Consider the following 57,671-nt stretch of genomic DNA (forward strand, 5'->3'; position numbering starts at 1 on the left):
GCGCATGACTTTGTTTATTCATGGCAGCGTACAGTGAAACCGGAAACAGCATCACAATCTGCGTACATGTTATTTTATATAAAAAATGCAGAAACAATAAATAAAGGAGCTTTATCTGTAGATCAATTAGGTGTAAAAGCTATTGATGATGTTACATTAGAGGTACAGTTAGAGAAACCAATCCCTTACTTCATTCATTTACTGCCACTTCCTATTTATTTACCACAGCACAAATCGTTTGTTGAAGGAAAAGGAAGCAAGTATGGATTAGAACCAGAACATATGATTTACAATGGTCCATTTGTATTATCGGAATGGAAACATGAACAAGAATTTAAGTTAAAGAGAAATGATACATATTGGGATAAAAATAACGTGAAATTAAAAGAAATTAATTTTCATATTGTAAAAGATACAGCGACAGCTGTTAATTTGTATGAAACTAATAGCATTGATCGTACTCCAATTAATTCTTCATTCGTTGATAAATATAAAGGGAAAAGTGATTTTCATACAACGAAGGATTCTGCTATGGCTATGTTACGTTTTAATCAAAAAAATTCTGTGCTGGCAAATATAAAAATACGACAATCGCTTTCTATGGCTTTAAATAAAGAAGCAGTAGTAAATCATTTTCTAAACAACGGTGCAGCAGCAGCTCAAGGAATTGTACCAGTAGGATATAAAAATGAAAAAGATGGAAAAGATTTTAGAAAAGAAAACGGTGATCTTGCCGTATATAATGTTGAAAAGGCAAAGAATCTTTGGGAAGATGCGAAAAAAGAGCTTGGTGTAGAACATATTACACTTGAATTTTTAACGTTCGAACAGGACCAAGCGAAGCAAACAGCGGAATATATGAAAGAAGAACTTGAAAAGAATTTACAAGGATTAACAATAAAAATAAAACAGCAACCATTTAAACAAAAATTACAACTTGAACAAACAGGGCAGTATGATATGTCGATGGTTGTGTGGGGACCTGATTACAAAGATCCTATTAGTTATTTAGAATTATTTACGACGGATAATCCAAATAATAGAATGAGTTATTCTAATCAGCATTATGATGAGCTTATAAATAATGCGAAAAATGATTTTGTATTGGAGGACAAGAAACGCTGGAAAGCTATGCAAGAAGCAGAGAAAATCTTATTAGAAGATGCTGCTATTGCACCGCTTTACCATACCGGGTCAGCATACGTTCAAAAGGAATATGTAAAAGGTATTGAAAAACATCAATTTGGCGGTGTTTATACGTATAAACATGCTTATATAAATCAAAAAGAGAAATAGATAAATGATTAAGTAGCTAAGAGCTTTAGATAAGCCTTAGCTATTTTTTTATCAAGTATAGAAATGTAAATTGAAAAAATAACCTAAAAACCTTTTTCTTTTTAGGAGGGCGAGGGCATCTGGCCATGCATAGAAGCGGTCAGGGCCATTTCCTGCCACGTGCAAGGGTGAAAACAGAGAGAGAAAGCGAGTGTAGGTCATGTTTTGCTCTGCTCTGCATAGCAGCGACTTATATGTGGATCAAAATGGATATAGATTGTTTGAAGTTTAGAATATTTAGAAGTTTTTATGTAATGAACATGATACTATAAAAATGTGGGGAATATTTCAAATATACATAAAAAGAGGATGGAGTATGAAACAACAATCTATATTAGTCGTAGACGATGATAAGGATATTGTTCAAATGATTGAAGTGTATTTACAGCAAGAAGGCTACAAAGTTGTAAAAGCTTATGACGGAAAACAAGCATTACAGTTATTTTTGGAACATGATATTGAACTGGCGATCCTTGATATTATGATGCCGATTATGGATGGAATTGAAGTGTGCAGAAGAATACGAGAGAATAACAATATTCCTGTTATGTTCTTGAGTGCGAAATCAACGGATGTAGATAAAGTCATTGGATTAAGCACAGGGGCAGACGATTATATGGAGAAGCCATTTAGTGTAATTGAACTGATAGCACGAGTAAAAGCGCAGTTAAGAAGATATACGTATTTAAATCAATCTTCAAAACAAGTGCATGAGAAGAAGATACAAATTAGGGGATTAGAAATAGATGAGGCTTCTAGAAAGGTAATGTTATATGGAGAACATATTAATCTTACAAAGACAGAGTATGAGATTTTGTATCTGATGGTAATACATCCAAACCGCGTATTTACGCTAGAAGAAATTTATGAAAGTGTTTGGCGAGAAACAGCCTATGAAAGCAATAATACTGTGATGGTCCATCTAGCAAGACTAAGAGGGAAGATAGAAGCGAATCCAAGAGAATCAAAATTTATCCAAAACGTATGGGGAGTAGGATATAAAATTGAGAGCTAAATTATTTCAAGGAATAAGAATGAAGTTTTTTGTCATTTTTATGTGCAGTATTGTATTAGCGACCTTATGTATTGTGTTCTTTCAAAATGCTATTAGTCATGTATATGGAAATATAGCGGAATTAGAGGAGAAGTATTCTTTTCTATATTTTGTTATTTTTCTTACCTTCACTTCATTCTTTTTCTTTCTATTATCAAAGAATATGATAACGAGATTAGAAGAAATTAATCAAAATGTGAAAAAAATTAGCAAGGGAAATTTAGACGTACAGATACAAACAATGAAAAATGATGAAATAGGACAACTTGCAACAAATATTAATAAAATGACAAACAGTTTGAAAAAGTCAATTGAAAAGGAGAAGTTAGCACAAAAGATGAAAAATGAGATGATTAGTAATATTTCTCATGATCTGCGGACACCAGTAACATCGTTAATTGGTTATGTGGATTTAATAGAACATAATTTTGATGTAAATAAAGAGAATTGTCAGCAATATGTAAGAGTTGTAAAACGTAAAAGCCGTGAATTGAAAAATCAAGTAGATGATTTACTTGAATATTGTCATATTAATTATAGGGAAATTCAGTTACATAAAGAAATAGTAGGGGTAAAACAATTAGTGGAACAAGTTATGATTGATTTTATTCCCCAATTAGAGGCAGTACAAATGAAATTTCATATAGAGTGTAATCAAGACTTACAAATAGAAGCTGATATCAGTTTACTAGTAAGATTAATGCAAAATGTAATTAGCAACAGCATTTCGTATGGAAAATCCGGAAAGATCATTGATATACAAATTTTTCAGGAAAATAGAAATGTTAAGATAAACATTAAAAATTACGGGAAGAAAATTTTACAAGAAGATATCCCTTATATATTTGAAAAATTTTATCGGGGAGAAAAGTCACGAAGTGCTCATACTGGTGGAAAAGGAATGGGACTTGCTATTGCTAAGAGCATTGCCAATATACATAAAGGTGATATTACAGTATACAGCGATGACAAGGAAACAGTATTTACACTCATTTTTCCGCAATATTCAATGAAACCGTAAGAAAGTTGTAAGTATTTCTTTCAAATGTCGTAATTATTATTTTGTACGATCTTAATATAAGACATTACAAATGGAGGGAATACAATGTGGAAGAAACGGATAATGATCATGTTTATTACAATATTGGCAGTAGGTTGGGGTTCTGTTTATTTAGCTACCGGTATTGTGTCTGCTTTAGCTTGGTGGGGAATGCAAGCTTTTAGTATAGTAGGTTTCATTAGTGTAATAATTACGTTATGTGTAATAGTAGGTAAATTGTTTTCTAGAAGTAAAATACAGAAAACAATCGTTGCGATGTTTATTCTATCCACAGCAGCTGCTTGGCCGGCATGTTGGTTTGTTGGAATTGGACAAATTGCTTATCCAATAAATGTTAATTCAGCTACACCGAAAATAACAATTCGACTTCCGTTTAATGAAACTGTTCGGGTAGGGTGGGGAGGAGATCGACTTCAAACAAATTACCATGCTATCGAACCAAATCAACGCTGGGCGTATGATTTTATTGCTCCGCAAAAAGGAGTAACAAATTCACAATTAGAGGATTATGGCATATACGGAGTGGAGGTAATAGCGCCTGCATCAGGAACAGTTATATCTGTGGAAGATTCAGAAGCTGATTTAACATCAGGAAATGATAATTTTAAGTCTATGGTAGGTAACCATATTTATATACGCTTAGATGAGACGGGAACATATCTTGTCCTTGCTCATCTAAAACAGGGATCTGTCAAAGTGGAGGTAGGACAACACATAGAAGAAGGAGCAGTAATTGCTCGTGTTGGCAACTCTGGAAACTCTAGTGAACCACATTTACACATTCATCATCAACGGCAAGATCCATCTAAGACGAGTATTTTTCTTTCTGAAGGATTACCGTTATATTTTCGCGATATAGACGGATCATCTATGCCAAAAGGGGGAAATCATATAGAAGATGGAAGGGATGTACCGACAGGGGAGGTCATTTCACCAAATAAAAAATAATAAATTCATAATTGTATGGTTTGTGTGTATTAGCATTATAGGAAAAAGAATCTTCGTCACTGTACAAAGGTTCTTTTTCCTATAGAGTAAAAATTAAAAACATAATTGCTAACAAGAAACAGCAAAAAGAAAAAGGGTTATTTTCTGTTTTTACATAAGTGTAGATTTATTAAACAAAGGAGGTCCTATCAGTTCCTACTGATAGGACCTCCAACCTCTCACTATCTTTTAGAACGTTAGATAAGTGAGTTCGTTATCATTTGAAGAAAACAAATAACTCGTGGAGAGTCGGTGAAATATATAGTAAAAGTAAAGTAATGTACTTCTACCAGGGGTTTTGAAAGAAATACAATTGATTTTTTGTTTAGCAGTTTTTCATAGTGGATAAGAATCCTATGCTAAAACGATAGAAGAATTAGTAGAATTTTATAACAAGAGTATATAAAGGTATTTTTGACACCATTATAGAACAGGCTTCTACTACAACTGACTTGAAGTAAAGGGCATATACATAAGGAATGCTCTAATATATGTATAAACATTTATTTTATCGACATTCTACATAAATGAATACACTATTAAACCTGAAAGGAAAGTTTAACATAAAATGAAACTTGATGGCATCTTTGAAGGTGGAGGAGTCAGAGGCATTGGACATGTTGGTGCTGTTTGTGCATTAGAAGAAGAAGGATATGAATGGACACGTTTAGCAGGAACCTCTGCTGGTGCCATTATTGCTGCATTTCTGGCATGTGGTTACAATGGAAAAGAATTAAAAGAAATCATTGGTAATTTAGATTATACAAAGTTTATAAGCAAAACATGGATATATAATATTCCTCTAATTGGAAGAGGATTAAGCCTCTTTCTTCAAAATGGTTTATATAAGAATGATTATGAAGAGGAATGGATAGAATCTTTATTGTTAAAAAAAGGATTTCGTTATTTTAACGATCTAGGTGATGATGGGAAATTAAAGATTATTGTTTCGGACATTAGTAATGGAAAAATGGTAGTAATACCTGACGATTTACCGCAATATGGACTAACACATAAAGATATCACAATAGCTCAAGCGGTAAGGATGAGTGGAACTATCCCTTTCTTCTTTCAACCAGTAAAATTAAAGATTCCTAAATCAAAATATCCTTGTTATATTGTTGACGGTGGAATTCTCAGTAATTTTCCTATATGGATTTTTGATGACCATCCAGAATGGCCTACATTCGGATTTCGCCTAGTAAAAGACGAAATTATTGGAAAACCTATTGAGGATAGCAATCCTATTTCTTTGTATAAAGCTATGTTTAAAACAATGATGCAAGCTCATGATCTTCGGCATCTTACACCTGAAGCCAATGCGCGTACCATCAAAATTCCTACCGGGAAAATTGTAAGTACCAATTTTCATTTAACTCCTAGAGAAAGAGAACAACTTTATTTATTTGGTTATCAAGCCGCTAAAAGTTTTCTTGAAAAATGGGATTTTGAGGAGTATAAGAAGAAATATGTAATGAATCATAACTTTTCAACCTAAAAAGCTTCCACACATTCTTTATTAGCGTACCCAGCTAAGTTGTGTATTGTTTACTGGTATGTTTTCTGCAACTAAAAAAGAGTTCTTCTGTTCTTTTGATGATGATTCAAAAGTTGTATGTATTAAAGAAAAGTTGGAGTGTTACTTGAAATCATTTTCACTCTGAGGTTTTATCAAAATAAACGATTATATTACAGGCTAAAAAATTTCCGTTGTTTCACTAAGTATGCTTAAGAACAACTTTTGTTAAAATGCAAGGTTTTTTAAAAATTGTGTAATAAAAATCCAAAATATAATTCCTAACAGGCAATGATACATAGCGAAATAAAAAGAGAATGCCCTATACATTTAGCTTTGTATAAGGCATTCTCTTTTTTTAACCAACAAATGTTTGATACAACAAAAATATATTTAAAGCGATAATTAATGCGGCAATTACCCATGCAAGAGCTGTTGTAAAGCGATGATTCACAAGACCACCCATAATGCTCTTTTTACTTGTAAAGACAATGAGTGGAATTAATGCAAATGCAATTCCAAATGATAAAACGACTTGACTCATCACGAGGGCGTGAGTTGGATTCACACCTAATGCAATAATAACAAGCGGTGGAACCATTGTAATAAATCGTCGTACATATAAAGGAATGTGCATACGGACGAATCCTTGCATAATAATATCACCGGACATCGTACCGACGGAAGAACTGGATAAACCGGCAGCTAGTAAACCAATTCCAAAAAGAGCTGCTGATACAGGTCCGACTAAATGACCAAATTCATGAAAAGCGACATCTAAATCTTCGACATGTAGTCCGTTTTTGAAGAATAGGGAAGCTGCTACAATTAACATACTTGCATTAATTGCTCCGGCAATGACCATTGCAATTACAATATCGATAAATTCAAAGCGGAAAATTTGTTTTCGCTCTGCATCTGTTGTTCCTACTACGCGTCGCTGTGTTAAAGCAGAATGTAAATAAATTGCATGTGGCATAACGGTTGCACCTAAAATTCCTGCTGCAAGTAAAATACTATTTACACCTTGAAAATGAGGAACGAAAAGCCCCGATAAAAGAGGACTTAGTTCTGGTTTTGCGTAAAACACTTGGACACCAAAAGCAATAACGACGATAAAGACCATGCCGGTAATGACTGCTTCAAGTGGACGAAATCCTCTGCGTTGAAATTCTAGAATAATGAATGAACCTACTGCTGTAATGAAAGCAGCGGGTAGCAGTGGAATATGAAATAATAAATTTAATCCTAAAGCAGCCCCGATAAACTCAGCAAGGTCAGTTGCCATAATGACTAATTCACCTTGTATCCATAAACCGATGGAAACAGGTTTTGGAAAATGCTCCCGAGCAACTTCCGGAAGGTTTTTTCCGGTAGCAATTCCTAATTTTGCTGATAAGGATTGAATTAACACTGCCATTAAATTTGAAATAAGGATTACCCAAAGTAGTAAATAACCGTACTGAGATCCTGCCGCAATATTCGTGGCAAAATTACCTGGATCAATATAAGCAACAGATGCGATAAAAGCGGGTCCTAAAAAAGGTAATAATCGTTTTAGTCCTTTTGTTTCACCGCTTAAAGCTAACTGTGCTGATTGCATCGTCCGATTATTTGGTGGAAGATGTTCACGCTCTTTTGTGTTTTCTGTCATGTTTTGTTTCCCCTTTTGTTTGTTAACTTGATGCAATTTGTTTTATTTTTGTTATTGATTTTATTCATAAATTTTATTTCTTTTATTTGAACATAAATTTTTCCTTTGTGCAAATTATATTACATTAGGAAAAAATGGTGCTAGTGATAAATCAAATATTTACAGAGCGTGGAAGGAATAGAGTGTTTTACCATGATTATTTAAAATATCAGCAATAACGTTTACTGTTTATAGAATAGTTGTGATTGCTTCGCAGAGTATTCTTTTTTTGTTTATCGCTATTAATGGACGTGAAAAAAAGATGGCTCCGGTACAAACCGAAACCATCTTTTTTTATTTTTTTAAATAGATAGTAAAAATAGTCCCGTGGCCTAATTCACTTGTTACAGAAATACTACCGCCGTGCAATTCAACGATTTCTTTTACAATTGCAAGGCCTAAACCAGTTCCGCCTGTTGCACGAGTTCGAGATTTATCAACTCGATAAAACCGTTCGAAAATATGAGATAAATGGTGCTTTGGGATGCCTTCACCTTCTATTGTAATCGTAATATTTTCTTTGTTTTCACCCTTGCGTGTGTTGCTTTGGAATAATGTTTGTACAAATCAATACCAATAACCTTGATAAACGAACAAAAAGAAAAAGCGTGTTTTGAAAAAAATTAATCAAAACACGCTCTTAAAATATTTTAATGTATCACTCTTTTATAAAAAAGTTTTAATCATTTTCTATCCATGTTGCTCCACAATCGTTCCCGGTTGTAGAAGATTACAATAAAGAACCTGTTTTCATTACCTTTTAGTACACTCATAATGTGCCCATCAAGTTAAGAAATTCGTTATTCCTCAAAAGAAAAATCAGCTTTCCATTGACAACTGACTTTTTAAAAATGTGAAAAGAGAGGTTGGTTTGCCACCTCTCTTTTTTTATCATGCAAAGGAAATTCTATATGAAAATAATTATGTTCCCAAATATAGGAATTGTAGTATGATAGAAAAGAAGAACAAGAAAACGGAGGTAACAATATGATTACGTCGCAATAGATGTTGGAGCATTATATGCATATATATGAACGATTAAAATTACACCATTTCAAGTGGGGAACATTTTCTTAGCGAGCCGCTTAGTGAACGCATACATATAAGGCGGATTGGGGCGTTACATTTATAACGGAGAAGAAAAAAGATGCATTATAATTGGACAAGTTATTTCTGCGGCTGAATTGTGGGCTATTTTTCTGTTCCTATTTATAATTAAATACAGTCTATGGCCCGTTTTTACATGTATCTCGGCTACTCTCTTTATAATTAAGAACATAGTAGGAAACAAGGAGGAACGAACCTAATGTTTTTAGCACTTAAAGAATTAAAACAATCGAAATTACGTTACGGATTAATTGGTATAATTATGATATTGTTATCATTTCTTGTACTTATCATATCAGGTTTAGCAAATGGTTTATCTCATGACAGTGCTTCTTCTATTATTGAAATGAAGGCAGACAAATTTATATTATCCGACGATGCCGAGGGTAAATTGTTGCGTTCTCAAATGAAAAAAGAAGATGTTGATAACATATTGGCGCAGGTTGATGAAAAAGATGCAGTTCCAATGTACATGAAAGTGTCAACACTTGAAAAAGAAGGAAGTTCAAAAAAAGTTGATGTTGCTATTTTTTCAAGTAAACCAGATTCATTTATTGCTCCAAAAGTAATTGAAGGGAAACATAACTCTTTAGAAAACAATGAAATCATTGCGGATAAATCTATTAAAGAAAAAGGAGTAAATCTTGGAGATGAACTTGTAGAACCTATTTCTAATAAAGTGTTCAAAGTTGTCGGATTTACAGAAAATCAAATGTTTAGCCATTCACCTGTTGTTCGCATGAATGAAGAGGTATGGGATAGCATTGCAATGCCACATCAAAAAGATTATAACGTAATCGCTTTAAATACGGATAAAGAAATTAAGAATGCAAAAGTTGTGGATAAAAAAGAAGTATTGAAAGGTATTCCAGGTCATAAAGAACAACAAGGGACATTAACGATGATTATTGCGTTTTTAATTGTCATTGCAGCATTATTAATTGGCGTTTTTTTCTATGTCATTACATTACAAAAAACACACCAACTAGGTGTATTAAAAGCAATTGGAACAAAAAATTCATATTTAGTAAAGGCTTTAGTTGTACAAGCTGTATTTTTAACTAGCATTTCCCTTGTAATCAGCATCAGTTTAGTCCTTGCAGTACGGACTGTTTTGCCAGCTGGTATGCCGTTTTTATTAACAGCAACAACAATCGCGCAATTTTCAGGTATTTTTATTGTAATTAGTATATTAGGTACATTGTTCTCTCTATATCATGTATTGAAAATAGATGCATTAGAAGCAATTGGAGGTGGCATGTAATGGTAACGGAAGTGAAATGGGAAAATGCATCATCATTATTAAAGCTCGAACAAGTAAGTAAAGTATATGGAGAAAGAGATACAGAAGTAACAGCTTTACACCCAATTACATTGGATGTAAAGGAAGGAGAATTCATTGGCATTGTTGGTCCATCTGGTTCAGGAAAAAGTACTTTGCTTTCCATTGCAGGTGCACTGCTCTCTCCTTCGAAAGGAAATGTTTATATTTCTGATCAAAACATAACAAAATTATCACAAAAAGAGATGACAGATATTCGCTTAAGAAAAATCGGATTTATATTCCAATTCGCAAACCTCGTACCTTTCTTAACGGTGAAGGAACAACTTCTGTATATCGCTAAATTAAAGGGAAAAGATAAAAAAGAAGCTGGTAAATTTGCAGAAAAATTACTGGAAACATTTGGATTATCACGCCGAATAAATCATTATCCAAATCAACTTTCAGGTGGGGAAAAACAACGTGTAGCTATTGCTCGTGCGTTCATGAATAACCCAGACTTAATCTTAGCTGATGAACCTACTGCTAGCCTTGATTCAAAACGTGGAAGAGAAGTCGTTGAATTAATGAAACAAGAAGTGAAGAAAAATAAAAAAGCAGCGATTATGATTACACACGATGAAAAAATGCTTGATGTATGTGATCGAATTTTAACACTTCGTGATGGAAAACTACTATGAGAAAACGAAGTGTACAATAATAGTGAAGTGACCCCATAATGTTAGACATAGGTTATTTCGTTAGGTAGCTGATAAGGTCTGAGTCGGTGTTGTACCTGACTCAGGTCTTTTAGGTTTGCCTTAATCTGTTTGTATTTATAAGTAAGTGTCAAATATTCCCCACCTGCCATTTATAAATAACCCATGAGATAATCTCCTTACATACTACATGTGGAGGTTTTTTTTGATGATAATTTGTGTTGTATCCCCTTTTTCTACAACTTTTTCAATCTTAATGTTACTATTCTTATGTTCATTACCAATTGCTAATGCAAAGGTTTTTCCACGACCTTCAAACCCTGGATATGTATCATATCCTTTGAGTTATGAAACTATTTTTGAAGATCCTTGAAAAATGTTTATTGGTAAATAATATATTGCTGTGATCTAGTTTTACACGTATATCAGCTGACCCCCAATTAGCAGCAACCTATATAAATCCAACTTGAATTTCTAACACACAAGTCGCCGCCATGCTGAACAAAAAATAATCTGCTACTTTCTTTCTCTCTCTTTGTTTGAACTTCTCACGTGGCAGAAGAGGGCCCTGACCGTTTCTACGCATGGCCAGACGCTCTCGACCATCTAAAAAGAAAAGGGGTTTATGTCAGGCTTTTAATTTGGATTTATATATATGTCGGAAAATTAAAATGGATGTATAAAACAATATGAATAATTTCATATACAAATACATTGAAGTATATTTAGATACTCCTTATAATGTATCTAGTATAAAGCTTTGTACGTAATTATTTTGATATTTTTATAGGAAAATGTTTAAAAATGAAAAAGTAGAGGGAAAATGAATGAAAATTTTAAAAGGAATGCTAGTGTCTACAATAGCAATTACAGCGTTTACGGGGCTGGGAAATACTCCTAATGTAGTAGGTGCTTCTTCAAACGATTCAGCAGTACAGCAAGAAAAATCTAACGTAGAAAAAAGAGAAGAAAAGCAAATCATTGTGAAGTTTAAAAATGAAATCAATTTACCGTATGAGGATGGTATAGAAAAGCGAATACAACAGGAAAAAAATGATATTGTACTAGAAAAGTTTTTTTCTGAATTCCCAGATTTAACATTAACACGCTTATTTACATCTGTAAGTCCTGACGAAATTCAAAGTCTAAATAAAAGTGCTAAAACCGATAATAATACTTCATCTTCTAACTTATTAAATTATTATGTAATTCAAGTTTCAAAACATGTACAAGCAGAAGTATTAGTAGAAAAGTTAAAACAATCATCTTTGATAGAGGATGTATACATTAAAGAACTAGAAAATTTAACACCACCTGAAATACAGATGCCAAATTTATCTCTTAACCCCTATGATGACCCTAGATTTGAAAACCAAGGATATTTAAAAGAATCACCATATGGTATTAATGCGCCTTACGCTTGGGGGATCAAGGGAGGCGACGGAAAAGGTATAACATTTACAGATATGGAGTATAGCTGGCTATTAGATCATGAAGATTTAAAGAATCAAAATATTGAACTTATATCCGGAAGAAATACGGAGGCTCACGTTGGACATGGGACGTCGGTTCTAGGGATTGTTTCTGCAGAAGATAATCAAATCGGCAATATTGGCATCGCACCAAAAGCTACAGTAAAGGTAGTATCTCAAATTAGGGATGACGGCAGTAATAACAAAGCGGATGCCATATTAAGTGCTGTAAATCATTTACATGCTGGAGATGTTTTATTGTTAGAGGCACAATCATCTTATGAAGGATATCGTGATAAATATTTACCAGTTGAAGTGCAACCAGATGTATTTGATGCGATTCGCACGGGAACGGATAAAGGAATCGTAATTATCGAAGCCGGAGCAAATGGTTGGAATGACTTAGATGAATTTAAAAATAAAGATGGAAAAAAAGTCTTGAATCGTAATAGCAAAGACTTTAAAGATTCCGGTGCAATCATGGTCGGAGCTGCTGTACCAGCTGTTCCTCACGGACGTTCATGGTTTTCAAACTACGGCAGTCGAATTGATGTATATGGATGGGGTGAAAAGGTAGATACAACTTCTGCGGATCCAAATAAAAGTGCTAAAAATTTATATACGTCCAGCTTTAATGGTACATCGAGTGCCTCACCAATTATTGCTGGTGCAGCCGTTTCCATACAAAGTATTGCGAAGGAACATTTGGGTCAACCCTATAAACCAAGTGAGTTAAGAGGCATCTTAAGTAACCCAAACACAGGAACAAAATCTGGAGAACCAGATTATGATAGAATTGGTGTTTTACCAGATTTAAAAGCTATATTGTTAAAATTAGGATTTCAACCAAATGGAGAAGATTCAGCTTCAAAAAATCTGCGAGAACAAGAGCCGAATAACCAAGACATACAGGCGAATCCGTTAAATTTCAATACGACTATTGAAGGAAATCTTAACGACAATGATAAGGTAGATATCTATAGTTTTACGGTTAATTCACCGCAAAATATAAATATTTCCGTAGTAAATGAAAAACAGATTGGAATGACATGGACACTTTATCATGAATCAGATTTAGAAAACATGGTAGCATATGGACAAAATAAGTCTAATGTCATTACAGGAGAATATAATACGAAACCAGGGAAATATTATTTGCATGTCTATAAATATGAAAATAAAAATGGATCGTATGTATTAAATGTAAAATAGATTTTATGTATATGCATACATGAAACAAAAGGAACTCTTTAAATGAACTGTACCCCAATTGTTAGACGTAACTAATAATTGGGGTACAGTATTTTATTTTTTAACAGCATGAAGATAATTAATGGTTTCAAAAGCTGATATTAACGAAGTTAAATTGCCTCATCTTTTTTCAAGCAAACACACTCCTTCATTCTTAGGGCAAAAAAATAGGATTCCCCTGGCCAGGAGAATCCTATTATATAATTTAAAAATACAAAATTAAATTATTGCATAAATAAATTAACTCCCGTTAGCAAAATAAGAACCATATCTAAGAAGGAGAAAACTTGCTAACCATAAAAAAATTGCAATTTGAGATATTATATAAATTGCAGATTCAAAGAAGGAAAGTTTTCTTTCTCGCCTCATTTTTTTGAACTGTCGAACATAAAAAAATGAACATAATAGTAGTATTGCTATTGATATTTTATATATGTTTTCCAAGAGGCTAATCAAAAGAATCATCTCCTTACATTGATGGTATGAACCTTCTTATTTAAGTATTCTGCCCTTTTCTTTACTATTGCAACTTTTAAACTATTGAGAATGCTTTATAAAAAAATTTATATGTTGTTCAAAAAAATTCCAAAAATATACTTATAACCAGTTGCCTTTTATACCCCCTACCCGTATAATGTATACAAAGATTGATAATGACAATACATGAGGTGATAGCAATGGATCATTGTGAAGGAAATCATATAGATCAAAAAATGGTTCCTCGAACAGAAGAGGAAATTCAAAGTGTGATGAAACGTTTGAAGCGTATTGAAGGGCAAGTACGTGGTGTACAAAAGATGGTAGAAGCTAACCGTTACTGTGTTGATATTTTAATTCAAATTTCAGCGATTAACGCAGCGTTAAACAAGGTAGGTTTTTCTTTGTTGGAGCGCCATACAAAGCATTGCGTTGCAAAGGCGCTTCAGAATGGGAATGGGGAAGAGTCGATTCAAGAATTAATGAATGTGATTAAGCAGTTTTCAAAATAGGAGGGGGATAAGATGGAGAATCAAAAACATGTTACGCTTGGAGTAACAGGAATGACATGTGCAGCTTGTGCCACTCGTATTGAAAAAGTGCTAAATAAAATGGATGGGGTAGAAGCTAACGTTAACTTGGCAATGGAAAAAGCAAGTATTAAATATGACCCGTCTCAGCAAGAAATTTCGAATATAAAAGAAAAAATTGAGAAGTTAGGGTATAGTGTATCAGCAGAAAAAGTTACCCTTGATATTGAAGGGATGACATGTGCAGCTTGTGCTACTCGAATTGAAAAAGTATTAAGTAAAATGGAAGGCGTTTCGCATGCCACTGTTAATTTAGCTACGAATAGCGCCATTGTAGAATATAATGAAGGTTTAGTTTCTACAGAAAGTATTTTAGAAAAAATAAAAAAAATTGGATATAAAGGGCAAATACGTAACGAAAATGCAGAGCGTTCGGAAAGAAAACAAGAAATGATTAAAGAGAAAAAGCGTCAACTTATTATTTCGATTCTTTTGTCCTTGCCTTTACTTTATACAATGCTTGGACATATGCCATTTGATACCGGATTACCAATGCCGCATATTCTTATGAATCCATGGTTTCAAATTTTATTAGCAACACCAGTTCAGTTTTATATTGGGGGACATTTCTATGTAGGAGCTTATCGTGCTCTTCGAAATAAAAGTGCCAATATGGACGTGTTAGTCGCCTTAGGAACATCAGCAGCTTATTTCTACAGTCTATATGAAACATTGAAAACAGTAGGGAATCCTGAATATGTTCCTGATCTATATTTTGAAACAAGTGCAGTGTTAATTACGTTAATTTTGGTCGGGAAGTATTTTGAAACAATGGCAAAAGGACGGACAACGGAAGCGATTTCTAAATTACTTAGTTTACAGGCGAAAGATGCGCTTGTTGTGCGGAATGGTCAAGAAGTAAGAGTATCGCTTGAAGATGTCGTGATTGGAGATAGGATTATTGTAAAGCCAGGGGAGAAAATACCCGTAGATGGTATTGTAATTTCGGGGGTATCTTCTGTCGATGAATCTATGATTACTGGAGAGTCTATTCCGGTAGATAAAAAAGCAGGAGATTCAGTCATCGGCGCGACTATTAATGCAAACGGATTGCTGACGATTCAAGCTGAAAAAGTTGGAAAAGACACAGCATTGGCCGGCATTATTAAAATTGTTGAAGAAGCACAAGGTTCTAAAGCACCAATTCAACGGTTAGCAGATATTATTTCGGGTATTTTTGTTCCGATCGTTGTTGCAATTGCTTTCATAGCTTTCTTAGTATGGTATTTCTTTATCACACCGGGAGATTTGTCAAAAGTATTGGAAGTAGGAATTGCGATTTTAGTAATCGCCTGTCCGTGTGCATTAGGGCTTGCTACACCAACTTCGATTATGGTTGGTACAGGAAAAGGAGCAGAAAAAGGGATTCTTTTTAAAGGAGGTGAATATCTAGAAGGAACACATAAAGTAAATGCAGTCTTATTAGATAAAACAGGAACTGTAACGAAAGGAAAACCAGAAGTTACAGACGTGTTACAATTTCAAGAAGGCATGGTTCATTATGCGATTTCAGCTGAAAGTGCCTCCGAGCATCCATTAGCGCATGCAATTGTTGAGTATGGAAAACAGCATGAGATAGAATTAAAAGAACTGCAGCATTTTTCAGCAATTCCGGGTCATGGCATTGAAGCAAACATTGAAGGCAAGAAGGTTCTTGTAGGTACACGCAAGTTGATGAATGAACAATTAGTAGAAATCTCAAAACATGAAGAAATGATGAAAGAACTAGAGCTTCAAGGTAAAACAGCGATGCTTGTCGCAATTGATGGAGAACTTGCTGGAATAATCGCTGTGGCTGATACAGTAAAAGAAAGTTCAAAGACTGCAATCCAAACACTTAAGCAAATGGGAATTGAAGTATACATGGTAACGGGTGATAATAAACGTACCGCTGAAGCGATTGCAAAACAAGTTGGTGTTGACCATGTATTTGCAGAAGTATTACCAGAAGATAAAGCTAAAATTGTAGAGGATTTACAAAAACAAGGAAAGCATGTTGCAATGGTGGGTGACGGTATTAATGATGCCCCAGCTCTTGCGAAATCTAATATTGGTATGGCGATTGGAACGGGTGCGGATGTAGCGATTGAAACTGCAGATGTTACTTTAGTTGGCGGTGATCTATCACATATACCAAAAGCGATTGAGTTAAGCCGTAAGACAATGAAAAATATTCGTCAAAACTTGTTTTGGGCTTTATTCTATAACGCAATCGGTATTCCAGTGGCAGCATGCGGGTTACTAGAGCCTTGGGTAGCTGGAGCAGCGATGGCATTTAGCTCTGTATCTGTTGTGACGAACGCACTTCGTTTGAAACGCGTTAAAATATAAATGAATGAAATGGAGGAATTTAATATGACTATTACATTAAACGTACAAGGAATGACTTGTAATCATTGCAAAATGGCAGTAACAAATGCACTTTCAGAGTTAGCAGGGGTACAACATGTAGAAGTACACTTGCAAGAAGGAACTGTAAACGTAGAATATGATGAAGCAAAAGTAAATGTGGAACAAATGAAAGAAACTATTGAAGATCAAGGATATGACGTACAGTAAATAGGGATATTCAATTATTCTCAATAAACAGAAAAGGTCACTTTGTTAAAAGTGGCCTTTTCTGCTGTTAAAGTATAATTAATAATGATAATAAATGCTATCGTTAAATTTGATAGGCAGCGAATAGGCTTAATCCGTTACAGGAATAATTGTGTGTTGTCTACAAATAAAATTGAATTTACTAGAATAATAAAACGTGATAATTTTGCTGTAGACGGTGATGTAAAGTATATAAATCGATTTTGATCTTTCAACATATAAGTCGCTGCTATGTAAACAAAAAGTGACTCGCACTCGTTTTCACTCTTTGTTTTACCACCGTACGTGGCAGGAAAAGGACCTGACCGTTTCTATGCATGGCCAGATCCTCTCGCCTACTTTGAAAAGAAAGGGTTTTATGTCTGTTTTTCAACTTGTATGTATATAGTTAAAAACAAAGAAATGGAGAGTTAATCATATGAACAAAGTAGAAATTCATATTTTAGGTGGGTTTTTAGGGAGCGGGAAATCAACGCTGCTTCAAAATCTATTATTAGCGGAAAAGAAGAAAAATCGAAAAGTTGCAGTACTAATGAATGAAATAGGTGAATACTCCGTAGATACAGATATTGTAGGACGAGAAAATGTTTTAAGAGAACTTTTAAAAGGTTGTATTTGCTGCACGATGAAAGATGAATTAGAAATTCAGCTACATTCCTTATATCAAGAGGAGAGACCGGATGTAGTTTATATAGAAACAACTGGAGTTGCTCATCCGATTGAGGTATTAGACGCTTGTCTCTCACCTATTTTAGCTCCATATATTGAGGTGAAGTCAATTATTGTTGTATTAGATGCAATCAGGTGGTTAAACCTTGAAACATTAAGTAAAAGCGTACAACAACTTTTAAACGAACAAATGAAGTATGGAAGTCATATTCTTATCAATAAATCAGATTTGCTTAGGGATGATGATAAGAAACGGATTGTTGAGGAAGTAGCGTTAATAAATAAATATGCAAAATTATACGAAACACAGTATTGTAATATATCCTTAGAGGATTTCGAAGAGGTAAAGCTAGCAAATAATCAAAATCATGAAAAGTTGCATGTGAAACAGCATTTACATATTCAAACTATGACCTATTCATTTACAAAACCAATTGATCAGGGCAATTTGTACGAGTGGCTTTCTAATCTACCTGAGGGAATTTATCGTGTAAAAGGGTTTGTGAAATTTCATGGTGATAAATACCCAACCTTGCTGCAATACTCATTTGGTGTGCCATCTTTATTGGAGCAGGATTTTGGTTTCCCTACAAACCTTGTAATTATTGGAGAGAATTTAGATAAGACGAAACTGAAGAAAGAGCTAGAGAGTTTGGAGCAAGTTGAGTTGTAAGGTTTATGTACGAGTGTTTTCAGAAGAATATTTTAACAGAAAGGGAATGACTAATTTTTTGGTCATTCCTTTTTTATTTAAGATATAACTTTTTCTTAGTAAATATTTATCAATGAACTGGAAGGTATTTGGGAGAAGTTAGAGAAGTTAGAGATACTTCAAGAAATTTGATTTCATGGTAGCAGTTGATAAATGTCATTATTACGAGTGTTTCGCTTCAGTGTATTCAATTCTCTAGGAAGGTAAATGATAGGGGGGAATTATGATGTTAGTGAAAAAACGTAAGTGGCTAAAGATGGTGTGTACAGGTTGTATACTTGGTTCACTGCTTGTGTCAGCTGGGTGCTCTGGCAAGAAAGCAAGTACAAATAATGAGGAAACAGTTAAGGTAGGTGTTCTTGCTTCGTTAACTGGACCGCTTGAATCGTATGGAAAGCAAACAGTAAATGGATTTGAACTCGGTTTGGATTATGCAACAGGTGGAACAGGAAAAGTAGAAGGGAAAAAGATTAAGTTTGTTGTAGAAGATACGGAAACAAAAGCAGATGTAGCTGTTAAGAAGGCTACGAAACTATTAGAAGAAGATAAAGTAGATTTTTTAGTTGGTTCATCTAGTTCAAGTGATACGTTAGCAGTTTTACCATTGGCTGAAGAATATGAAAAAATAATGGTTGTTGAGCCAGCTGTAGCTGATAGTATCACAGGGAAAAACTGGAATAAATATATTTTTAGAACAGGACGAAATTCATCTCAAGATGCAATTGCTGGTGCAGCATCAATTGCTAAGAAAGATGTAAAGATTGCGACGCTAGCACAAGACAATGCATTCGGAAGAGAAGGGATTGCGGCATTTAAAGATGCAGCAAAGAAGTTAGGCGCAAACATTGTAAATGAGCAATATGCTGATGCGAACTCTACTGATTTTACGGCAAATATTCAAAATATTATAAGCTCAAAACCAGATTATTTATTTATTGTTTGGGCAGGTTCAAATTCACCATGGAAGCAATTAAAAGATATGAATGTGGAGCAGCAAGGCATTAAAATTTCAACGGGTGCACCTGATATTTCAGCGTTAAAAACGATGGATGTGTTAGTTGGCATGCAAGGATTTTCAGTGTATTATCATACGCTTCCAAAAAATAAAGTAAATGATTGGTTAGTAGAAGAACATAAAAAACGATTTCATGGTGCTGTTCCAGACTTGTTTACAGCTGGTGGGATGTCAGCTGCTATTTCAATCGTTGAGGCCGTAAAGAAAACAAAAGGTGATACTGATGTCGATACGCTCATTAAGAAAATGGAAGGAATGGAATTTGAAACACCAAAAGGTATAATGAAATTCCGTGCGAAAGATCATCAAGCTTTGCAAACGCTTTATTCGATTGCATTGAAAAAACAAGATGGGGTCGATTATCCGGTTCCAGTTTTAGAGCGGGAATTAAAAATGACAGAAACAGAACCGCCAATTCGTAATAAATAATCAGAATAATTAGAAAAAATTAGAGGTATACAAATTATCTAGTAGAGTCAATTGATTATAAAGGAATGGATAGCTTCTTATCTTGTGTAAGATTTAGAGGAAAAGAAGAAATATGGGAGATAATAGCTAGTATATCTCTGGGTGATGAATGAAGCATCCACTGAGGGGTTTTTATGTCATTTTTTCAATTTGTATTTATATATAAAGGAATCCTTTGTGAGGAGGACATAATGTGGAGAAATTGTTAGAGACTCGCAATCTTTGTGTTTCGTTTGGAGAACATCATGTTATTAAAGATGTAAATTTGGTGATATCAAAAGGGAAATTTATTTCCATTATCGGGCCAAATGGAGCAGGAAAAACTACCCTTTTTAATTTGTTAAGTGGTCAACTTTCTCCGACAAAGGGAGAGGTTTATTTTAAGGAACGTGATATTACAAAACTATCGATTCCAGATCGAGCAAGTCTTGGTATGGGGCGTTCTTTTCAGCTTACAAACATTTTTCCAGAATTAACGGTTCTTGAAAATGTTCGGCTCAGTGTACAGTCTTATGCGAAAGATTATTATCGTTTTTTCCCGCGGCCTTCTCGATATAAGCAGCAACAAGAAGAAGCACGCCATTTACTTGAGGCTGTGTTGCTGAATGAAAAGGAAGAAGTACTTGCAAAAGATTTAGCTCATGGAGAAAAGAGAAAATTGGAACTTGCAATGCTTTTAGCACTAAAAACTGATCTGTTGTTGTTAGATGAACCGACAGCTGGTATTTCTATTGAAGAAGTTCCCGCTATTCTACAAGTGATTGAAAATATAAAAAATGATCGTAAAAAAACGATTGTATTAATTGAGCACAAAATGGATATGGTTCTTCGTTTATCTGATCATCTCGTTGTGTTATTTCAGGGAGAGTTATTAGCTGAAGGATTACCAGAAGAGATTATGAAGGATGAGCGTGTGCAGACTGCCTATTTAGGGGGATTATACAGTGACACTATTAAAAGTGGATAATATCGAAACATATTTAGATCAGTTTCATATTTTACAAGGTGTTTCTTTTGGAGTAGAGGAAGGGACAATTACAGTTTTATTTGGAAGAAATGGAGCAGGGAAAACGACAACGCTGCGCTCTATAATGGGATTTCATACAATTTCTAACGGAGCTGTTTATTTTGGCGGTGAGAAAGTAAACGGGCTATCAACACATATGGTTTCTCGAAAAGGTATGGGGTATGTGCCGGAAAATCAAGGAATATTTTACGACTTAACGGTTGAAGAAACATTTGCTCTTGCTCAAACGAAAAAAAATGAAGAAACAGATGAAAAAGTGGAATGGATGCTGGATCTTTTTCCAGACTTAAAACAATTTTGGCAGAAAAAGAGTGGGTTATTAAGTGGAGGACAAAAGCAAATGCTCGCTATCGCAAGAGCCTACATTAATGGCGAAGGACTACTGCTTATTGATGAGCCTAGTAAAGGTTTGTCACCAATCATGATCGAGAAGTTGATGATCTCAATTTTGAAAATGAAGGAAAAAACAACTGTTTTACTTGTCGAACAAAACTTTATGATGGCCAGTCAAATTGGTGATTATTTTTACATTATGGATAATGGGAAAATTGTGCATAATGGTCCGATGAGTGAGCTGAAGGAAAATAAGGAAACGTGTCATAAATATTTAGGGATTTCTTAACCTATCCGCTATTTGTGGCCAGTAGGACCCCACCTCAAGATTCTGAGAAGCGCGAAGAAGATAGGTGGGGGAATAACTGTCCGTAAAAGCCCGATTCGTTCAACTAACCATCAGTGGGGGATGAAGAAAACTCCCACTGATGGAAGTTTCACTTTATATGGGAGAGGTGAAAAACGTGGATGTGTTAGTTAATTTATTTGTAAATGGTGTTTCGACAGGTGTACTTATTTTTTTATTAGCATCTGGCTTAACACTTATTTTCGGTTTAATGGACGTTCTTAATTTCGCTCATGGCGGGCTATTTGCATGGGGCGCTTTTACTGGGGTGTGGTTGTTTCAAGTAACAGGCAGTTTCATGTTTGCATTACTTGGTGCGATTGTAATTGGTATGTTCCTTGGCTTGATATTAGAAAGATTTCTCATTCGCCCTGTTTATGGAAATCATGTTCGTCAGCTGCTCGTTACACTTGGTGGCATGCTCGTATTGAGTGAGTGTATAAAAGTATTTTGGGGACCAAATCTGATAGGAGCTAAATTACCGAATTGGTTACAAGGAAGTTTTACATTTGATGGAATCATATTAATCAAGTATCGCTTGTTTGTTATTGTAATCGGTTTATTGGTTTACATCGGATTTGTATTGTTACTTCGGAAAACGAAAATCGGGCTTATGATTCGTGCGGGTGTAATGGATAAAGAGATGGTTCAAGCGCTTGGAATTAATGTGAAGGCCATCTTTTCTTTCGTATTTTTATTAGGAGCTGGAATGGCGGCGTTAGGTGGGTTTCTTCTTGCGCCATATTCGGGTGTTATTTTTGCCGAAATGGGGATGCAGTATGCTATTTTAGCTTTTATCGTTGTAATCATTGGTGGATTAGGTAGTGTACAAGGCTCGGTAATCGCATCCTTAATCGTTGGATTAGCAGGAGCTTTTACAGCGTATTATGTCCCTGATTTATCGCTTGCGATAAACATGTTGATGCTGTTATTCGTCTTATTAGTTAAGCCGACAGGAATTGTTGGTGAAAAGGGGTGAGATTGTTATGAACACATTATCTAATCGAATTAGTTTGTATTTTGGAGGTGCAGTTCTTTTCTGTTTTATCATATTTCCTTTTTTAAACGATTCAAGGAGTATGTTAATCTTGTTTACACAAATTTTCATCTTCGCAATATTCGCGATGAGCTTTGATATTCTATTAGGTTATACGGGAATTGTTTCATTTGGACATTGTATGTTCTTTGGAATTGGCGCTTATTGTGTCGCACTCTTATTCGATCGACAAGAGGCATCGATATCAAGTTTTTTAATAGGGATTATAGTAGCAGTCACTTTATCAGCGGCTATTAGTTATATAATTGGTATGCTTTCCTTACGATTAAAAAGTCATTTTTATGCGATGCTAACACTTGCAATTTCTCAATTATTCTTTGTGCTCGCTGAAAAGTGGAGAACCGTCACGCACGGGGGAGATGGTTTTACATTCCGTGTACCTGATATATTTCGAGATCGCTTCACATTTTACTATATTACATTAATAAGTTTAGTGATTATTTTTTTATTACTACAATTGTTTACGAAATCTTCAATTGGAAAAGTATTGAAAGCGATTTCACAAAATGAACAACGTGTGGAAGCACTTGGTTATAAAATCCTTCACTATAAAGTAATTGCGAGTGTTGTAGCTGGAATTGTAGCATCTGTGAGCGGCGCCTTATTTGTTATTACACTTCGATTTGTAAATACGACTGTTTTCTCAATTGACATGACATTGAATGCCTTATTAATGACAACAATTGGTGGCATTGGGACATTAGTAGGAGGGATAATAGGGGCAGGAATCATTGAATCGTTGAAATACTATTTGTCAGAGCTTGCTGCGCAGTATCCAATCTTTGAACGATGGACAATTTTTCTTGGTTTATTGTATATCATTGTCTTATTAGGGCTTCCAACAGGTATGTTAGGAACAGTTAGGAAACTCATGAGTTGGAGGCGACATAAGAATAAAGAGAAGAGGAAGCAAATTGAGCATGGTGTTTAATATAATTAAAAATGTAATTAGACATTTGGACACATTGTTAATAATTAAAGAACCAATATGAATAACTTACAAACGCATCTAAGGAATTCGAAGAACTCATTTTCTAACGTGTTCTTAAATTTACTCTTATAATAAAGGAGCATGTAAAAATGAACTATTTTGCTATTTTGTTTACACAAGGAGAAAATTGGGAGAAAGGAAAACACATTTGGGAACAGGATGTAGAACAACATAAAATATATTGGACCCAGCACAGAAAGGAAAAGGTGATAGCTGGAGGTCCGTTCATGGATGATACAGGAGATCTGATTATCGTGGAAGTGGAGAGTCTTGAAGAAGCTAAAGAGTTAGCGAGTTATGATCCTGCTGTTTCTAATAAGATATTTCATGCCAATGTTCACCCATGGCGTCTAGTTTCAAAGAAATTTTAGTAATGTGGTAGAAACATGCAATTGTATTCTTAATGGTGCAGTTGCATGTTTTTTATTTTGAATTTTACATATTTAAACTAAAATAATGAAGTGACATAAAAGCGAGGCTTTGGATTTTTGTAGTGATAAGAGGTATATTTATTTCTAACTTTAGATAGTCGAATTTTACAACATGAAATGTTATGATGCCATTAAGATAAAATAAGTTTGGAAGGGGTATAGAAATAACGAATATGGATAAAGAAAAACAACAATTGAGCGTGGAAGTTGCAAGGTTATATTACCAGTCCGATTATAGTCAACAAGAAATTGCTAATAAATTGAATATCTCCAGACCAACCATTTCAAGACTGTTAAAATATGCGAAAGAAAAAGGGTTTGTTCAAATTCATATAGCGGATCCATTTGCTGATTTAGATAATGTAGGTAACCTACTTAAAGAAAAATATAATTTATTAGAAGCGCATGTCGTATTCTCCCCTGTACCAGAGTACACGGCCATTACGGAGTATATTAGTAAGTATGCTGCGGAGTATATGGAGAAGACCGTTACAAATGGTGATATTGTCGGTGTGAGCTGGGGAACTACTATGTATGAAATCGCAAGAAAAATTGTGCCACAGCATGTAAAAGGGGTAGAGGTTGTTCAATTAAAAGGAGGCATTAGTCATTCAAGTGTTAATACGTATGCAAATGAAACGATTGCTTTATTTGCAGATGCCTTTCAAACAACACCACGAAACCTCCCACTTCCAGTTATATTTGATAACGCAGTTACAAAGGAATTAGTAGAGCAAGATAGACATATTCATCATATTATTGAGATGGGAAAACAAGCTAATATAGCTATTTTTACTGTCGGAACTGTTAGGGACGAGGCTTTATTATTCCGATTAGGCTACTTAAATCAAAATGAGATGAACATATTAAAAGCAAAAGCAGTTGGTGACATTTGTTCACGTTTCTTTGATGGAAATGGGGATATTTGTAGTGAAGAAATAAATAAACGCACAATTGGCATTGATTTAGAGGAACTGCGCTTAAAAGAGCGTTCAATTCTAGTTGCAGGAGGAGCTAGAAAAGTAAAGGTAATCGATGGTGCGTTAAGAGGCGGATATGCGAATGTGCTAATTATTGATCAACATACCGCAAAAGAATTGTTGCATTATCAAAAAGATTAGGAACAAGAGATCTCTCAAAAATTCATTTGAGAGATCTTTTTTTTAGAGTTATGAACAAAATTTCAAAAGTATGTTTACATTTGTTCAAACAAGAGTTAGAATGAAGGTGTTAAAAGATATAAGGAGTGAAGAACATGAACATTGCAAAATTAATTGATCATACAATCTTGAAACCGGATACGACGAAAGAAGATGTTTTAAAAGTTTTAGAAGAAGCAAAGAAATATAATTTCGCTTCTGTTTGTATTAATCCTACATGGGTGAAATTAGCAGCTGAAGAATTAGCAGGGCATGATGTAGATGTTTGCACAGTTATTGGGTTTCCTTTAGGTGCAAACACAACTGAGACAAAAGTATTTGAAACAAAAGATGTAATTGCAAAAGGTGCAACTGAAGTAGACATGGTAATCAATGTCGGTGCTTTAAAAGATGGAGATAATGAATTCGTGGAAAAGGATATTTATGAAGTTGTGCAAGCTGCAAAAGGAAAAGCACTTGTAAAAGTTATTCTTGAAACTTGCTTATTAACAGATGAAGAAAAAGTTCGTGCATGTGAATTAGCTGTAAAAGCTGGCGCTGATTTTGTAAAAACTTCAACTGGATTCTCAACTGGCGGAGCAACTGTGGAAGATATTGCATTAATGCGCAAAACTGTTGGGGAAAACGTTGGTGTAAAAGCATCTGGTGGAGTTCGTACAAGAGAAGATGCAGAGAAAATGGTGGAAGCTGGTGCTTCTAGAATTGGAGCAAGTGCTAGTGTTGCAATTGTGCTAAATGACACAAACGGCGGTACAGGTAATTATTAATCGATAAACAGTTGCAAGTAATAGATACACAGATTGTTGAAAAAGCATAGTGTATCTATTACTGTAACTTTAATAAAACAAAATATGTAAGCGGATACGAAAAGGAGGGAGAATGTTATGAAGTACATAATTGGTATTCTGGGTCTCATTATTATTTTAGGTATCGCATGGCTTGCTAGTAATAATCGAAGTAAAGTAAAATTCCGTCCTATTGTAACGATGATTGTTCTGCAGTTTATTTTAGGGTTTTTGCTATTAAATACAAGTGCTGGGAACATTTTAATAAGTGGGATCGCAGATGGATTTGGACAATTGTTAAAATACGCTGCTGATGGTGTCAATTTTGTATTTGGCGGTTTAGTAAATAAAAAAGAGTTTTCATTCTTTTTAAGTGTATTAATGCCAATTGTATTTATCTCAGTTTTAATTGGTATTTTACAACATATTAAGGTATTGCCATTCATTGTGAAATACATAGGTCTCGTTTTAAGTAAAGTAAATGGAATGGGAAAGCTTGAATCATATAACGCTGTAGCTTCAGCGATTTTAGGACAATCAGAGGTATTCATTTCTGTTAAGAAACAGTTAGGCTTATTGAGTGAAAGAAGATTATATACTCTATGTGCGTCTGCAATGTCAACGGTGTCTATGTCTATAGTGGGATCATATATGGTGTTATTAAAACCGGAGTATGTTGTAACCGCTTTAGTGCTGAACTTGTTTGGCGGATTTATTATTGCTTCTATTATTAATCCTTATGAGGTTACTGAGGAAGAAGACATTTTAGAAGTACAGGAAGAAGAGAAAAAAACCTTTTTTGAAGTGTTAGGGGAATATATAATAGATGGTTTTAAAGTTGCGATTACAGTAGCTGCTATGCTAATTGGATTCGTTGCTTTAATCACTTTCATTAATGCTATTTTTAAAGGCGCAATCGGAATCTCATTCCAAGAAATTCTTGGGTATGTATTTGCCCCATTTGCTTTTATTGTAGGGATTCCATGGCATGAAGCTGTTGACGCTGGTAGTATTATGGCAACAAAACTTGTATCGAATGAATTTGTAGCAATGACAAATTTAGCTCAAGGAAATTTTCATTTTACAGGAAGAACAACTGCTATCTTGTCAGTATTTCTTGTTTCGTTTGCAAACTTTTCTTCTATCGGCATTATCGCTGGGGCTGTTAAAAGTTTACATGAAAAACAAGGAAATGTTGTCGCAAGATTTGGTTTGAAATTACTGTTCGGGGCAACACTAGTAAGCTTTTTATCAGCGGCAATTGTTGGCTTAATATATTAAGAGTTTAACAGGAGTTATTTTTAATAATTAAAAATAAAAAGGATTGGTGATCAAGATGAGAATGGTAGATATCATTGCGAAAAAACGTGACGGTAAAGAACTAACAACAGAAGAAATTCAATTTTTTATTACAGGATATACTGATGGAACAATTCCTGATTATCAAGTGAGTGCACTGGCGATGGCTATCTTTTTCCAAGATATGTCTGACCGTGAGCGTGCAGATTTAACAATGGCAATGGTTGAATCTGGAGAAACGATTGATTTATCAGAGATTGAAGGGATTAAAGTAGATAAACATTCAACTGGCGGTGTTGGTGATACAACAACATTAGTTTTAGGGCCGTTAGTGGCAGCTTTAGATGTACCTGTTGCGAAAATGTCTGGGCGCGGTTTAGGACATACAGGTGGAACAATTGATAAATTAGAAGCAGTAGAAGGTTTCCATGTTGAAATTACGAAAGAACAATTCATTGACATCGTAAACCGTGATAAAGTTGCAGTTATTGGACAAACTGGAAATTTAACACCTGCTGATAAAAAGATATATGCTTTGCGTGATGTGACAGGAACGGTAAACTCAATTCCATTAATCGCAAGTTCAATCATGAGTAAAAAAATCGCAGCTGGTGCTGATGCAATTGTTCTTGACGTAAAAACAGGTGCCGGTGCATTTATGAAAACAGAAGAAGATGCAATTGAATTAGCTCATGCAATGGTGCGAATCGGAAACAATGTTGGTCGTCAAACAATGGCTGTTATCTCTGATATGTCACAACCTCTTGGCTTTGCAATTGGTAATGCGCTTGAAGTGAAAGAAGCAATTGATACATTAAAAGGAGAAGGGCCAGCAGATTTAACAGAATTGGTACTAGTATTAGGAAGTCAAATGGTTGTACTTGCTAAAAAAGCAAATACGTTAGAAGAAGCACGTGAAATGTTGAAAGAAGTTATGAAGAATGGAAAAGCAATTGAGAAATTCAAACAATTTTTACACAATCAAGGCGGAGACAGTTCGATTGTCGATCAGCCAGAAAAATTACCACAAGCGAAATATGTAATTGATGTTCCAGCTAAAACTTCAGGTGTTGTATCTAACATTGTTGCAGACGAATTTGGTATTGCTGCGATGCTTCTAGGTGCAGGGCGAGCAACAAAAGAAGATGAAATTGACTTAGCTGTTGGCTTAATGTTACGTAAAAAAGTTGGTGACGCTGTAAAAGAAGGGGAGCCATTAGTTACGATTTATGCAAATCGTGAAGATGTTGAAGAGGTAAAAGCGAAAATCTATGAAAATATTTCTATTTCAGAAAAAGCTGAAGCTCCAAAATTAATCTATACTGTTATCACTGATTAATACTAAATAGAATCGCATTTACTTTGAGGAGGAAATGATATGGATAAACAAAAATATATTGAAGAAGCTACAAAGATGTTATCAAAAGCTTACATTCCGTATTCAAAGTTCCCTGTTGGAGCGGCACTCGTTACGAAAGATGGTAAAATTTATACAGGTTGTAACATAGAAAATGCATCTTATGGTTTATGTAATTGTGCCGAGAGAACAGCGATATTTAAAGCAGTGTCAGAAGGAGAACGTGATTTCAGTTATTTGGTGATCACAGGTAATACGGATGGACCTATTTCACCATGCGGAGCTTGCAGACAAGTTATTGCAGAATTTTGTGATCCGCAAATGCCAGTATTATTGACGAATCAAAAAGGCGATGAAAAAGAAGTAACAGTTGAACAATTGCTGCCAGGTGCATTTTCGATAGATGATTTAATCTAATAAAAGGTTAGTATTGTATGATTTGAAAATTATAATTAACAATAAAAAAGCTATCCTAATTGAACTGTACCCCGAATCGTGGACACAAAAAAGTCCATGATTTGGGGTTTTTATGTTGTTTTTTACTTATATATACTAAACATATAAATTTATTTTAATTTTTCACATATAAGTTACGGATATACAGAATTACAGATAATTTGCATTCTCCTTATTTCTGTAGAAAAGGTATAATAAAATGGCAGAAGTAGACATTAAAAGGGATTACTTTGTATTGATGTAGAAATACATAACTACGACTCCATTTAAATTTTGTCTGATATAAAAAAGATAAGAGACGGTGATACGATGACGAAGAAAGAAAGAATAGAAACAGGATGGAACTTTGATAATAGTTATGCCCATCTACCGAAATCATTTTTTTCGAGTCTCAGTCCAACTCCTGTTCGCTCACCGAAATTGACTATACTCAATCATTCGTTGGCAACATCATTGGGATTGAATGCCGAGGAACTAGAAAGTGACGAAGGGGTAGCGGCACTAGCAGGAAATCAGATTCCTGAAGGTGCGTTTCCTCTTGCTCAAGCATATGCGGGTCATCAATTCGGGCATTTTAACAGGTTAGGGGACGGCAGGGCTTTACTACTTGGCGAGCAAATAACGCCTTTAAATGAAAGGTTTGATATCCATCTGAAAGGTTCTGGTCGAACACCATACTCCCGTAGGGGAGATGGACGAGCGGCATTAGGACCAATGTTACGCGAATATATTATCAGTGAAGCAATGCATGCGCTTGGTATTGCTACTACCCGTAGTCTAGCGGTAGTGACTACCGGTGAGTCAATCGTTCGTGAAACGGAACTACCTGGTGCAGTTCTCACTCGTGTGGCTGCAAGTCATTTGCGCGTTGGCACCTTTCAGTATGTTTCCCGGTGGGGGACTGATGAAGAGCTCCAAATTCTAGCTGACTATACATTACAGCGACATTATCCAGGTGGTGACGCTGCTGAAAATCGCTATCTTTTCCTGCTTGAGGAAGTGATTAAGCGTCAAGCTTCGTTAATTGCGAAATGGCAACTTGTTGGCTTTATTCACGGAGTGATGAATACTGATAATATGACTATAAGCGGAGAAACAATTGATTACGGTCCTTGTGCCTTCATGGATACTTATGATCCGGAAACAGTATTCAGCTCCATTGATATTCAAGGACGTTATGCTTATGGCAACCAGCCGTATATTGCAGGGTGGAATCTTGCGAGATTTGCTGAAACGTTATTACCACTGCTTCATAGCGATTATGAAAAGTCTATTAGAATGGCTCAGGATGCAATTTTAAATTTTAACGAGTTGTATGATTCTAACTGGCTCGCAGGAATGAGAGCGAAATTGGGGATATTTAACGAAGAAGTACAGGATAAATCCCTTATTGAAGACCTCCTTACTATTATGGAGAAGTATCGTGCGGACTATACGAATACCTTCCGTGCGTTAACTTTTGATAAGCTCGGGGACATGGCTTTGTTTGAGACTACAGAGTTTGCAGAGTGGCATGTAAGATGGCAGGAAAGACTAGGTAGACAAGAAGAATCGAAAGCTTCCTCACATTTATTGATGCGAAAAAGCAATCCTGCGATAATCCCTCGGAACCACAGGGTAGAAGAAGCATTAGAAGCTGCAGTGGAGCATGGGGATTATAGTGTGATGGATCGTCTTCTTAATGTTCTTTCAAATCCTTACGCGCACTCCACTGAACAGGAGGAGTATGCGGCGCTACCTAAACCTTCATCCTGTCCTTACCGAACTTTTTGCGGCACATGATATAGAAGCATTAGGGATAGTATTTTTTACAATATAGTTTAAGATTCGTACAAAATAATGCTACTTCTTTAGTTGAAGTAGCATTATTTTAGGTTATCATTTCTTCCTTTTTAGTAGAAATCACATCTCGTATCAAGCAAGCGGATACTTTGAAATACCCAATTGTTGATTTTAAATAAAGTCGCGAAGCTTTACCCTTTTGGATACTTTTGTCTAAAGGGGTGTTTTTATGACTAAAAGAAAAAGAACATCTGAATAAAGTGAAACTAACCATCAGTGGAGGTTTTCGTCATCCTCCACTGATGGTTAGTTGAACCAATCGGGCTCTTACTGCCCTAAAGTAGCGGGATAAAAGGTGGATTAAGGAATTATTGAGTGATATAAAGTTGTTCCGTTAAAGGGCCAGATTGTTGAATAATTATTATTGGAAGCTCATGTGGGCAATGCACAATAATAAGAATCATGTTATAATTTAATTTGGTATAAAAACCCTTATTTCTTATAGGAGAGTGCAAATCATGATTATTAAGTTCATCCGTTTCCGTTAATTTCAGGTACATTTCATTTATGCCCAGTCATTTTTTGATAAAATGAGTAGATTTATTTGAGTGTGCCTCATTCAAATTTACCAAATTCGAATGAAATGGGGAACAAATCATGAGTGAAAAGATATTTGAAATTAACGGAATTAATATATGTACAGAGAGTTTTGGAAATCCATCTAAACCAGCAGTCTTATTGATAAATGGAGCTACGAATTCAATGGTTTATTGGGACAAAGAATTCTGTCAAAAATTAGCCGATACAGGAAGGTATGTTATTCGATATGATAATCGAGATGTAGGACGCTCCATAACTTATGAGCCTGGGACTTCAAATTATACAGTAGTAGACATGGCTAATGATGCTACAGGGGTTATAGATGCCTACAATATTAATCAAGCCCACATTGTCGGAATGTCATTGGGTGGTATGATTGCTCAAGTTGTTGCATTTCATAACCCTCAGAGAGTTTTAAGCATGACTTTAATTTCATCAAGTCTTTTTGGTTCCGATGATAACGACCGAGGATTACCAGAAATGGATGAGAGCTTACTAGCTTATCATGCCAAGGGGGCTATATTAGATTGGTCAGATGAAGAATCAATTATTAACTACTTGGTTGAAGGTGCAAAAATGCTCTGTGGTTCACATCATACCTTTGATGAAAAAAGAGCTCGTGAACTAACAACACAAGATTTTAAACGAGCAAATAATTTACTCAGTATGTTTAATCACGCAACACTTGTAGGCAATGATTATTATGAAGGTAAAATTAAAGAAATAAAGGTTCCATCATTGGTGATTCATGGTACAGAAGATACAATCCTTCCCTATGAGCATGGTTTAGCACTTGCCAAAGAACTTCCAAATGCATCGTTACTAACCCTTGAAGGGACTGGGCATGAAATTCACTTTGATGATTGGGATAAAATAATTAACGCTATTTCAAGCCATACGTCAGTCAAGTAAGTTCACGTAGCATAACAAGTTTCATAACAGAAAATTCAAGAAGGGTTACATATTCGGTTGGTTCCGATTGTAACCCTTCTTTTAATTAAAAAATGCTTTGGAATTTCCAAGTGTACGATAGTCTTTGAGTGAAGAAGTATGATTATTTCATTACTAATTTAGTGTGATCTTCGTAAACTTGCTGTAAGAAAACCATCAGTTATTCAATTATAGGATGCGATTGTGGAGTAACACAGGAAGAAAATAATCAAACTTTTTTAAAAAACCGAAATATAAACCTGCTGAAAAAGCATCCATTTTGATCAAACTTTTTTCAAAATGGATGCTTTTTATTTACCATAGAATACGGGTTAACACAATATTTTTAATCAAACTTTATTTTAAAGCTACACCAATGTCTAACTTGTTTTCCTGAAATCAATCATTTTTGTCATTATCTCTATCTCGGGAATTATTCATATTAATTCTCAATAACGATGTAACATAGAGAAAAAAGTAGGGTGTTAGATGTACTATGTAATCAGATGATTTCTGCTTTTAATTTTTCTGGAATGATAATGAAATAACCATTTTCATCAATAGCAATCAAATTTCTTCTTTTTAACTGATTAATTGTGCGACTAATCGTTTCTCTTGATGTGCCAATCATATTGGCGAGTTCCCGGTTCGTAAACTGGGTCGTTAAAGTATATGTACCATTCATTTCTACGCCATTTGACTTACATAAACGAAGCAATAACATAATAATTTGTTCGTAAGTATCGTGAAGGATTTGTTCTTCTAATCTGTTCTGAAGATCCACAATTTTTTCTCCAAGAACCTTAAACATTTTAATACATAATTCAGGATGCTGAATCAAAATTTTCTCGAAATCAGCGATTGGAGTAACGATCAATTGTGCAGTCTCAAGTATTTCAGCATGTGCTGGGAAGGTACCTTTTTGGAAAAAGCCAGCGTGAGGAAACATTTCTCCAGCTTGAAGCACAGAAACAATTTGTTCTTTTCCAGCTGCATCTGTTTTTTGAATTTTCACTTTTCCAGAGTGGATAAAAAACACGCGGTCAAGTATGTCGCCCTGCATAAATACAAATGATTTTGCCTTATACATTCGTAATTGTGAAATATCTACAATAGGCTGAAGTTCTTCTTCTGAAAGTTCTTTAAAGAGAGGAACCTCCTGTAAATGTTTTTTTATCATTTTTGCTTTCATATATACAACTCCTTAATAATTCCAGACAAATTTCTATATTTAATTTATACCAATTTTTTAAATAAAGCAGTGATAAAAGTCATATTAATGATAAAGTGAATCGTTTTTCAACTTTACAGGAGGAAGAGAAAAACTGATCTTAGAGAAGATAAAGTGAAGCTTTCATCAGTAATAGAAAAATACATAAGAAATAGAACATGAGCAAATAGTGCTTATGTTCTATTTTTTACGTATAAGCGGTTTCTATTTAAGAAATTTTTGTTTATTCAAGATCAAAAAATGTTGGTTTTAAGCCTTGCTTGATATCTATAGATTGACCTTTTTGTACTTAAGCTTTCGCAATTGCACGAGGAAATAAAATATTATTTTCTAAATGAATGTGCTGGAATAAATCGGATTCAAGAACCGCAAGTCGTTGATAGACAAGGCGATACGTACCGCAAGCTCCTTCTGGAGGAGTAAAATCATTCGTAATATTACGAAGTTCTTTCAAAATATCACCAGCATGACTATGTTCACTTTCCAGTAGTCCTACCACTTTGCGTAATTTCGTATAATTTTCATCAGTTGGATTTTGCTCAAATGCTAAAATTAACGGAAAATCTTCTGTTTCTTCTTTAATTATATGCTGTTCTAATTCTGTTTTTAGTTCATGGAATAGCTTGTAAATTTTAGCTAAATGAGGCTGTGCTGATCCATGAACGCGTAATACTTTTGTCACATATGGACTTAACTGTGGCAATTCTTCGTTTAAATAGCGATGATGTTTATTCACAATATAGTCAATTAATTCACTATAAGAGGCGATTGTCCAGTCAATTTTTGATTCATTTAATAATTTTGTTTCATAATAAAGAGTATTTAAGTTTGTTATAACATCTTCTACCGATAAATTTCTCTCACGAATTGCATCGATAAGTGGTCTGTTACCTCCACAACAAAAATCTATTCTATATGATTTGAAAAGGTCACTTGCTTTTGGGAATTTCGTAACAATATCACCAATCACAGAAGTCTCAGTAAATACATGTTCCATATGAATGCCTCCATAAAGTTTAAATTTTGTATCTAGATTAAAAATAGCAATAAATTTAAGTTTATGTAGTGATATATCTCACTGATAACCTGTGAAATTCACCATACGTTGTTTGTATAATAACGGTAAGATTCCTCCATTAGGAAGTGAGTTAATAATTTGAAATAACCTGTGCTGAATAATCTATTATATGGGAAGTATTGTAAATAAAGATATTTTGATAGAGCGTTATGGCACTAATGTTTCAGGGTTAATTGACAGAAAATTATAACGATAATACAATTAAATAAACTAGATAGTCAGCTTAAAGGGGATTTATAGAACTTAAGGGGGATTGTTATGAAGCAACCATTTTTTACTCGAAATCGAAAAAGATTAGTGGAAACATTGCCTGATGAATCTGTTACGATTCTATTTGCCGGACAGGCACCTTATAAATCAGCCGATGACCATTATAAATTTGTGCCAAACCGAAACTTCTATTATATGACTGGTATTGATGAACCGAATCTTATTTTTGTGTTAAAAAAGGTAGGCGATACAGTAGAAGAAACGCTTTTCATCGAAAAAGCGGATCCAGTTCTTGAAAAATGGGTAGGCAAAACAATTTCAAAAGAAGAAGCACAAACCATTTCTGGTATAAAAACAATTGTTTACTTAGAAAGCTTTGAATCATCAATAGCACGAACGTTTTTTACAGAACATGTGAAGCACGTGTATTTAGATTTGGAACGACGTGAGTGGTTGGGAACACAGACACGGACGCTAGCATTCGCTAAGCATGTAAGAGAACATTATCCACATCTTTTGATTGGTAATGTTTATCCGAATATTTGTGAATTACGAGTATTCAAAGCTGATGAGGAGATTGAAAAGATTAAGGAAGCAATTATGGTTACAAAAGAGGGCATTTATAATGTGCTCAAACATGCTAAAGAGGGTATGATGGAATATGAATTAGAAGCTCATTTTGATTTTACGCTAAAGTCATCTGGTATTAAACATCATGCATTCAATACGATTTTGGCAAGTGGGAAAAATGCAACCGTGCTGCATTATGAGGACAATGATTCTAAAATTAGTAAAGGTGACTTAGTGCTGCTTGATCTTGGCGCTCAGAAGGATTATTACAATGCTGATATCAGCTATACGTTCCCAGTGAACGGAACATTTTCGAATCGCCAAAAACAGATTTACAATATTGTGCTAAAGGCATTGAGGGAAACAATTGAGCTTGTGAAACCGGGATTACAATTCTCTGCATTAAATGAGCATACGAAAAAGGTGCTTGCAGAAGAGTGTAAGAAAATTGGTTTAATCCAAGAAAACTCGGAACTCTCCAACTATTATTATCATGGAGTGAGCCATTTCCTCGGTTTGGATACTCATGATGTAGGTTCGTACAAAGACAGAGTACTCGAGGCAGGCATGGTTATTACAGTGGAACCTGGCTTGTATATTGAAGAAGAGGCGATTGGAATTCGTATCGAAGATGATATTCTTGTTACCGAACAAGGATATGAAAACCTGTCAAAAGACATAATCAGAACGGTTGAAGAGATTGAGGACTTCATGGGAGTACACAATCCAAATGTGAAGGATAGACAGATTGTTGCAAAATAAGAAGAAGCGAAGGCGCCTAATTTGTGGCGTCTTTTTCATATTGTTTTAGAATTTTAAGTAATATGTTATATAATGAGTTCCTATTGTGAAGGTGCTAAAATTAAGCGTATAATATTAGGAGTCTATAGTAGAGTATACAAAATTGTAGGTTATCCTTTTATGTGGAAATTTGTGAAGGCTGTAAAGCGTTTATATGAAAATTGAAGAGATATTATAGAAGCTATACTGGAATTTAGATAGGGAGTTTTAAAATGAAATTAATTATTGCCGAGAAACCAGATCAAGGTTTGGCGCTTGTTTCTCAATTTAAATACAGGCGGAAAGATGGCTATTTAGAAGTAGAAGCGAATGAATTGTTCCCAAACGGGGCTTACTGTACATGGGCAATTGGACATTTAACGCAGTTATGTAACCCGGAACATTATCATGCAGAGTGGAAAAAATGGTCATTAGATACGTTGCCGATGATTCCAGAACGTTTTCAGTTTGAAGTAACAAAGTCAAAGTATAAGCAATTTAATGTTGTGAAACAACTGTTACATAATCCGCAAGTGACGGAAATTATTCATGCAGGAGATGCTGGGCGCGAAGGGGAATTAATCGTACGGAATATCATTCATCTTTGTAATGTGCAAAAGCCGATGAAACGTCTTTGGATTTCCTCTTTAACGAAGCAAGCAATCTATCAAGGGTTTAAAAATTTACTTGATGAAGCAGATACAATCAATACGTACTACGAAGCATATACGCGTTCATGTGCTGACTGGGTCGTTGGGATGAATGCTTCCCGTGTTTTTAGCATTTTACTAAAGAAAAAAGGAATGAATGATGTATTCTCCGCTGGGCGTGTGCAAACACCAACACTTGCATTAATTGTGAAACGTGAGAAAGAAATTGAAAACTTTAAATCGGAGCCATTTTGGGAAGTATTTGCAACCTTTAATATAGAAGGGAAAAAATATGAAGGTAAGTGGGAACAAGATAATGAGTCGCGCTTAAAAGACCCAAATATGGCAAATAAAATTGCTGTATTTTGTCAAAATAAACCGGCTGAAGTGAAAGAAATGAAAACAGAGCGGAAAGAGTTTCAGCCACCATTTTTATTTAACCTGTCATCACTGCAAGCAACGGCGAATAAAGCATTTAAATTTTCACCGAAGAAAACACTTGATGTAACACAAGCTTTATATCAAAAAGGAATTGTCTCGTATCCGCGTTCGGACTCTAACTATGTAACAGAGGGCGAGGCTGCCACATTTCCTGATATTTTACAGAAATTAAGTCAGTTTGAAGAATATAAAGATGTATTGCCGGCACCAATTCCTTCTATTATGAATAATAAACGTTATGTAAATGAAAAGAAGGTTACAGATCACTATGCAATTATTCCAACAGAACAAGTAACGAATCCAAATAAATTATCAGGCGATGAAAGAAAAATTTACGATATGATTGTAAGAAGATTGATTGCAGCGCATTATGAAGCTGCGATTTTTGACTACACTACAATTACAACGCTTGTTGATGGCCGTGCTGAATTTGTTTCGAAAGGGAAACAACAAATTCAAGAAGGATGGCGTAAGGTCATTTTCCAAGATGATAAAGATGAAGAAGCAATTCTTCCTATTGTGCAAGAAGGAGAACAAGGAAAAGTTGTAAAAGTGAAAGTGAAAGAGGGGAAAACACAGCCGCCAAAACGATATACAGAAGGTCAGCTTATCACGTTAATGAAAACAGCTGGGAAATATTTAGAGAATGAAGAACTGGAAAAAGTATTAAAAAAGACAGAAGGTTTAGGGACGGAAGCAACGCGGGCTGGTATTATTACAATGCTGAAGGACAGGAAGTATATTGAAGTAAATAAAAACCAAGTGTACGCGACCGATAAAGGAAAAGTACTCATAACTGCAATTGGTGATAAAATATTAGCTTCTCCAGAAATGACAGCAAAATGGGAGCAGCGCCTTGCGGAAATTGGAGAAGGAACAGCTTCGCCTGCTGCATTTATGGAACAAACAAAAAAGCTCTCAGCAAAAATTATTGAAGATGCAATTGAAATGTCTGAGAAATGGGATTTTACAGGATTACATGTAGAATCGATTGAACGCTCCAATTCAAAATTTACAGTCGGGAAAAAAGTAGGGCAGTGTAAAAAGTGTGATGGAGATGTCATTGATAAATCCACTTTTTATGGATGCTCGAACTATAATACAACGAAATGTGATTTCACAATCTCTAAAAAGATATTAGGAAAAACAATTTCACAAAAGAATATGAAGAAGCTACTAAAAGGTGAACAGACGGAGTTAATGAAAGGTTTTAAGAAGAACGATAAAACGTTTGATGCGAAGTTAGAGTGGAAAGATAATAAGATTAATTTTGTGTTTGAGAAATGAAAGTTGTCAATAAATAAAAAAGTTCTTTCCCGAGTAAAAGATTTTGTAACAGGTAAGGTTTGAAAAAATTATTGATAGAATAGAAAAAGCACGACAATTTTATTAAGTAGTTCAGATAATGTGGAGAAAATCCAAAATAATAATGAATTTTCAATTCCAAAAAACAGTACAAATAGCATTAAAATTGGCAGTCATTTTATCACAAAAAAACGCTTGGAGATTTCCAAGCGTTTTTCATTGTGTTTAATTTTTCTGGTTCTGGTGCAATAACTTCAAAATATCTGCAAGTAATCTCCCAAACTTGAACATACTGATACTAGTACTCTAAAAAAGGACAACTTACTTTACGGGACAAGTCTATCCAAAATCAAGTGAAGTTCATTCATCAACTATTTGGAATTGCTGCATAAGAACAGATTCCATTAGGAATCCATACATCTCTTTCAATAAATACAATCTTTGCACCAGAACCTGTCTTGTCGATGTAGTAAAACTTCAGTAATGTTACGCCACTAAAGATCCAGATTGTGGAATAAGGATATTGAATTAAATAACAATGTATCTGAAGAAGGATTCATATTTCCATTAGTTGAACTATTTAGTGAAAACTTTTTAATGGTTACAATACGCGCTAAGGAGGATTTAGAATGAACAGAACAGAATCGTTACTTCAAAACTGGGATTTTTGCTACGATAAAGAAGATTGGTATCCGCCGCTCGCTGACGCACTCAAAGCGCTTACGGCGGAGCAAGCAGATTGGCGCCCGGCTGGCGAGCATGCGAACACGATTTGGGAGACAGTTGAGCACTTGATTTTTTACAAGGAACGGTTGCTCAAAAGAATTACAGGTGAGGAATCGCAGTATCCGGAAGGGTTGACGAATGACGATACGTTCGTAGTCACTTCGAAAACGGAGAGCGATTGGGAAGCCACGCAAAATAGGCTAAAAAGCGTCCATCTTGGCATCCGTGAGCGTATTACGAATTTAAACGTTGACCAATTGCAAGCTCTTGTTACTAATCGTCCATTAGACGAGTGGCTGAACAGCCTCATTCTCCATGACGCTTATCATACGGGCCAAATTATCCTGATCCGCAAGTTGCAAGGCTCTTGGCCATCGCGCCGCTCTTTTGAATAGGGCAAAAAATTGCACTGCAGTTCGAGAACGTGGGGCCCCTATATATCACGAATTACATCAAATATTTGTCGAGCTATTTGACGAAATGTCGGCAACGGAGAAAACGTCTCCTAACAGCAGCTTTAGCACAGATATGCTACTGACGGCATTAAGCAGCAATTTCTATTTATTCAAAGGGATGAACGCGGTTATTTACCTGAGGAAATTGCGGAACAGCTCTGTTAACATTTATTTCTGGTCTACGGGTTTGAAACAAATAAAGTAGGTCTGCCTTAAAAAAGTTAAAATAGGATGATTGGGCTAACGAATACGATACTTGAATGACAGAAAAAAAGCAGGCCATAATTGTTCCAATTATGGCCTGCTTTTTGTGATACTCCCACAAGAATACATTGAATACATGTAAACAATGTGCAGAGCCTTATATTTCAAGGGTTTTTCACATTCGAGTATAGATAATTCCGAAATGTGGGCAGTACCCCATGTCCATCAAGCTAAGATTTTGAGATATCCCCAAAACCAAAATTTTATATCTCTACTGTTATTTATAAGAATTCTTGTCATTTTTTTCGTTTTGGGAACAACCAATTTCTTAAGTTGATGGGTATGTGACGTGACTCCTACTAGAATTTGATGATAGATATATTTATCGCTATCTTTTTTCTGAATATTTATGTTATTGTTGATTTGTTGAATTCGTCATAATTCGACAATAAATATAATTTAAATAAGGAGGTACTTATTTGAAAAAGGTACATATTGCTAAAGGATTCTTATCTTGTTCAATTGGATTAACTGCATTAGTAGGAACTATGCTTCATACACCAAATCCGGTAGAGGCAGCACAGACACAAACGTTGCAAAGTCAGTATTCTCTATACGATTGCTTAAGTACAGATGGAAAGTCATATGGGGAATATATTAAAAAATATGCTCCGGTTATTTATCAAGATGTAAATGCCAATCATGATGTTAGAGCAGATTTAATTACAAGATTTGATGTGGATGGGGATTGGAGAATGGACAATCAGTGGGATACAATTGGAAAATATCCTCAAGTTCCATATGTATATACTTCTGTTCAAGAAACTAAAACTCATCTATTTTTGGGATATTATTTTTATCACGTACGTGATGATGGTCCGGCTGTTTGGGATCCACATGAGAATGATTTAGAAGGAATGATGATTGCGGTTCGAAAAGACGGAAATTACGGTGTGCCAGTAGCTATGGAAACAATTAGTCATTCCGATTTCCTACGGTATCGCTTAAATGATCCTTACCTACAGTCAGGACATGTTGGAATAGAAAATACGTCAGTTCGTTTATCAGAGGGAACTCATCCAGAAGTATTTATTTCTTCTAATGGAGGCGCTGTTTCTATAAATAAGCATGGACATGATGTGAGTGCTTTTACAGAAACAGAGGATGTTGGAAATGATGCGATTGTTTATAAAGTTGGTGACAATCCATCTGGTGAACCGAATCAATTTTCACCGAAGTGGCAACATACCTATAATTATGGAATCTTACCGATAGAGGAGATATGGAATAAAAAATACCAGTATAAAAATACGCCATTTAAATCTTTTGGAACGTTTCCAAGTACAGTAGGAAGTGGAAATGCGAACGCTCCTTGGAACTGGAATGATAAGGATCAAAAATCAGATGGAACTCTCGGAAAAGGAATCTTTTTTACAGATCCAGCCCATTTATTTGATATTGACTTGAATGGATTAGGGACATTTCCCCATGAATATGTGTACAATCCATATTGGACACATAAAGTAAAAATTAATTCTGTCACTCCTAAGGCCTACAAAGATCCTGGAAATGACCTACCTGATTTATATATTAATGTTTCACAAGTAGGTGCAGAGAGATATATAGGAGAAAGAGTGTGGATGAAGGAAAATGCAGCTTTAAATGTAGAGCATCGTGTTAATTTCGGTGGTGATCAAAAAACAGCAAATACTATTTTTTCAGAGTCTACTAATACAATTTATATAGCGGTTTTTGATGATAATCCACGTTTAAAGTTAGAAGCAATGGATTATGATCCAGGTTCACTAGATGCTGATGATAGTATGGGTTCTATTGTATTGCCCTTAGATACAGGTAATATCTCAGGTAAAGCTCATACTTCAGAAGCCATAATTGACTATGAAGTGATATCTAATCCTGATACTCCATTAGCATCAGAGGGAGTATATCTTTATAATGATGCCGATTTTTCAGGAGAATGGGTGAAGTTGACAAGTGATCAGTTAAACTTTAAAGATATTGGCATGAATGATTCAGTAAGCTCGGTTAAAATTGTTGGTCCATATGAAGTTGTAGGGTATTCAGATACGAACTTTGGTGGGCGTTCTGCCGCATTAACAACAAATCATTTTATGGGATCTACTGTTATTGGAAATGACAGTATGTCTTCTATTAAGATTAAACGAATGAATCGCTAATTTCTACTTAAAAAAATATGTTCATCTTTATAGGGGTACGACAATGATTCCTTCTTTTTGGTGCCACTCACAAACGTAAAGCAAGAGAGGAGGGCAATTCATATAACCTCCTCTCTTGCTTAGATTACCAGCTACTTCAATTGGAATCGGTGATACAGGTATATCAAATTCAATATCTGGAGGACGCTGATTAGAATCTAGTCGGTATTTTTTAAATCGGTTTACATGAAATATTAAATACGGGCTCAGATCAGACAATACTTCCGCATCAATTTTATTTTCCTCTTGTATATATTCATGAAGAATCCGTGTAAGCTGAAATACATTGTAAAAAATTAAGCAATTAGCGATTAGATGGTTGTATTTAATGATTTTTCTTTGACCCTCTCGATTATTTTCTGCAATAATTCCTTCACTACCAAAGAATACCCATTTTGCAAAACCATTAAAAGATTCACTATTATTTGTAGCTGCTTGAATTGTACTTCTCAATTTTTCATTAGATAGGTACTTTAACAAAAATAAAGTGCGAATGGCACTACCTAACTCTCGAAAAGCTTGATATAACTTGTTCTTTTTACTGTATGTATTTAACTTATTTAAAATCGTAGAAGGAACCGTTACGATACCCCTAAAAGACTTTTGTAACTCTTTTGTAAGTCTTTTGTAAGACATATCAATTAAAATAAATTCATAAGAGTCAACTAACGATGTAAGCAATGAATTTTATAACAAACAATATAGTAACAAGAAGGAGACAAAAAATGAATGTTAAAAGAAAACGACATATATTAACAATTTTATCACTTGCATTTAGCTTGGGTGTAACTATTTTTCCTACAAACTCTGCTTATGCAAACGAAGTTGAAGATGATCGTATACTTGATATTTATGGTGATCCAATCAGAACAAATAAAGATTATATATTAGTTCATAAAGAACTTGAGCCAGATCAAGCAATAGGTGTTCCTTTAAACCAACGTGAAGCAGCTGTAGGTGCACATAAACATGGAATAACTTTTGATACCTCTAATGGTTCGTATTATCCTGCTACATCCCATAATGATTCTTATTATGGGGGACAGAAACACTACGATACAAAAGGAAATGTATACTATGGTACCCCTATAAATTTTGAAGCCCCAAGAGGAGAAAGAGGGGATGGGTATCTAAGAAATGATACTCAAGTTTCAGTTTCAATGAAGATTGGGGATAACTCTAGATGGGGAGGAGCACCAAAATACAATCTAGTTAATCATAGGTTCGGGCCATATTTTATTCAGGACAAATCACAAGAAAAAATCTACACAGTTTTAAAAGAAAATTCTAAAGAACTAAACCTAGTAGCAGACAGAGTTACTCAATATCGTGATAAATTTGGTCGACCTACTAATTCGTACAATGCTCACACTTCTTATATTTCTACTCGAGTTTTACGAAGTTATTACACAGGTAGGGAGAGAGCTTGGGTACAACATGAAGGTCGAGAGTCCGCTGGCCTTGAAGTAGTACCCATTCAAAACTCTTGGGACCCGGAAAGTGTAAATGGTACGTATCACCTTATTGCCGGTGTGAATGGGACAAGTGTTGTAGATATGAGTACAAGTACACGTAGATCAGGGGATCCTAACATACCTCTTAATAATGTTCACCTACATGACAAACATGATGGAGGGAATCAAAAATGGATATTTGAGTATGATCAAATAATAGGAGCATACCAAATTAAAAGTGCAACAAATCCAAATTTAGTGTTAGCTTGGAATGATAGTAATAATTCTAATAATGTATTTGCTACACAGAATGAACAGAAACTAGAACATTATTGGATTCCAGAAGATGCTGGAAGTGGATATGTATATTTGAAAAATTTCAAAAATCAAAATAAGGTACTAGATGTACAAGGGCGAGGTACGTCAAACGGAACAAATATAATTGTACATGATAATAATAATGGCTGGAATCAATCATTTAAGCTAGAAAAATTAGACTAAAAGGTTCTATTACTACAGGCTGTGGAGAAAGGTTTTTCTACAGCCTGCTTTTATGTTTCCTATCCTTTGTCAGGTTCCGTTGCAAAATTAGCTAAAATGGAGTATAGAAACCAAAAGCGAAATGTGGAGCTGTATGTAAGTATATTCCAATTCGGTTTGTGATCTCTCGAGACAAATTGTTAAAATGAATCTACAAATATAGTGGGTTCGTTTTTATTTTTTTTGGAGAAAACAAGGTAATGAAGAATTTTTAGTGTAACAAAAACAAACGTTTCTGTTACACTTTCTATTTAAAAATATGAAATACATTAACTGTTGAATTAGCTGTAACAAAAATAATTCGTAACATTATTGACTTTAATTCTTCTGATTCATTGTTTTCTATTTTTGAAATAGCCTCTCCAGCATGAGAGAATTTTTCATATAAAAAATCTGGAAGTTGTTTTCTTTTTATTCCTTCTAACGCAAGATTAACAAGATACGAATACTTTATAAAATCACTGGTATTAATATTTTGCCAGTCTTCCTCAATGATTTTTCCACTGGCTTGAGTAACAGTTAAACCATCTTCATCTACATATTCATCCAAGTTTAATTGAACTGCTTCAATAAACAATAATTAAATTTCTATTTAAATAATTTTTATGGTAATTTTATATTATATTTTACAATTTGTTACAAGGAGTTGAATGTGTATTTATATGTTAAAAAATGTAAATAACACTTCTGAAATATTACTAGTTTTATCTGCATTTTGTTTATATATATATTTAAGGGAAATTAAATTAGAAAGAAAACTTACCCGTTTTGAGCTTCTAATGTATATATTGTCACAATTCGCATATGTTCTGTGGGGAATTAGTTTTATCGCTAAAATATGGGAATGAAAAATCAAAAGATGTTGGATCTCATGTAAAGCCATCTTTATTTTAAGGTATCTCGGCTGTACCCCGTATGGAGATGATTGGTGGAAACCAAGTGACCTTTGGTAAGTCCAGTGATAATAATATAACAGGAATGAAGATGATTGTTCCTGCGAAAGATGGAAAAAGTGCGTATCAAATAGTAATCACCGTTAGTATTTTAAATAAAACTGAATTAGAAAAGGTTATGCTTTCCATGCTGAAATAGAAAATAGTGTTCTAGTTTTTCTTGACCAGGTCAAAATATGAAAACGATAGAGAGAGGAAATAAAATGAATATAGTAAACTTACGTCCTAAACAGCGGTCTAAGTATCGTATTATGCTAGGAACATGGTATTACTCTACAAAGAGGTACATCCAGTGGTTAGCAGACGGAAAAACATACGCAAAAACTTTACAACAAGAAAAGTTACCCTGTACAGCGATTCAGCACCGAACGATACTACTTCGTAAGCTCAAGGATGTAGATATGTGGTATCAACAGAATAAAGTTGTTAATTTAAAGATTGCCATTAAACAGCTAGATGGTATCGTCATTAGACCGGGAGAAACATTCTCTTACTGGCGTTTAATAGGTAAGCCTACTAGGAGAAAAGGGTATGTAGAAGGTATGATGTTACACTATGGATCTTTTCAAGCAGGCATTGGAGGGGGACTTTGTCAGCTTTCAAATTTAATATATTGGATGACCTTACATACACCACTGACAGTAACCGAGCGATATCGTCATAGCTTTGATGTCTTTCCTGATTCCAAGCGGACCCAGCCGTTTGGAAGCGGGGCGACTTGTTCCTATAACTATTTAGACTTACAAATTAAAAATGAAATGGACCAATCGTATCAACTTCACCTTTATATCACAGATAAACATTTAGTTGGTGAATGGAGAACAGCCTATCCGCAGCTTTATCAATATGAAGTTTATGAAAAAGAACACTCAATCCAATCTGCATACTGGGGTGGTTATATACGACACAATGTTATTCAACGTAGAGTATATAACCAACAGAAACAGTTTGTAGAAGATCAATATGTAACGGAGAATCACGCTATAATGATGTACGAACCATTATTAGCTTGTAATAACGAGGAAAATGGAGATTAATATAGCACACCAGTAGTTTATCCGGTTCTGGTGCAAAAAATAATGTCATTGTGTACACTGAAATTATGCATAAAAAGTATGTCACTCTTTCTCGTTAATATAAAAGAATAGTAACGTGCTGTCTAAATCCTTAGCTTGATGGATGTGGGGTCATAACACATGCCCATCAAGCTAAGATTTCGAGATCCCCATCACCATCAACCTAAAGAGTAAAAATTCCCCATAACGAAAATTCTATTCATTATTAACTACTGATAATGATGCGTTATGTCAACCGATCATGAATGCGGTATACATATTATATTTTATCTATCTTGCGTAAAGAAAATTGTCATATAATAGAAATAACATTATGAATTATACAGGAGATACAAATGAAAAAATTTTTAATTAGTTATGCTGCAAGTCTGTTTGCTTTTATTTTCGGATGGTTCTTGATTTCATATATTTTTAATCCTAGCTTTATTCACCCGAACGTTTTATTTGGATTCATTAAAACTATCGTCACTTATGGTAGTATACCAGCTCTTATAGCTTGTCTAATTGGGGAAGTCTTATATAGGAAAATCAAACGATGTAGAGAATTGCAATTTGGAATTCCTGTATTTATAGGACTAGCAGTTATCTATACACTTACACCATTTCTTTTTATGTTTACTTTTTCTTTTTCACATTTCTTTTATTTCGTTGCACCTGTTATTATGGGGTCCTTAGCTTTTTATTTAGTACGTAGAAACTTCCGTTAACGAATTTTACGTCAACTAGCACCTCTTGGGGGGCTAGTTGTTTTTTACAGTAGCAAAGATGAGATTTCACTTTTGGAAACTGTCTTAGCGTATAAAATCCGCATTTGGCCATCAGTCCCCCAATAGGTCATAGACTTACTTTTATTTCCAGATGCAATTTATTGAGCTTATAAATATCGTTTCGTCTATTCATCCATTAGTTAGCTACTGAAAACACTTCGTTTCAATTGTATGATTAGGGTGTATGATAATAAGTTCGAAAATCATAGAGAAAACCCCGATTTGATTATGTTTGGTGTAGCTTTGAAATAAAGTGTGATCAAAACGGATTCTTCTCCAGCAGATTTAAGTTTGGTTTTTATAAAAAAGTTTAATCATTTCTACCTATGTTGTTCCATAATCGCGCCCGATTGTAGAATATTGAAAAACACGATGACTGTAAAATAACTCCACAGTCATTTTGCTAAAGCCTCTTTTAGTTTAATAAGGAAATTTTAAGAACCAACTTCCTAGTCCCAATCCATATAAAAACTCACCTTTAGCTTTTCTTGCCCACAATCTGGACAATCTAGAACATCATTTTGATTAATATCGACTAAAGGCTTTGACGGCATCTGAGTATTACATCGAGGACAAGTATGAATGTTCGTGTAAGATTGGGTTCCTGACTTCATATGTAAATGTACTTTATTTAATAGGTAACAACACTTCTGACAAACATATAGACCGTCGTAGCATTCAAAAGACGTTTCCTTGTTATTAATAAACTCTCTGATGTATTGTCGACCTTCTTTTTCCTCATACCATTCTAAAATCGAACTCAAGTTTATATACCTAAATCCAATTCCTAAAAAAACATTTTGATTGTAAGAGCAATGTCCGCAGTTCAAGTTATAAGCTACTCCCATAAATCTCAAATACCTCTCTTGTCCAGTTTGGATGGAAAACACTACAGAGAAATTTTAACACAAATATCCAGATTTTAAAGGTGTTAGTCCATAAAATGGCCCTTTAGTGGAGTAACTTTATTGCTACCACTATAAAAACACCCCTTCAGATAAACAGATCCAAAGGTGCAAAGCATCGCATCTTTTTTATAAACACCGTGACTTTATTTAAAAGTGAAATTTGGAAATAAAAGTAAGGTTATGACATATTTTTACCTGTATCTCGGCTGTACCCCACATAAGGAAGCGTTTATGCAATATCCGGTTTCTGAAATATTTTTTAACCCAAGCATCACCAAAATTAAATAACTGAAATTTCGTTATGATAAACGTTTTTGGTATAGCTCTTGGCGTTATATCATAATAAACCATATAGTTTCGTTAAGTAGGTAAATCATCTATAAGAGGTAGCACCACATCGCCATCAAGCTAAAAAAATGTATCCATAAAACGAAAAAACGCTATTCTTTTTGTAGAAATATACAGAAAGGATGGCATTTTTCATTAACATAGATACAAATTCATCTCAATTAAATGGTGGTGAGATTTCTTTTATTTATTCCTCTGTTTTTTTATAATAACGATTTGATTCAAAAACAAAATACCATCCAATAATAAACAAGACTATAGCAAATAATTTAATTGCTACTCTCCATATATATTCTAAATTTTCAAAGTAAAGAGTGATTACAACATGTATAACAGCGCTTAAGACAACCATTATAAAACCTTTATATTTTTGAAAAAACATCCAAATCCCCTCTTTTAAACACAATATTCCATATATGCTATAATAAGGGTCAATAAAATATAATTCAAAATAACTAAGGTGGGAGATTGATTTACTGAAAATACCCTATGTCCTTCAATCTGAATTTTTGAAATATTTCTAAACAAAAATTTCATTTTTCAACAGTTAGTTAATTATAAGAGTTTATCTTATTTTTTTCGTTTTGGGGAATAGAGAATTTCTTAAGTTGATGGGCATGTGGTACTATCGCAATTAAATTGAACTTATTAAATTTGGATTTTAAAATAGATAAAATAAAGAATGGGGAGTAGATATGAGTAAATTTATTGTGAATGAAACAGGAAAAAAACTAGATATAGGTGGTATTGAATTATACTATGAATTGTTAGGGATAAATAATGAAGGTCCAACCCTTGTTTTTGATTCTGGATATGGAGCCACTTTAGAAAGCTGGAATTCTATTAGAGATGATATTTCAAAGTTCTCAAAAATGTTTATTTATGATAGAGCCGGTATTGGCAAAAGTGAAATGAATGAAAGACCTCGCCATAGTCAACAAAGTGTCGAAAATCTACGTATCTTACTTAATAAAGCAGGTATAAAACCCCCATATGTGTTGGTCGGGCACTCATTTGGAGGGTTAAATACAAGATTATTCGCAAGCACCTATCCAGAGGAAGTAGTAGGGGTAGTTCTCTTAGACTCAACTCATGAGGATCAGAACAGAATATTACCTTCTTTATTTACAAAAGAAGTTCAAGAGGCTTATTATAATCAATTTACTTTGGAGGGTTCTCTTACTGAGGTGGAAGAAAGTTTAGAGCAAATTCGTACTTCTAAATCACTTGGAAATATTCCACTCATTGTTGTAACAGGGGGGCTACAGCCTTTTCATACAACGGAGTCCATGGCTACTTGGATGAAATTCCAGAGGGAGCTCGCTAACTTGTCGACTAATAAAAAACATATTATTGTTGAAGATGCTGGACACGCAATACATATTGATAAGCCTCAAGTTGTTGTTGAGATAATAAGGGATATATTAGATATGGTGAAAAATAACAACAAACATTCTACTCTGTAATAGGGGTCACCATACATGCTCATCAACTTAAGATTTTGAAATACCCCAAAACGAAAATTTTGTGCATTTTGCTCGTTTTTATTGTTTTGAGGTAACCCGTTCTTTTTAACTTGATGGGTATGCGGCTGTACCCCTGTAAGGCTTTTTATAGTTATTTAAATTGGCTCTACGGGATAATAAAAAGCTTTGCGGGAGTTTTCGCAAAGCTTTTGCCATGATATATAATTATAATAGTAATTTTCGTATTTCTTCTGTATTGAGACCAGTAAATTTTGCAATATCTTCTAATGGCATGCCATTTTTATGCATACCACGAATTAATTGAATTTTTCCCTGTTCAATGCCTTGCTCAATACCTTCTTTTTTACTTTTTTGAATACCTTCTTCTCGCGTATGAGCTATTTTAGCTTGTTCATCTAGAAGTATTTTCTCACGAGCTTCATAAGCTGTTCGGAAAGAAGAATCATGGCTCATATTTTCCTATAGATTTCCTTTTTCTTCACGCCATTTTTACTAATTTTGTAGACATGGGTTTTCTCTCCCTGTCTATTTCTCTTTCTTATATTGTACAAGAAACCAAAAGTAATGTGCAATCAGCTAGTTTTCTTTACCTACTTGGTGAAAGTTGCTCTCCAGCTGTAATTTTTCAGTATGAACGAACATATTCGCTGCTGGCATTTGTACTTGATTCTCATGGAATATAGACATTAGTTCAAACCTTACTTGCCTGGAAGTTTCAAAGTATTCTTCAGGTTTAACTAAACCTACAATACAAAATTCGTACCCAACATATTTAAAATTTGGATTTAAGTCTGTAACACCAATATATTGAAAAGATTCAACAACTTCGTCCTCTATCCTATATAGGCTTTGATCCGATTTTTCATTGCAGATAACACATACTTTTTCTAACAGTTCCTTTATTCTTGCAGGATCTTCCTGATAACTTACCGTAATCCGTTCAATAACCCGCATCCAGCCTTTATTAAAATTTTGTATCGTTCTAATCTCTCCATGTGGGATGGTAAGGAGTTTTCCCGACCATTCACGAATTTGCATAAAGCGAATACTGATTTCTTCAATAGTACCTGAACTTGTTCCGTTAAAAGTAACAAAATCGCCGACACGAAACTCTTTGTCCGTTAATCTTGCGAACCCTAATATAACATCTTTTAGTATCTGTTGTGCAGCAAAACCGACGACAACTCCGGCAATTCCTGCACCTGCAAGAATACCTTTTATATCTACAAATTGACTAATTAGATAAAAAACAAGACTGATTAAAATTCCATACCTAAAAATTGATCGAATTACACTTTGAATCGTCTGTTCTACTTCTTCATCAAAAAAGCTTGACTTCCTAAAGAACCAATCAATAATACGGTTTATGACAAAGGAAAAAGTCATGAGGACCAAAGCAAATAGTATAAATCTTAAAAGTAAAAACTCTCTTACATAATTAAAAAATTCCTCAGTCAAAGTTAATAAATTCATCCATCCACTTCCTTAACTATGTATTTTGATTTTTATTCCCGGTTCATTTTCAACAATATGACCCTTTAACGAAACAACTTATTGTCACTCAACAGTTCCTTAATCGACCTTTCAATTCCAGATGTTCTTTTCCTTTTTATTATAAATATACCCCTTTAGATTAGCTAAAGGGGTATAACGGCGCAATTTTTTTTATAAACGGTATAACTTTATTCAAAACGGTACATCTTTTTTATAGGGGTAGTGACAAGGTTACTGTCATAGACCACAAAGTAAAATTCAATGAAGTTATAAAAAGTGCATCTTACCCTTTTGGAAAGGGTTTATGGTAATCATTTTGGTAATTATTTTTGGTAATATCGTATACCAGTGATACCAAGTACCTTAATTAAGATTAAATTAGTTACAAAAATTATGGTTTTTGGTAACGAATCTTAGTATTTTATAGAAGTAGTTAGCAATAATTTGAGGTGAAGATGATTGTGATATTGCATTCCATAAAAAAGAATGTTACTCTAAAAATAGAATTATGAGAGGACTGATGGATGAATAATGATTAACTAATTTATATTTTAATTTGAAATTAATAACTTCAAACTACAAAATATAGGGTTAGTCTATCCATTTTTATAAATCAGTTCATACTTTATTTGTCATGATTCCAATGATTAATAAGAACTTATTAAGTATAAGTGAAATACTAATCCTTCCGATTATAAATTGGGAGGATTTTTTTATTCTCTTATAGGTAAGTTGATATTTATCCCGCTATTCGTGGGCAGTAAGACCCCCACCTCAAGATTCAGAGAGAAGCGTTGTCCAGCTCTAGCGGCTAGAATCTCCGGTCGTTTCGCCCCCTCCGACGAGGCAAAAAGCGCCTCTTTGTCAGGGGCTCCAACGTCCTGCGTTTCTAAGCGAGCCGCTTCCGCTTTTCTAAAGAAGATAGGTGGGGGATAACTGCCCGTAAAAGCCCGATTGGTGAGGGCTTTCCGTCAGTGGGGGATGAAGAAAACCCCCACTGACGGAAGTTTCACTTTATTAATCTGTAACTGTAACCTAACAAATAAAGGAGAGAGAAAAATGAGTAATTCAGACACTATTGTTACACATGTAATGCTCTATATAAGTCGTTAATATCCATCAAACTTATATGGAGGAATTAAAAAATTGATGGATATTCCGACTTTATATGAAAAGTGTTGATATATAAAGGAGGAATTATTATGTCAATGATAAAAGTTCAAGACTTAACTTTTTCATACCCAGGTAGCTTTGATAATATTTTTGAAGGTGTAAACTTTCAAATAGATACGGATTGGAAACTAGGGTTTATTGGTAGAAACGGACGAGGTAAAACGACATTCTTTAATTTATTATTAGGTAATTATGAGTATAGTGGGAAAATCACTTCTTCGGTAGAGTTTAATTATTTCCCTTACCCAGTTTCGGATAAGAACAAGTTCACTCATGAAATTCTTGAAGAAATTTGTCCCCAAGCAGAAGATTGGGAATTTCTGCGGGAAATATCCTATTTAAATGTTGATGCCGAGGCCATGTATCGACCATTTAAAACATTATCAAATGGAGAACAAACAAAGGTGTTGCTTGCTGCACTGTTTTTGAATGAGGGTCAATTTCTATTAATTGATGAGCCAACAAATCATCTAGACACTGATGCACGAAAGATGGTCTCTGATTATCTAAGGAAGAAAAAAGGATTTATTTTGATTTCACATGACAGAATCTTTTTAGATGGATGCGTTGACCATATCTTATCTATAAATAGAGCAAATATTGAAGTTCAAAGTGGTAACTATTCTTCTTGGAAGTTAAATTTTGATAGACAGCAGGAACACGAAGAGGCTACAAATGAGCGTCTACAAAAAGACATAGGGAGATTAAAACAGTCTTCAAAGCGTTCGGCAGGTTGGTCTCATCAAGTGGAAGCTTCCAAAAATGGAACAAGGAATTCAGGATCTAAGTTAGATAAGGGTTTTGTAGGACATAAAGCGGCCAAGATGATGAAGAGAGCGAAGAACCTTGAATCAAGGCAACAAAAAGCTATTGAAGAAAAGTCAAAATTACTAAAAAATGTGGAAAAAACTGAGTCGTTAAAATTAGAACAATTGAAATTTCAGTCAAATGAATTGGTTGTTTTGGCTGATGTGTCTGTTAAGTATGATGACCAAATAGTAAATGAACCAATTAACTTTATAGTTGAACAAGGGGACCGAATTGTACTCGATGGAAAGAATGGAAGCGGGAAAAGTAGTATCCTAAAACTAATTCTAGGACATCCAATACAGTATATAGGCTCAGTTAATTTAGGTTCAGGACTCATCATTTCCTATGTCCAACAAGATACTTCTCATTTGAAGGGATCGTTATCGGACTTTATTGAAGAGCACGAGATTGATGAGACGTTATTTAAATCCATCCTACGTAAGATGGATTTTGACCGAATTCAATTTGAGAAAGATATATCTCATTATTCTGGTGGACAAAAGAAAAAGCTGCTTATAGCTAAAAGTTTATGTGAAAAAGCTCATTTATATATATGGGATGAACCATTAAATTTTATTGATATTTATTCGCGTATGCAGATTGAAGAGCTTATTCAACAATTTAATCCCACAATGGTTATTGTTGAGCATGATAAGGCATTTCAACAAACAGTTGCAACCAAAACTATATCTATATAGTTCAAAGTGAATAATTGAAGATATAATCAGTAAATCAAGTCATTAAACTATAGGGCGCTTTAATGGAGTGATGAAAAAAGCCTAATTTCTCTACAATAAATTGGGAAATTAGGCTTTTTAATAGAAAATAAACGTGGGGTAAACAAAAGGTTAACAGAGGTAGCGCTTTTAAAATATGTGGCTAATACATCAGAAATACAACGTTGGATTAGAAAAATCTTATGAATTATATAAGAGAAAATATTACGAATTTCTCAAGTCTTCGCCTTTTTTAAAAACTTAATTTTCTGTCATTTTGTTGTATAGTGAAAGAAGTGATAGAAAAAAATAAAGGGGGAAGGAATTTGAAGAAAAAACAGTTTGTGATTGCACTCTCAGCAATGTTTTCATTAACACTTACATCAAGTATCTCTAGTATTACAGTACATGCAGAAAAAAGCGAAGAGAGTTCGATAAAATTTTCTTCGCTACCGTTAAATGGTAAAGTGCCAGAAACGTTAGCTCAATCAACAAAGATTGAGTTGGAAAATGGAATGACCAAGCCTATTTATTCAATTGATGAAGCAATTGTAGAAAAATTATATGTAGAAACTGAGATTGATAGTGACCTAGATTGGAAAAAGGATCTTGTTTCGATAAAGGTAATGCGACCTAAAACAGAACCGGGTGTGAAAGTTCCTGTTATTTATGAAATGAGTCCTTATCGTTCAGGGATAAATAATGTACCAGCTTATAATGTAGATGAAGAATTATATCCTACGGAAGGTAAACCTTTTGCAGAACCAGCTAACCTCGGTTCATATGGAAATTGATTTTTATGTCCCAAAGAGAAGAAGAAGTAAACTGCCTGCCCAAAGAAAATATGCAAGTTGAGTTAATATATACATTGTAAATTCAAAGGAAGAAAGGTTTCTTTCTCGCTTAACTTTTTTTAGCTGTCTGTAATATAAAAATGAACATAAGACTAGTAGTAATACAGCTGCTTTGTGTATGTTTTCAAGTAGGCTAATCAAAATAATCATCTCCTCATATTGACGGTAGAGTATGTTCTATTACGATAACAAAAGCAAACGTTAAACACTTTCCATTCCAACTTGAAAATAATTCTTGAAGAATCCAACCACATTAGTTAAATAGCTCCCATTATAATAACTATTACGATATCTTTTTCAAAAATTCCTACTTATTCCTCGACCTGGCCCTTTAATTAAATAACATGACTGACATTTTCAAACAACTTTATTATGTTTTAAAGGGGTTCAGTCGAGATACGTGTAAAAACGGGTCATAGTCTTACTTTTATTTCTAGTCGATGACCCGTTTTATGTTTATACTGGTATATTTTCCTCTACTGGTTGAGGAATGCTTTGTAAATCGATGACATAATCACCAAAACGTTTAATGTGGCTTGTAAGGTATGGGATTCAGCATAACATGATCTTCTCGTGAAAACTTATACCCTTCATTTATGGGGCGAATTTATTAAGCACACAGAGAAGCTGAAGGGAGCTCTTTTATTTTTGTTCCGCAATCGGTCCATATGCTGAAAAAAGAAAGGGATTTAGATAGGGCATCTAGAAAGTTAAAGTTACTTCCAGAAAAGAGCAATATTGAATTAGATGAGTAGATAGATAAAGATATATAGTTACAAGTCCTAAAGGGCGTAGATTTCGAGGAGGATAAGGGCAGTATTTTCGTCCTGCTCGGCTCCAATAGGGCGGGCAAGAAAACGGTTGTAGAATAAATGTCTGATGAACACATGGCTCTATGCTAAGAGCAGGACATATCTCGATTCTGATAACCCAGAAAAGGAAGTGAGTCAGATTTTGATTTCCAATATTCATTTTCTTTGATGCATCGAATCGACCTTTTTGACAAAGGGTTTTCAAGCATGAATAACAAAAGAGAATTTGTAGTTTTAAAACAAAAGGGCTGATAAAAAAGTAAAAAGAGGGAAACCAAATGAAAAAGATCACAATAGAAGATTTTCGTTCATCAGAAAATGGGGAAAAAAGGAGAGATTCATGATGGGACAAAGTAACAAAGGCTTTTCCGAAACAGGGCTGCGCAAAATGCGCAACGTACTGGCGCAGCATGTCGATTCTGGGAAGATTCCTGGGCTTGTCGCCCTAGTCAGCCGAAACGGTGAGACGCACGTCGAAGCGCTCGGTACAATGCGGCATGATGGTGGTGCACCGATGCGACGTGACACGATCTTCCGGCTTGCGTCTACTACCAAGCCGATCACGGTTTCACCGGTAATGATCCTGCTCGACGAATGCAAACTGCATTTGGACGAACCAGTAGACAAATGGTTGCCCGAACTCGCCAACCGGCAGGTGCTGAAACGACCCGACGGTCCGCTGGACGACACCGTGCCGGCACGGCGTCCGATCACTGTACGAGACCTGTTGACCTCCACATTCGGACTTGGAGTGGATCTGACTTTGATGGGCTCCCCGATCCAAAATGCGATCTTCGAAAATGGATTATTCGACGCGCCAGGGATGGAGTTGCCAGAGCCCGATGAGTGGATGCGACGCTTGGGCACACTCCCGCTGAGCTACCAGCCCGGAGAGCGGTGGCAGTACCATGTCAGCCTCGAAGTGCTTGGCGTGCTCATTGCTAGGGTCACAGGTCAGACATTCGAGTCGTTCCTGCGTGAACGCATCCTCGATCCGCTGGGGATGAAGGACACCGGTTTCTATGTGCCCGAGAGTAAGATTGACCGTCTGCCACCCGCCTGTAACCCTGATCCGCAGACGGGAGAGTTCATCGTGTGGGACGAGGCCGCAGGCGGACGTTACAGCAAACCTCCAGCATTCCAAGCAGGCGGTGGTGGGCTGCTCTCGACCGTCGATGACTATCACGCGTATTTACAGATGCTGTTGAACCAAGGGATACACGGGAACAAACGAATCCTGTCCCGACCCGCAGTCCAGCTGATGACCACCAACCGACTCACGCCAGAACAACAAGCATTCCGAGAGGACTTGGCTAAAAACAACGTCCATTTGTCGTTTGGCCAAGGGATACAAGGCGGCTGGGGCTTTGGGATGGCGGTGCGTACCTACCTCGGAGACTACGCGTCCATCGGACAGTTCGGCTGGGACGGCGGAACCGGCACCACAGCTTACGCTGACCCGGACAAACAGCTCACCGGAATTCTGTTCACCCAAGTTGGGATGTCCACTCCGGATTCAGCGCATGTTATCCAAGACTTCTGGACCACGGTCTATCAAGCAATCGAAGACTGAAACTGAGCCCGCGGTTCGTCGTTCGTTTAAAAAAAGGCTGGTGAATTTCATCGACCTTATTGGGGGAGAATCAGGACGTGACGCGGAGTTGGTTGGACGGAGTGGAAGCGGGCAGGGGCATGGCAGCAAGTCCTTGGAGGTCTATTCAAAACTTGCAATCACCGATGCCCAGCAGGGATATAACGAGGGCATCAATAATTTAATTATATCTACATTACGGGTGGTGTCAGCTTCGCTGGTACTCCCCCAATAGGGGCTTAGCTTAACAAGCCAAATTAAAA

General features: G+C 35.1%; 45 protein-coding genes and 6 pseudogenes (1 of these 51 only partly in view). 40 read left to right on the plus strand and 11 right to left on the minus strand.

Annotation, left to right across the window (positions count from 1 at the left end; translation table 11 throughout):
- The 6 genes and pseudogenes from BM350_RS10985 to BM350_RS11005 form a co-directional block, all read left to right on the plus strand.
- Window positions 1–1,296, plus strand: partial view of a peptide ABC transporter substrate-binding protein gene (locus BM350_RS10985; RefSeq protein WP_090912074.1) — the 3' portion only. The gene continues 339 nt to the left of window position 1, outside the view; only the last 1,296 of its 1,635 coding nucleotides appear in the window; its start codon lies off the left edge, out of view; its stop codon occupies window positions 1,294–1,296.
- Window positions 1,297–1,651: 355 nt separating this feature from the next.
- Window positions 1,652–2,350 (plus strand): response regulator transcription factor, encoded by a 699-nt coding sequence (locus BM350_RS10990; RefSeq protein WP_090912072.1) that lies wholly within the window; start codon window positions 1,652–1,654, stop codon window positions 2,348–2,350.
- A gap of 19 nt (window positions 2,351–2,369) precedes the next feature.
- Complete coding sequence (locus tag BM350_RS10995) at window positions 2,370–3,410, plus strand: sensor histidine kinase (RefSeq protein WP_139207579.1); 1,041 nt, start codon at window positions 2,370–2,372, stop codon at window positions 3,408–3,410.
- A gap of 84 nt (window positions 3,411–3,494) precedes the next feature.
- Entirely contained in the window at window positions 3,495–4,397 is a 903-nt protein-coding gene (locus BM350_RS11000; protein ID WP_090912068.1) for a M23 family metallopeptidase, read from the plus strand.
- Between the two features lie 236 nt (window positions 4,398–4,633).
- Window positions 4,634–4,757, plus strand: a pseudogene (locus tag BM350_RS27490) (IS6 family transposase); the annotation flags it as partial.
- Window positions 4,758–5,004: 247 nt separating this feature from the next.
- Window positions 5,005–5,934 (plus strand): patatin-like phospholipase family protein, encoded by a 930-nt coding sequence (locus BM350_RS11005; protein ID WP_090912066.1) that lies wholly within the window; start codon window positions 5,005–5,007, stop codon window positions 5,932–5,934.
- A 376-nt stretch (window positions 5,935–6,310) separates the two neighbouring features.
- Here BM350_RS11005 and BM350_RS11010 read toward each other — a convergent pair whose 3' ends face one another.
- Window positions 6,311–7,606: an Nramp family divalent metal transporter gene (locus BM350_RS11010; RefSeq protein WP_090912064.1), complete on the minus strand. Its 1,296-nt coding sequence runs from the start codon at window positions 7,604–7,606 to the stop codon at window positions 6,311–6,313.
- A 333-nt stretch (window positions 7,607–7,939) separates the two neighbouring features.
- A pseudogene (locus BM350_RS11015) lies at window positions 7,940–8,167 on the minus strand (ATP-binding protein); the annotation flags it as partial.
- Window positions 8,168–8,951: 784 nt separating this feature from the next.
- Here BM350_RS11015 and BM350_RS11020 point away from each other — a divergent pair.
- From BM350_RS11020 to BM350_RS11030, 3 genes are all read left to right on the plus strand, one after another.
- Window positions 8,952–10,016, plus strand: coding sequence for an ABC transporter permease (locus BM350_RS11020; RefSeq protein WP_090912062.1), 1,065 nt, complete (start codon window positions 8,952–8,954; stop codon window positions 10,014–10,016).
- Window positions 10,016–10,714, plus strand: a complete 699-nt coding sequence (locus tag BM350_RS11025; RefSeq protein ID WP_090912060.1) for an ABC transporter ATP-binding protein — start codon at window positions 10,016–10,018, stop codon at window positions 10,712–10,714. Before BM350_RS11020 ends, BM350_RS11025 begins: the two co-directional genes overlap by 1 nt.
- 845 nt (window positions 10,715–11,559) lie before the next feature.
- Complete coding sequence (locus BM350_RS11030) at window positions 11,560–13,416, plus strand: S8 family peptidase (RefSeq protein WP_090912058.1); 1,857 nt, start codon at window positions 11,560–11,562, stop codon at window positions 13,414–13,416.
- 279 nt (window positions 13,417–13,695) lie between these two features.
- Here the strand turns inward: BM350_RS11030 and BM350_RS27495 are convergent, their stop codons facing one another.
- Entirely contained in the window at window positions 13,696–13,920 is a 225-nt protein-coding gene (locus BM350_RS27495) for a hypothetical protein (protein WP_090912057.1), read from the minus strand.
- A gap of 212 nt (window positions 13,921–14,132) precedes the next feature.
- On the opposite strand from BM350_RS27495, the gene BM350_RS11040 reads away from it, so the two are divergent.
- The 17 genes from BM350_RS11040 (at window position 14,133) to BM350_RS11125 (ending at window position 32,520) form a co-directional block, all read left to right on the plus strand.
- Entirely contained in the window at window positions 14,133–14,444 is a 312-nt protein-coding gene (locus BM350_RS11040; protein WP_090912055.1) for a metal-sensing transcriptional repressor, read from the plus strand.
- 12 nt (window positions 14,445–14,456) lie between these two features.
- Complete coding sequence (locus BM350_RS11045; RefSeq protein ID WP_090912053.1) at window positions 14,457–16,853, plus strand: heavy metal translocating P-type ATPase; 2,397 nt, start codon at window positions 14,457–14,459, stop codon at window positions 16,851–16,853.
- Between the two features lie 24 nt (window positions 16,854–16,877).
- Window positions 16,878–17,081, plus strand: a complete 204-nt coding sequence (gene copZ / locus BM350_RS11050) for a copper chaperone CopZ (protein WP_090912051.1) — start codon at window positions 16,878–16,880, stop codon at window positions 17,079–17,081.
- Window positions 17,082–17,538: 457 nt separating this feature from the next.
- Window positions 17,539–18,462 carry a CobW family GTP-binding protein gene (locus tag BM350_RS11055; RefSeq protein WP_090912049.1) on the plus strand — a complete coding sequence of 308 codons (924 nt, stop codon included), beginning with the start codon at window positions 17,539–17,541 and terminating at the stop codon, window positions 18,460–18,462.
- 265 nt (window positions 18,463–18,727) lie between these two features.
- Window positions 18,728–19,945 (plus strand): substrate-binding domain-containing protein, encoded by a 1,218-nt coding sequence (locus BM350_RS11060; protein ID WP_090912047.1) that lies wholly within the window; start codon window positions 18,728–18,730, stop codon window positions 19,943–19,945.
- A gap of 232 nt (window positions 19,946–20,177) precedes the next feature.
- A complete protein-coding gene (locus tag BM350_RS11065; protein WP_090912044.1) occupies window positions 20,178–20,951 on the plus strand; it encodes an ABC transporter ATP-binding protein in 774 nt (257 codons plus the stop codon).
- Window positions 20,929–21,633, plus strand: coding sequence for a branched-chain amino acid ABC transporter ATP-binding protein (locus tag BM350_RS11070; protein WP_090912042.1), 705 nt, complete (start codon window positions 20,929–20,931; stop codon window positions 21,631–21,633). The genes BM350_RS11065 and BM350_RS11070 overlap by 23 nt, the downstream gene beginning before the upstream one ends.
- A 175-nt stretch (window positions 21,634–21,808) precedes the next feature.
- Complete coding sequence (locus tag BM350_RS11080; RefSeq protein WP_090912037.1) at window positions 21,809–22,669, plus strand: branched-chain amino acid ABC transporter permease; 861 nt, start codon at window positions 21,809–21,811, stop codon at window positions 22,667–22,669.
- A 7-nt stretch (window positions 22,670–22,676) separates the two neighbouring features.
- Window positions 22,677–23,678: a branched-chain amino acid ABC transporter permease gene (locus BM350_RS11085; RefSeq protein WP_090912035.1), complete on the plus strand. Its 1,002-nt coding sequence runs from the start codon at window positions 22,677–22,679 to the stop codon at window positions 23,676–23,678.
- A 149-nt stretch (window positions 23,679–23,827) separates the two neighbouring features.
- On the plus strand, window positions 23,828–24,109 hold the full coding sequence (locus BM350_RS11090; protein WP_090912033.1) for a YciI family protein: 282 nt from the start codon (window positions 23,828–23,830) through the stop codon (window positions 24,107–24,109).
- Window positions 24,110–24,342: 233 nt separating this feature from the next.
- Window positions 24,343–25,290 carry a sugar-binding transcriptional regulator gene (locus BM350_RS11095; protein WP_090912031.1) on the plus strand — a complete coding sequence of 316 codons (948 nt, stop codon included), beginning with the start codon at window positions 24,343–24,345 and terminating at the stop codon, window positions 25,288–25,290.
- Window positions 25,291–25,424: 134 nt separating this feature from the next.
- The gene (gene deoC / locus BM350_RS11100) at window positions 25,425–26,096 is read left to right on the plus strand and encodes a deoxyribose-phosphate aldolase (protein ID WP_090912029.1); all 672 of its coding nucleotides are present in this window, start codon (window positions 25,425–25,427) and stop codon (window positions 26,094–26,096) included.
- A gap of 117 nt (window positions 26,097–26,213) precedes the next feature.
- Complete coding sequence (locus BM350_RS11105; RefSeq protein WP_090912027.1) at window positions 26,214–27,395, plus strand: NupC/NupG family nucleoside CNT transporter; 1,182 nt, start codon at window positions 26,214–26,216, stop codon at window positions 27,393–27,395.
- Between the two features lie 55 nt (window positions 27,396–27,450).
- Window positions 27,451–28,752 carry a pyrimidine-nucleoside phosphorylase gene (locus tag BM350_RS11110; protein ID WP_090912025.1) on the plus strand — a complete coding sequence of 434 codons (1,302 nt, stop codon included), beginning with the start codon at window positions 27,451–27,453 and terminating at the stop codon, window positions 28,750–28,752.
- A 39-nt stretch (window positions 28,753–28,791) separates the two neighbouring features.
- Window positions 28,792–29,187, plus strand: coding sequence for a cytidine deaminase (locus BM350_RS11115; protein ID WP_090912023.1), 396 nt, complete (start codon window positions 28,792–28,794; stop codon window positions 29,185–29,187).
- A 348-nt stretch (window positions 29,188–29,535) separates the two neighbouring features.
- A complete protein-coding gene (locus BM350_RS11120) occupies window positions 29,536–31,008 on the plus strand; it encodes a protein adenylyltransferase SelO (RefSeq protein WP_090912021.1) in 1,473 nt (490 codons plus the stop codon).
- Window positions 31,009–31,665: 657 nt separating this feature from the next.
- Window positions 31,666–32,520, plus strand: a complete 855-nt coding sequence (locus tag BM350_RS11125) for an alpha/beta fold macrolide esterase (RefSeq protein ID WP_090912019.1) — start codon at window positions 31,666–31,668, stop codon at window positions 32,518–32,520.
- A gap of 520 nt (window positions 32,521–33,040) precedes the next feature.
- Here the strand turns inward: BM350_RS11125 and BM350_RS11130 are convergent.
- Window positions 33,041–33,730 carry a Crp/Fnr family transcriptional regulator gene (locus BM350_RS11130; protein ID WP_090912017.1) on the minus strand — a complete coding sequence of 230 codons (690 nt, stop codon included), beginning with the start codon at window positions 33,728–33,730 and terminating at the stop codon, window positions 33,041–33,043.
- A gap of 328 nt (window positions 33,731–34,058) precedes the next feature.
- On the minus strand, window positions 34,059–34,766 hold the full coding sequence (gene ric, locus BM350_RS11135) for an iron-sulfur cluster repair di-iron protein (protein WP_090912016.1): 708 nt from the start codon (window positions 34,764–34,766) through the stop codon (window positions 34,059–34,061).
- A gap of 339 nt (window positions 34,767–35,105) precedes the next feature.
- Here ric and BM350_RS11140 point away from each other — a divergent pair, with 339 nt between their 5' ends.
- From BM350_RS11140 to BM350_RS11155, 5 genes and pseudogenes are all read left to right on the plus strand, one after another.
- A complete protein-coding gene (locus tag BM350_RS11140) occupies window positions 35,106–36,389 on the plus strand; it encodes an aminopeptidase P family protein (RefSeq protein ID WP_090912014.1) in 1,284 nt (427 codons plus the stop codon).
- A gap of 251 nt (window positions 36,390–36,640) precedes the next feature.
- A complete protein-coding gene (locus BM350_RS11145) occupies window positions 36,641–38,785 on the plus strand; it encodes a DNA topoisomerase III (protein ID WP_090912012.1) in 2,145 nt (714 codons plus the stop codon).
- A gap of 326 nt (window positions 38,786–39,111) precedes the next feature.
- A pseudogene (locus BM350_RS26180) lies at window positions 39,112–39,195 on the plus strand (IS6 family transposase); the annotation flags it as partial.
- A gap of 237 nt (window positions 39,196–39,432) precedes the next feature.
- Complete coding sequence (locus BM350_RS11150) at window positions 39,433–39,924, plus strand: DinB family protein (protein ID WP_090912010.1); 492 nt, start codon at window positions 39,433–39,435, stop codon at window positions 39,922–39,924.
- Window positions 39,925–40,667: 743 nt separating this feature from the next.
- A complete protein-coding gene (locus BM350_RS11155; RefSeq protein WP_090912008.1) occupies window positions 40,668–42,386 on the plus strand; it encodes a beta/gamma crystallin-related protein in 1,719 nt (572 codons plus the stop codon).
- Window positions 42,387–42,413: 27 nt separating this feature from the next.
- Here BM350_RS11155 and BM350_RS11160 read toward each other — a convergent pair whose 3' ends face one another.
- The gene (locus tag BM350_RS11160; protein ID WP_244547977.1) at window positions 42,414–43,106 is read right to left on the minus strand and encodes a transposase; all 693 of its coding nucleotides are present in this window, start codon (window positions 43,104–43,106) and stop codon (window positions 42,414–42,416) included.
- Between the two features lie 44 nt (window positions 43,107–43,150).
- On the opposite strand from BM350_RS11160, the gene BM350_RS11165 reads away from it, so the two are divergent.
- Complete coding sequence (locus BM350_RS11165; protein WP_244547978.1) at window positions 43,151–44,380, plus strand: RICIN domain-containing protein; 1,230 nt, start codon at window positions 43,151–43,153, stop codon at window positions 44,378–44,380.
- A gap of 286 nt (window positions 44,381–44,666) precedes the next feature.
- Here BM350_RS11165 and BM350_RS11170 read toward each other — a convergent pair whose 3' ends face one another.
- Complete coding sequence (locus tag BM350_RS11170) at window positions 44,667–44,996, minus strand: hypothetical protein (RefSeq protein ID WP_244547979.1); 330 nt, start codon at window positions 44,994–44,996, stop codon at window positions 44,667–44,669.
- 338 nt (window positions 44,997–45,334) lie between these two features.
- On the opposite strand from BM350_RS11170, the gene BM350_RS26890 reads away from it, so the two are divergent.
- The 3 genes from BM350_RS26890 (at window position 45,335) to BM350_RS11185 (ending at window position 47,155) form a co-directional block, all read left to right on the plus strand.
- Entirely contained in the window at window positions 45,335–45,511 is a 177-nt protein-coding gene (locus BM350_RS26890) for a hypothetical protein (RefSeq protein ID WP_170857685.1), read from the plus strand.
- A 64-nt stretch (window positions 45,512–45,575) separates the two neighbouring features.
- Entirely contained in the window at window positions 45,576–46,409 is an 834-nt protein-coding gene (locus tag BM350_RS11180) for a VanW family protein (protein WP_090912002.1), read from the plus strand.
- A 374-nt stretch (window positions 46,410–46,783) separates the two neighbouring features.
- Complete coding sequence (locus BM350_RS11185) at window positions 46,784–47,155, plus strand: hypothetical protein (RefSeq protein ID WP_139207578.1); 372 nt, start codon at window positions 46,784–46,786, stop codon at window positions 47,153–47,155.
- Window positions 47,156–48,658: 1,503 nt separating this feature from the next.
- On the opposite strand, the gene BM350_RS11195 is transcribed toward BM350_RS11185, so the two are convergent.
- A complete protein-coding gene (locus tag BM350_RS11195; protein ID WP_090911996.1) occupies window positions 48,659–48,853 on the minus strand; it encodes a hypothetical protein in 195 nt (64 codons plus the stop codon).
- 313 nt (window positions 48,854–49,166) lie between these two features.
- On the opposite strand from BM350_RS11195, the gene BM350_RS11200 reads away from it, so the two are divergent.
- Window positions 49,167–49,937 carry an alpha/beta fold hydrolase gene (locus BM350_RS11200; RefSeq protein ID WP_090911994.1) on the plus strand — a complete coding sequence of 257 codons (771 nt, stop codon included), beginning with the start codon at window positions 49,167–49,169 and terminating at the stop codon, window positions 49,935–49,937.
- Between the two features lie 225 nt (window positions 49,938–50,162).
- On the opposite strand, the pseudogene BM350_RS11205 reads toward BM350_RS11200, so the two are convergent.
- Window positions 50,163–50,417: pseudogene (locus BM350_RS11205) on the minus strand (Rpn family recombination-promoting nuclease/putative transposase); the annotation flags it as partial.
- A gap of 117 nt (window positions 50,418–50,534) precedes the next feature.
- The gene (locus BM350_RS11210) at window positions 50,535–51,431 is read right to left on the minus strand and encodes a mechanosensitive ion channel family protein (protein WP_090911992.1); all 897 of its coding nucleotides are present in this window, start codon (window positions 51,429–51,431) and stop codon (window positions 50,535–50,537) included.
- Between the two features lie 1,223 nt (window positions 51,432–52,654).
- Between BM350_RS11210 and BM350_RS11215 the strand changes: the two genes are divergently transcribed.
- The gene (locus tag BM350_RS11215) at window positions 52,655–54,133 is read left to right on the plus strand and encodes an Lsa family ABC-F type ribosomal protection protein (RefSeq protein ID WP_090911990.1); all 1,479 of its coding nucleotides are present in this window, start codon (window positions 52,655–52,657) and stop codon (window positions 54,131–54,133) included.
- A 344-nt stretch (window positions 54,134–54,477) separates the two neighbouring features.
- A pseudogene (locus BM350_RS11220) lies at window positions 54,478–54,942 on the plus strand (Xaa-Pro dipeptidyl-peptidase); the annotation flags it as partial.
- Window positions 54,943–54,948: 6 nt separating this feature from the next.
- On the opposite strand, the gene BM350_RS27500 reads toward BM350_RS11220, so the two are convergent.
- Window positions 54,949–55,149 (minus strand): hypothetical protein, encoded by a 201-nt coding sequence (locus BM350_RS27500; protein ID WP_244547988.1) that lies wholly within the window; start codon window positions 55,147–55,149, stop codon window positions 54,949–54,951.
- A gap of 632 nt (window positions 55,150–55,781) precedes the next feature.
- Here BM350_RS27500 and BM350_RS27505 point away from each other — a divergent pair.
- Together BM350_RS27505 and BM350_RS11230 are read left to right on the plus strand one after the other, a co-directional pair.
- Window positions 55,782–55,874 (plus strand): annotated as a pseudogene (locus BM350_RS27505) (ABC transporter ATP-binding protein); the annotation flags it as partial.
- Window positions 55,875–56,160: 286 nt separating this feature from the next.
- On the plus strand, window positions 56,161–57,390 hold the full coding sequence (locus BM350_RS11230) for a serine hydrolase domain-containing protein (RefSeq protein WP_090911986.1): 1,230 nt from the start codon (window positions 56,161–56,163) through the stop codon (window positions 57,388–57,390).
- The last annotated feature ends 281 nt before the right edge of the window (window positions 57,391–57,671 follow it).

This window comes from Bacillus sp. 103mf, from assembly GCF_900116295.1.
GTDB classification, from domain to species: Bacteria; Bacillota; Bacilli; order Bacillales; family Bacillaceae_G; genus Bacillus_A; species Bacillus_A bruguierae.

Excerpts from the sequence above, each read along its gene's own strand:
- BM350_RS10990 (WP_090912072.1), top strand. The coding sequence starts at position 1,652 with ATGAAACAACAATCTATATTAGTCGTAGACGATGATAAGGATATTGTT.
- BM350_RS10995 (WP_139207579.1), top strand. The coding sequence starts at position 2,370 with ATGAAGTTTTTTGTCATTTTTATGTGCAGTATTGTATTAGCGACCTTA.
- BM350_RS11000 (WP_090912068.1), top strand. The coding sequence starts at position 3,495 with ATGTGGAAGAAACGGATAATGATCATGTTTATTACAATATTGGCAGTA.
- BM350_RS11005 (WP_090912066.1), top strand. The coding sequence starts at position 5,005 with ATGAAACTTGATGGCATCTTTGAAGGTGGAGGAGTCAGAGGCATTGGA.
- BM350_RS11010 (WP_090912064.1), bottom strand. The coding sequence starts at position 7,606 with ATGACAGAAAACACAAAAGAGCGTGAACATCTTCCACCAAATAATCGG.
- BM350_RS11020 (WP_090912062.1), top strand. The coding sequence starts at position 8,952 with ATGTTTTTAGCACTTAAAGAATTAAAACAATCGAAATTACGTTACGGA.
- BM350_RS11025 (WP_090912060.1), top strand. The coding sequence starts at position 10,016 with ATGGTAACGGAAGTGAAATGGGAAAATGCATCATCATTATTAAAGCTC.
- BM350_RS11030 (WP_090912058.1), top strand. The coding sequence starts at position 11,560 with ATGAAAATTTTAAAAGGAATGCTAGTGTCTACAATAGCAATTACAGCG.
- BM350_RS27495 (WP_090912057.1), bottom strand. The coding sequence starts at position 13,920 with ATGATTCTTTTGATTAGCCTCTTGGAAAACATATATAAAATATCAATA.
- BM350_RS11040 (WP_090912055.1), top strand. The coding sequence starts at position 14,133 with ATGGATCATTGTGAAGGAAATCATATAGATCAAAAAATGGTTCCTCGA.
- BM350_RS11045 (WP_090912053.1), top strand. The coding sequence starts at position 14,457 with ATGGAGAATCAAAAACATGTTACGCTTGGAGTAACAGGAATGACATGT.
- copZ (WP_090912051.1), top strand. The coding sequence starts at position 16,878 with ATGACTATTACATTAAACGTACAAGGAATGACTTGTAATCATTGCAAA.
- BM350_RS11055 (WP_090912049.1), top strand. The coding sequence starts at position 17,539 with ATGAACAAAGTAGAAATTCATATTTTAGGTGGGTTTTTAGGGAGCGGG.
- BM350_RS11060 (WP_090912047.1), top strand. The coding sequence starts at position 18,728 with ATGTTAGTGAAAAAACGTAAGTGGCTAAAGATGGTGTGTACAGGTTGT.
- BM350_RS11085 (WP_090912035.1), top strand. The coding sequence starts at position 22,677 with ATGAACACATTATCTAATCGAATTAGTTTGTATTTTGGAGGTGCAGTT.
- BM350_RS11090 (WP_090912033.1), top strand. The coding sequence starts at position 23,828 with ATGAACTATTTTGCTATTTTGTTTACACAAGGAGAAAATTGGGAGAAA.
- BM350_RS11095 (WP_090912031.1), top strand. The coding sequence starts at position 24,343 with ATGGATAAAGAAAAACAACAATTGAGCGTGGAAGTTGCAAGGTTATAT.
- deoC (WP_090912029.1), top strand. The coding sequence starts at position 25,425 with ATGAACATTGCAAAATTAATTGATCATACAATCTTGAAACCGGATACG.
- BM350_RS11105 (WP_090912027.1), top strand. The coding sequence starts at position 26,214 with ATGAAGTACATAATTGGTATTCTGGGTCTCATTATTATTTTAGGTATC.
- BM350_RS11110 (WP_090912025.1), top strand. The coding sequence starts at position 27,451 with ATGAGAATGGTAGATATCATTGCGAAAAAACGTGACGGTAAAGAACTA.
- BM350_RS11115 (WP_090912023.1), top strand. The coding sequence starts at position 28,792 with ATGGATAAACAAAAATATATTGAAGAAGCTACAAAGATGTTATCAAAA.
- BM350_RS11120 (WP_090912021.1), top strand. The coding sequence starts at position 29,536 with ATGACGAAGAAAGAAAGAATAGAAACAGGATGGAACTTTGATAATAGT.
- BM350_RS11125 (WP_090912019.1), top strand. The coding sequence starts at position 31,666 with ATGAGTGAAAAGATATTTGAAATTAACGGAATTAATATATGTACAGAG.
- BM350_RS11130 (WP_090912017.1), bottom strand. The coding sequence starts at position 33,730 with ATGAAAGCAAAAATGATAAAAAAACATTTACAGGAGGTTCCTCTCTTT.
- ric (WP_090912016.1), bottom strand. The coding sequence starts at position 34,766 with ATGGAACATGTATTTACTGAGACTTCTGTGATTGGTGATATTGTTACG.
- BM350_RS11140 (WP_090912014.1), top strand. The coding sequence starts at position 35,106 with ATGAAGCAACCATTTTTTACTCGAAATCGAAAAAGATTAGTGGAAACA.
- BM350_RS11145 (WP_090912012.1), top strand. The coding sequence starts at position 36,641 with ATGAAATTAATTATTGCCGAGAAACCAGATCAAGGTTTGGCGCTTGTT.
- BM350_RS11150 (WP_090912010.1), top strand. The coding sequence starts at position 39,433 with ATGAACAGAACAGAATCGTTACTTCAAAACTGGGATTTTTGCTACGAT.
- BM350_RS11165 (WP_244547978.1), top strand. The coding sequence starts at position 43,151 with ATGAATGTTAAAAGAAAACGACATATATTAACAATTTTATCACTTGCA.
- BM350_RS26890 (WP_170857685.1), top strand. The coding sequence starts at position 45,335 with ATGGAGATGATTGGTGGAAACCAAGTGACCTTTGGTAAGTCCAGTGAT.
- BM350_RS11180 (WP_090912002.1), top strand. The coding sequence starts at position 45,576 with ATGAATATAGTAAACTTACGTCCTAAACAGCGGTCTAAGTATCGTATT.
- BM350_RS11185 (WP_139207578.1), top strand. The coding sequence starts at position 46,784 with ATGAAAAAATTTTTAATTAGTTATGCTGCAAGTCTGTTTGCTTTTATT.
- BM350_RS11195 (WP_090911996.1), bottom strand. The coding sequence starts at position 48,853 with ATGTTTTTTCAAAAATATAAAGGTTTTATAATGGTTGTCTTAAGCGCT.
- BM350_RS11200 (WP_090911994.1), top strand. The coding sequence starts at position 49,167 with ATGAGTAAATTTATTGTGAATGAAACAGGAAAAAAACTAGATATAGGT.
- BM350_RS11210 (WP_090911992.1), bottom strand. The coding sequence starts at position 51,431 with ATGAATTTATTAACTTTGACTGAGGAATTTTTTAATTATGTAAGAGAG.
- BM350_RS11215 (WP_090911990.1), top strand. The coding sequence starts at position 52,655 with ATGTCAATGATAAAAGTTCAAGACTTAACTTTTTCATACCCAGGTAGC.
- BM350_RS11230 (WP_090911986.1), top strand. The coding sequence starts at position 56,161 with ATGGGACAAAGTAACAAAGGCTTTTCCGAAACAGGGCTGCGCAAAATG.